Source organism: Methanobacterium sp. (genome assembly GCA_039666455.1).
In the GTDB taxonomy this organism is placed as follows: domain Archaea; phylum Methanobacteriota; class Methanobacteria; order Methanobacteriales; family Methanobacteriaceae; genus Methanobacterium_D.
Genome location: JAVSLW010000027.1, coordinates 1 through 57,671, shown reverse-complemented (window position 1 = coordinate 57,671; position 57,671 = coordinate 1). Strand labels below are relative to the sequence as shown.

The following is a 57,671-nucleotide window of genomic DNA, read 5'->3' as shown; positions in this document are numbered from 1 at the left end:
TGGTATTGCACCAAAAACCTTATTTTCAGTTTTAAGACCTGCTTCTTCTGCAATTTCTTCACTTGTTGTGTCAAAAATTTCTCCTGTTTCCTGTACCTTTCCAGTGTAGTTAAGCCTTATAAAATCTCCTTCTTTTACTGCCATAATTCTATCCTCCTATGTGGTATGCTCTTTTTAAAGTTTTTAAGCGTTTCTTTGTCTTTATAATTTAATACACGAATAACAGATGGATATTTATCTATATATTTCCATAATGCATCTTTTTTGATCCCTGCTTCCAGTGAAGATAGTACCCTGTTTTTAAAGTGTCTGCTGAAACCCTGCAAAATGCATCTTTCAACTTCAGCAATGCTTTTAAAGGGCCGACCTTTAATAATACTTCGGGCAGTCCTATCATCTAAAAGGGCCAGTGATTTTAAATATTCGAGAGGTCCATGATTAGCACGCTCAATTATGCCTTTTTCATCTCTATAAAGTGGAGCTCTATCTGCTTCAATTTCCCTGTTTAAAATCTCAATGGTTTGCAGAGGCAGCATATTGCTTACTGATTCAAAATTCCCTTTTAAAACAGATTCTCTAATTTTAGTGCCACTTACACCTTCAATACGCTCTACAAATATGAATTTATCCTTGAAATCAAAATTGATTTTTTTCAAAGATTTTGAAAGAGAAACAATAACATAGTTATCCTCATGAAGCTTTCCACTAATTAGAACTTCCCCTGTATCCATATCAACAATTTTATAGGGTTTTGGAGCTACTCCTCTTCCATCTGATATTCTCTGGAGTATCTCTCGAAAGCCAGGAACTGGTTTATATCCCCTGGGAATATAATCTGCATCCACTGCTTTAAAAATCTTTGCAAGACACAGTGAATACTGTCCAGAACCCATTATTCCCATAGGGGGGCCTTCAATAACAATATCTGCCCCAACAGCGACTGCAGAATCTGCTCTTGCCTTTCGGGTCATGATGTAGGGAAGTCCCCTGCCGCTTCGCTCAAACGGTCCTGGAACCACTGCAACAAATAATCCACCGGGAACCTGTTTTTTTGCCTTCATCATGCAGTGCCTGTGACCTGCATGTAACGGAGAATACTCAGTAAAATCTGCAATTATCTGGAATTCATCGCTAATTTCCCCATAGCGTGCTTTTTTTTTAAAATCTTCCAGTAAGATTTCCCGATCCTTGAAGATGTAGTTTTTCACAAATTCTTCCCCTGAAAGCATAGTGTAATATTTAGGATCATTAGATAAGTTATTTATCCTGTTCACCATGACTATTAAGTGTTAAAATATTTTTAATCTATACAGTAATCTTCATCTTTTGGGCAGACATGGACCAGAACCATTGATACAATATCAACGTCGTTAATTATCTTTTCTTCAACATTGTGTGCTATTTCATGCGCCTCTTTTAAACTCAAATCCTCTGCCACAGTAACATGAAGTTCAACTGATGCATAAGGCCCTAAATAATTTATCCGGACGTCATGAACATCGAAAGTGCCTCTAACTGATAATGCTGAATTTGTAATGTTTTCAAGTACTTCCTTTGATGGAACTGTGCCCATTATATTGTTTATATTCTCCTTTGCAATGTCAAAAGCTGTTTTTAAAACCATCAGGGCTATAAAAATTGCTACTATTGGATCTAAAATAGGAAATCCAAACTGTGCCCCTATTACTCCCACAAAAATGGCTGCACAGGAAAATATATCCACCTTTTGATGATGAGCATCTGCCACTATAGCCGGGCTGTTTATTTTTTTACCAGTTTTCAGGATATACCTGGTCATAATCAGGTTTATAAAAACTCCTGCAAGTGCCATTACTGCTGCTATAGTTTCTGGAGGAGTTACAGGTCCCTCTAAAAATATTTTTCGGTAGACCTCTAAAAAAATTTCATAAACTATTATTCCAAGAAAAACTACAATTATAATTCCAACAAGCGGCTCTGCCCGGCCATGCCCATAGGGATGGAGCCGGTCTGGAGGCTTTAATCCAATTCTAAATCCAACAAACGTTATTGTTGAAGTTAAAATGTCAGAAAAGGTGTGCGCTGCTTCAGCAACAAGTGCCGTACTCCCCGATAAGATCCCAACAGTGAAATTAAATATGGTAAGCCCTATATTTCCAATTATAGCTACAAAAACTGCCCTTCGACCTAATTTCTTTCTCTTTTCAATATTCAACTTTAAAACCTCAAAAAATTAAAAGTCAACTGCTTCCAATCTATCCATAGCTTCAACTAATTTTTCATATGAAGCAGCATATGATATTCTGAAGTGTCCTTCACCGCCTTTTCCAAATCCACTGCCCTCAACAATTACAACACCATTTTTAATGGCCTCATTAACAAATTCAACTGAATTATCAACCCTGGGAAATACATAAAATGCTCCTTCAGGTGCTTTAATTTCAATTCCCATTTCATTCAATCTTTTAACTACAAAATCTCTCCTTCTTTTAAATTCGCTCCTCATTTCATCCACACAATTCTGCGGACCGGTTAATGCTTCAAGAGCTGCTATTTGAGATAAGGAACTTGCACATGCAGTATTATATTGATGGACCTTCAACATTTCTTCGCTTAATTCTGGTTTAGAAGCTACATACCCTATTCTAAAGCCTGTCATTGCATAGGTCTTGGAAAAGCCGTTTATGGTTATTGTGTTATCAGTGTACCTTCCAGGACTGTGGTGCTTTCCTTCATAGATTATTTTCTCATAAATCTCATCAGATATCAAAAATATATTTTTATCTTCTGCTATTTCAGCAATACCCTTAATATCTTCTTTTTGCATGACTGCGCCTGTGGGGTTTGAAGGAGAATTTAAAATTATTGCTTTAGTTTTACTGCTTATCTTTTCAAGTACGTTTTGAGCAGTCATTTGAAATTTATCATCTTCTTTAAGTTTAAGAGGTACAGATTTACCTTCTGCAAGCTTTACACATGGATCATACGATAAAAATCCAGGATCAGGAATTAAAACTTCATCTCCCCTATTTATTAATGATTGAAGACTTATATGAAGCGCTTCACTTGCTCCAACAGTTACAATTATTGACTCTGGATCAGCTTCTATTTTATTTTCATCAGATAGTTTGCAGGATATAGCTTCTCTAAGTTCAAGAATACCTTTATTTGAAGTATAGTGAGTGAAACCTTCATCTAAAGCTTTTTTAACAGCATTTCTAATATGTTCTGGCGTGTCAAAATCTGGTTCGCCAAGGCTGAGGTTAACTGCATTTTCAGGTGTTAGATCAAACATTTTACGTATTTGTGAAAGCTGTATTGATTTGCATCTTTTTGCTGGTTGAAACATAATCTATTACCCTCATTTTTTCTATTGTATAGTTAAACCTATTACTACTTAAAGTGAAAGCTCAGCCTTTTGCTCAAACCAGATGAATCCACCGCAAAAAAATATTATCATTCGCATGCACCACACCTGTAGCACCCGAAAGTTTCACACCACGGTGTTATTTCGCCTTTCATGGCTTTCTGGTATTCACGTTTTAAAAATTCTGGCTTAACACCCACATCAATATTTTTCCAGGGTAATTCATCATCTAAATTCCATTTAATATCTACTTTTTCCCATTCCCTGAACCTGTACTTCTTTTTATAGGTTTTTTCAATTAAATCTCCAATTCTTGCATCTCCAACTGATAAAATGTGCTGAATATATGCCTCCTTTAAGTCTTCAAGCTTTAGCGACACATTTTTAAGGTTCTGATTTATGTAATTATATTTTGTCTTCAAATCCTCCAGATCAAATTCTTCCCACTGAAATGGAGTATGGGGCTTTGGAATAAACGGATTTATGCTTATCCTAACTGCATTTTTTCTTTCACTCATCTTACTGAGGGTTTTTATATAGCCAGCCATTTCCTGAATATCATCCATTGTCTCTAAAGGTAACCCCACTAAAAAATACATTTTAACGTTCATTTTCCTTTTAAATGCCATATTCATGACCTTTAAAATCTGTTCATCAGTTACTGGTTTATTTAATACATTTCTAAGTCTCCATGTAGATTCTGGAGCTATGGTTATGGTTTTAAGTCCACTTTTTCCTAAAATATCAATTAAATTTGAAGTTATGGCCTCTATCCTGAGTGATGGGCTTGTAACTTTAAACCCTCTCTCCATAAGTCCTTCACATAATTCTTCTATTTTAGAGTACCCTGAAACATCCGCTCCGATTAAAGCAATCTTATTTAACCCTGTGGCTTTTCTTCCTTTTTCAGCTATCTTAAATAATTTTTTTAAAGAAGCTTCTCTTCTGGGTCTGTAAATGCAGCCAGCCATACAGAATCTACAGCCCCGAGTACATCCTCTGGAAACTCCAAGCAGAAATGCATCCCCAAATGCAGGTATAAAACGTTTATCATCAGTTTTTGAAACGACCTGTCTTACCGGATGCCAGGCATCTTCCATCTCTTTGACTATAGCCATTTTTACGGGGTTATCTGGAATATAAACTCCTTTTATATCTAAAAATGCATTAATTTCCTTTTTGGGGTTGTCAAGCTCTATACAGGTATCCAGTACTTCATCAAGAATTACCTCTGCTTCCCCCACAATGAAAAGGTCAATGAATTTACTCATTGGGAGAGGATTTGAGCTTGCGCACGGCCCTCCAGCAATAATTAAAGGATCATCTGAGGTTCTATCTTCTTTCATTACTTCAATTCCTGCTTTATTTAGCATCCTGAGCACATTGAAATAGTCCTGCTCATATTGCAGTGAAAAACTGATAATATCAAAATCAGAAAGTTTCGTATTGGACTCTAAACTTTCAACATAAGGATAAACAACCCGCTCGCAATATACATCTTCCCTTGAATTCAGGAAATCATATATAACATGAAAACCAAGTGAAGACATCGCTGCTTTATAGAGGTTGGGGTAACAGGATGCAAACCTTAAATTAACCTTTCTTGGATCCTTTATAACCACATTTTGCTCACGCAACATATACTTATAATCTGGATTTAAGTTATAATAAAATATCTAAAAATTTTCAAATCACCATTATTTTAAACAAACAAAAAGGTAAAATAAATGAAATACGTAGCTGTTGGAGGCACATTTGACCGGTTTCACAAAGGGCATGAGAAACTGCTGAATGAAGCGTTTGAAACAGGTGATAATGTGCTAATTGGAGTTACATCTGATGAATTTGGAGGGAAAAAAGGCAATATTGACCCCTATGCAAAAAGAATTTCCCGGCTTGAAGAGTTCCTGCAGAAATTCAATTCAAGATATGAAGTTAAAAAACTGGAAGACCCCTACGGCCCAACGATTTATGATTCAAAAATAGATGCAATAGTTGTAAGTAGAGAGACGAAACCTGTTGCAGATAAAATTAATGAGATAAGGCAAAAAAAGGGAATGGATCCCCTCCAGATTTTTGTAATTGACTGGGTGCTTGCAGATGATGGCAGACCAATTCTTTCAACAAGAATAAGGAATGGAGAAATAGACAGAAATGGGAAAGTTCTTAAAAATTCTTCTAAAGCTTTGTAAAAGGCAGATAATATGAAGGTTGCAGTCGGATCAAAAAATCCAGTGAAGATTAATGCAGTTAGGAGTGTTCTGGAAAAGGTTTATGAAGAAGTTAACATTGTAGGGATCGATGTTGATTCAGAAGTACCACATCAACCATTTGGTATAGATGAAACCATTAAAGGGGCCATAAATAGGGCTAAAAATGCATATTTTGATGATTTTGATTTAAGTGTAGGAATAGAGTCTGGTTTGATGGAAACACCGAATTCATTAACTGGATATATTGATTTACAGTGGTGTGCTATTTTTGATGGAGAAAGGATAACTCTCGGAGTTAGTTCGGGTTTTGAATATCCGCCTTCTGTAATTGAAGAAGTTTTAAAGGGCAAAGAAGTTGGAGACGTGATGGATAAAGTGACTGGTGTGGATAATCTGGGTCAAAAAGAGGGTGCGGTTAGTTATTTATCTAAAGGGATGCTTGATAGGGCTGAGAATACTGAGCAGTGTGTTTTAACGGCTATGATTCCGAGGATGAATGAGGAAATTTATTTTAAGTTAGTATAAATCAATACTACAATTATGCAGTGATTTCTATGGACAATTTATCTAAATCAAGAGATATCTGGAAAAAATATAACACTTACATCCCCTTAATTATTTTAATTGTAGTTATAAGTTTAATCACATATTACAGAGTAATAATTCAAATCGAAACCGGGCCAATTTCAGATGCATGTGATTTTCTTTCTAATGCCCTTGTATTTGCCGGGCAGGACATGGGTTATTCAGATTTAATGAGGCCTCCCCTTCTTTCATTCTTAACTTCTATTCCATTTAGAATGGGATATGTATCTCCGACTACACTTTTTGCTTTAGATGGATTATTGTATATCTTTGGCGTTATTGGACTATATTTCCTGTTAAAACTCAAATTTAGTACAATTCAAAGTTTTTTAGGCGCTTTGGTATATGCTACTTTCCCCACAGTCCTTTTTATTATGGGATTTGGATTTTCAGATCTTGCAAGCGTTTCCTTTACAATCTGGACATTTTATTTCCTGATCTTAGCTGTTAAAAGAGATTCAAGGTTCTTTTACTTAGCGTTCCCATTTGCTATGCTGGCTTTTTTAACCAGATATAACAGTGCACTTATTATATTCCCTATTTGTCTTTATATTTTGATAAACAGAGATAAAATTAAAAATATCAAGAATATGCTTGGTGGAATGTTCACATCTCTTTTGTTATTGGTTCCTGTCTTTATTTTCTATGGCCAAAAATTTGGCAACATGGTCTACCCATTTATGGCCTTCTTTGGAGCAACTTCAACCTCCCTTTCCTCAGAAAGTGCCGCGTATAACCCTAATTTATTCTTCTTCATCGAAAAACTTCATTTATTTATAGGAATAGAAAGTATTTTAACTGTATTAATTATTGCAGCCGGTTTTTTTATTTATATGATTTTAAAATTAAAAAGAGAGCCATTTGATAAAAAAATGTTATTTAATGGATTAAATGTTAGAAATAGAAATACAAAATTGAAATTAGTGTTATTTGTGGCTTTAGCATTGGTTTTTGCTTTTAGTTTTGGTCATATTTCGGCATATTATAGTGAAGTTTTATTCTTTATTTTAGCTTATTTGCTTTATGATTTCCTTAAAAACTTTAAAATAAAAGATCTGGATATGCACATACTCTTTTTCGCATGGTTCATGGCATTTTTTATATTTCACAGCGTTTTTGCAATTAAGGTAGATAGATATTTCGTTTTAATGGCTCCTCCAGTCGCATACTTTTTAATATTAGGTTTAAGTGGAATTTCAAACCGATTAAAATTTAAAATTAAAAATTTTAATGTAATACCATCTATTCTTGCTATAAGCCTAATTATACTAATCCTTTTATCCACTACCTCTTATTTGCCATCTATAATCCAAGCCAGCCAGAAATACAAAGTTACCAATGAAATAATAATTTCGGCAAGTGAATGGTTTATAAATTATGACCCTGATTATAAGAATAAGACAATATGTTCAGATATATGGCCCTATTTCGGTTGGTACTTGAAAACCAATGTAAGACCTATGCCTGAATTTAAAGGCGATCAGAAGTTCTATGGAGGAATAACGGATTATAATTTAACTTCACAGGATAATATAGCTTACAACAAAGAATTAGAAATCAATAATGCAGATTATTATTTCTGTAACCGGCCAGAGCTAAATTTAACTTCATATAAACCAATTAAGCAGTTTGGGAAGTTGATTATATATAAAAGATCAGTTTAATAAATAGCTACAAGTGGGCTTTCTCTTAGAAGGCAAAATCAGGATTTTTTGGCTAAATACTTAAAAAAGGTAGCATTATGAAAATTTGCTTGGTTCCAACGATGTTTCCAAAGTACAAAGGAGACTATTATGGTTCTTTTGTATTTGATGAGGCTAAAATGCTCGTAAAAAGGGGATTTGAAGTTCATGTAGTTACTCAACATAATCCAGACATACCTTATGAGGAAATAATGGATGGAATTCATGTTCACAGATTTAGATGGTTAGAACCAAGAGAATTTAGGGCTTTAGTCCATTTTAAGGGTTTAAAAGATAATTTCAGACTTATAACTTATCTCATTTCACTGTTTTTCAATTTAATCATTGTAATCAGGAAATATGATATTGAAATTATCCATGCTCATTCTACCATACCAACAGGACTTATAGGAGTTATTGTAGCAAAAATCATTGGAAAACCTGTTTTTATTACAGCCCATGGAATGGATATAAACAATTTTGAAAACCATCCTCTTTTTAAGAGATTACTGGCATTTTCTTTGAATAATTGCAGTAAAACAATAGCTGTAAGTGGAGATCTGGCTAAAAAGATGATATCTTTAGGAATTTCTAAAAACAAAATAATGATTTCAAGGAATGCCGTGGATACAGATAGATTTAAACCATTTAAAAATGAATCCCTACGCAACATTCATAAAATTAAAGATAATGACATATTACTTCTTTTTGTTGGATATTTAGACACATTCAAGGGTATCTTTGAATTAATAAATGCATTTTATGATGTAAATAAAAAAAATAAGAATTCAATGCTTATGATAATAGGTGAAGGGCCTAAATATGATGAACTTAAAAAGAAAGTATTTGAATTGGATTTAGAAAAATCAGTGATATTTACCGGGAAAGTATCACCAGTAAATGTTCATGAATATTACCAATCTGCAGATATTTTTGTGCTGCCATCCTATACTGAAGGTATACCTATCTCTATTTTAGAAGCAATGGCTTGTGGGCTTCCCATTGTAAGTAGTGATGTTGGTGGAATACCTGAAGTAGTGAAAGATTGTGAAAATGGTTTTCTTGTTCCTCCAAAAGACAAAAAGCAGCTTGCAGTTAAATTAGATGTATTAATTGAGGATTCAAATTTAAGAAAAAAATTTGCAAAGAATTCTATTCAAATTATAAATGATGAATTTAATATTAAAAATAAAATACACGAGTTAATAAAGCTGTATGCTGAAGTTAATAGGTGTGAAGGGAAATACCATTAATTTATTTCATTTCAAAAAACATTTAATTGTGCTAAAACTCATTAAGAAACTATTTTTTGATGTTTTCTATAATTTCTTTAATTTCCATTCTGTCTTGACTTATTAGCAAAAATCTATTGATAATCACAAATAAAACAAGAACATGAGTAAAATATAGTAAATGCTCATCCATTCCCTAAATAATAGAAAAGTCCCGATTAAAATAATGTTTATCGATGTTTATTACCATGATTTTTGCATATCACGACCAGTCTATGATGTTCCTGATATTAATTATGAAACTTTTGGATAATGTTAAAGCTATACCATAAATTCCCAAATCACTTTCTGTTACTGATTGAATATGGTTTCATTTTCTTATTCCATTTAAAATTCCGATTAGTGTACTGTTTAAAACAAAAATAGGTATTAAAAATGAAATTAACTTAATTAAATAGTCCAGTTCAAGCATATGAAATATATCAAATGTAAATTTTATTTTATTCATGTTTAATCTCAAAATTTCTTTTTAATAAATATACAACATATTTAAAGGATTTCATGTTTAATTATTTTTATATAACTAAAATAGAGGATATCCATGAAAATGATCATTAATAGATTCAGAGGAATAATCCGTAGAATATTATTTGGTCCTTCTCTGGTCATTTATACTTCTGGAGGTTTTCCCGATGGAGAGTTAATAGGAAAACCAGCGCAAATAGGTGATTTCAGTGTTGTTCTTTATGGTGGGGGTATAAAAATGGGGAAAAATGTAAAAATAGGATATGGTGTTAAAATAATTTCTGTCTCAACTATAACTGGAAGTAACAATTCAAAATTCATTTCTGATCCAATTGATATTGGAGATAATGTAGAAATAGGATCCAATTCCGTAATTTTACCTGGTGTTAAGATTGGAAATAATGTTACTATAGGCGCAGGTTCAGTCGTTACAAAGGATATACAATCTAACTCTTTAGTAGTAGGAGTACCCGCTAAAATTATCAAAAGAAAAAAATAATGAACTATATTTTATCAATTTACGAGGAACAACATGAGTTTAAAAGAAACAAAAAATTACTGGGAAAATGAAGCTGTAAAGAGAATAAATGATTCAAATGAAGATTTATTCGACGATTATTGGACTAAAAGGTATATTGATAATCTAAAATATCTTAAACCAGGTAATAGAATTTTGGATATTGGTTGTGGAGATGCGAAATATTTCATTAAACTAAAAAATAAATATAATGAGTTTTATGGGATAGAATTAAGCAAGATTCATTTTGAAACTGCTAAAAAGTTATTTCCATCAGGAAATTATGCAGTAGCCGATGCTAATGAACTTCCTTTCGAAAATTGCTTTTTTGATACCATTATTTCATTTGGTGCTTTTGAACATAATGAGGATATTAATGATATATTCAAAGAGTGCTATAGAGTCTTAAATAAGGAAGGAATACTACTATTTTCAGTTCCAAATTATTATTCTACATATTTTCCTTATCTTTATATTTATAATAGGCTTAAAGGATATGATATGAATGCATCAATAGGCCATAACTATCCTATGAATTATTTAAAACTTAATCTTGAAAAAGTAGGATTCAAAAATATAAAAACTGTTGATACTATCTATGCCTCACCTTTGCCCATTTCAAGAGTTATTTCAACTTTATTTAATAATTTAACTAATCTAAACATATTTAAAAGAAAAAATAAAGATGCAGAAGGAGAAACCATAAAGAATAAATCAATTAATAAGTACAATGCAGATAAAATTTTTTATCCACTTGAATACATTGGATTAGGATTTATGAGAGTTATTTTTTGCAGTAAATAATTGTTCAATTGAAGGAATAATTATGAAATTAAAGAAAAAGAAGGTTTTGATAACGGGTGCAGGTGGATTCATTGGAAGCCATCTTACAGAATATTTGATTGATTTAGGAGCTGACGTTAAAGCATTTGTAAGGTACAATTCCAGAAATGATTGGGGAATGTTGGAATCCTTGCCAAAAGAAAAAATTGATCTTATTGAGGTTATAAATGGCGATTTAAGAGATTCTGATGCCATTAGATATGCTACAAGAGATGTTTCTGTAATTTTTCATTTAGGATCACTAATTGCTATACCTTATTCTTACATTCATCCAAGAGAAACTGTAGAAACCAATGTAATGGGCACTTTAAATGTTTTAACCGCTGCAAAAGATTTAAATGTTGATAAAGTGGTTCATACATCAACTAGTGAAGTATATGGGACGGCTAAATATGTTCCAATAGATGAAGATCATCCATTACAGGGACAGTCACCCTATTCCGCGTCCAAAATAGGTGCCGATAAAATTGCCGAAAGTTTTTACAGGTCCTATGAATTGCCAGTCAGTGTAATTAGACCATTTAATACATATGGACCGCGCCAATCTGCTAGAGCGGTGATACCCACTATAATAACACAAGCTCTAAAAAGTAATAAAATATCTTTAGGTTCTCTATATCCTACTAGGGATTATACTCATGTCCAAGATACAGTGGAAGGTTTTGTTAAAGTTGCTGAGTCCTCCAAGTCTATAGGCGAAGTAATAAACATAGGATCCAACTTTGAAATCTCCATTAAAGATTTGGCTTGGAAAATATTTGATATTATGGAAAAAGAAGTTAAAATTGCCTCGGATTCACCTCGTGTTAGGCCAAAAGACAGTGAAGTAGAGCGATTATGGTGTGATAATGCTAAAGCAAAGAATATTTTAGGTTGGGAGCCTGAAATTTCCCTGGATAACGGACTTAAAAATGTAATCGACTGGATATCTAAGAATATTGATTTTTATAAAGCCAGTATTTACAACAAATAGCGAGGATAAAAAATGAAAGCTGTAATTCTTGCAGGAGGTAAGGGAACTAGACTTAAACCTTACACAACTGTATTTCCTAAACCACTGATGCCTATAGGAAATAAACCCGTTCTTGAGATCGTAATTGGACAATTAAAATCATATGGATTTGATGAAATTATTTTAGCCGTAGGTCACTTAGCAGAACTTATAAAGGCATTTTTTAATGATGGCAGTAAATACAATACTAAAATAACGTATTTTAGAGAGGATGAACCCTTAGGCACAGCAGGACCTTTGTCAAAAATGAAAAAAGAACTGAATGAAAATTTTTTAATGATGAACGGTGATGTAATAACCACAATTGATTTTTCGAATTTACTAAATTATCATAATGAATCCGGTGCTATAGCTACCGTCGCATTGAAAAAGAAAGAAGTTAACATTGATTTTGGAGTAGTTGAACTAAGTGAAAATAAGGAGATTATAGGATATTCGGAAAAGCCTAAATTCAATTATTTAGTAAGTATGGGTGTTTATGTTTTTAGTCCAAGGGTTTTAGACTATATTGAAGATGATAAATATCTAGATTTCCCGGACCTAATAAAAAAGCTCATAAAAAATGGTGAAATCGTTAATAGTTACATTTATGATGGATACTGGTTAGACATAGGAAGACCAGAAGATTATGAGAAAGCAAACATGGAGCTGGACGAAATTTCTGAAAAATTATGCAAGAGGTAAATGATGCAGCAAGTTCCATTATCCGATATTGATATTGGCGAAGAAGAAATTAAAAGTGTGGAAAATGTATTAAAATCCAAATGGCTTTCTATGGGTCCTGTAACTCAAAAATTCGAAATTAAATTTGCTGAGTATTTAGGGGCAAAAAATGCATTTGGTGTTTCAAATGGCACTGCCGCATTACATATAGCCAATAAAGTCCTTGGAGTAGGAAAAGGAGATGAAGTAATAGTTCCATCCCTAACTTTTGTTGCTACTGCAAATTCCGTTTTATATTGTGGAGCTAAACCTGTTTTTGCAGATATAACAAGTAAAGAAGACTTTAACATTTCTCCAGAAAGTATTTTAGAAAAAGTATCTAGTAAAACTAAAGCCATTATAGTAGTCCATTATGGAGGTTATCCATGTGATATGGATGCAATTGCCGAAATTGCAGATGATCATAACTTAAAAATCATAGAAGATGTGGCTCACGCACCCGGTGCAGAACTTAAAGGAAAAAAATGTGGTACGATAGGAGAAATCGGTTGTTTCAGCTTTTTTGCCAATAAAAATATAGTAACTGGTGAAGGAGGAATGATTGTCACTGATAATAACGATCTCGCCCAAAAAATAAGAATAATGAGATCCCACAGTATGAACACATTAACATGGGATAGACATAAGGGTCATGCATACAGTTATGATGTTGTTGATATTGGATTCAATTACCGGATTAATGAAATAGCATCTGCCATTGGTTTGGTCCAGCTAAAAAAACTAGATGACAACAATTCAAAAAGAAAAATTATAACTGAAGAATATATTAAAAACCTAAAAAAAATTCCGGAAATAGTGATTCCATTTAATAAGTATAAGGGCACTTTTTCTTACCATATTTTTCCAATATTACTTTCTAAACAAATATCCAGAAATGATTTAATGGATAAATTAAAAAATAAAGGGATACAGACAAGTATTCACTATCCTCCAGTCCATGTGTTTACATATTATAAAAAATTATTTGGCTATCAAGAAGGAATACTACCAAAAACAGAATTTGTTGGTAAACATACTGTTTCAGTACCTCTTTATTCTGGAATGTCTGAAACTCAGATTAATCTTGTTTTAGAGTCTATAAGACAAATTATTGAAGAAAGTTGAAATAAATATTTTAATAAATGGATGTTCGAGTTAGCTTAAAGTCAAGGGATTTTAATTGTTAAAATTCGTTATTATTTCTTTATAAATCTTAAAATAGTGAGCAGCAACTTCATCCCAATCATATTTGGCAATATTTTTTTGAGCTTTTATTCCCATATCTTCTCTCATTTTTTCATTTCCCAATAAAATTTTTATTTTAACTGCTAAATCCTCAAAATTTTCAGATTTAAATATCAAACCTGTTTTTCCATCGATTAAAACCCCGGGATTAGACATATCTGATGCTATTACTGGTTTACCTAAAGCTGCTGCGTCAAAAAATGCTGCTGGCTGACAATCCCATCTTGAAGGAATAACAACAATTTTACTCGTACTATAATACTGATATTTTTCTTTATCAGAAATAAATCCTAAAAATTTTACCTGTTTCTCTAAATTTAGTTCTTTAACTAAAGTTTTTAATTTATTTTCTTGAGGTCCAATACCTGCAATATAAACGCAAACATCTGGAAAAGAATCCATAACTAACGGAATAGACTTAATTAAAATATCTGCACCCTTAATTTTTTGCAGGTTATTTACAAAGAAAATATCAGGATTTTCATTTAAATCACATGCCCTACCTATTCTTTTAACCTTTTCATACTCCACACCTGCAGGAACAACATATATTTTAGAATTTGTCCAGAAATTAACTAATTCTTTGATAGATTCTGAATCAACCACTACATTTGGAATTTTAGAGAAAATATATCTTTCATAAACCTTCCGAGGCAATGTAAAGAATATGTGTGCATAATATTTTCTGAAATCTCCTTTATAGTCTGCCCTATAATGTTTTGCTTCTTTTGCTATAATGCCATACGCAGTAACCAGTGATGTGTACTTTTTACGGAGAATTAATGCCAGCATCCCATAAATACAGCCTGTTGAGAAAACATGTATAATATCAGGGTTAATATCCCTTATTTTGTGGTTCATTTTAAATAAAAGTACAGGAAAATATAAAACATTAGCTAATCTTCCTTTTTTTATTACATGAATAAATAAATTACTCTTTTTGAATTTTTTATTTTCCCTGCCAATTTCTATTAAATGTATTTCTATATCATTGCGTTTTAAAAGATGTGATTTTAATTTTTCTTCATACGTATCCACACCTCTAACTATAGATCCATCATATAATCCTTTTAATGATAAACAAGATATCATTAAAACTTTGATTTTACTCATTTCAGGTCTCCACATGATTTGCAATATAATCCAATTGATTATTATTTCATTCTTTTTCTAATCAATCTGTTTTCCTTCTGAACTATGTATATTTCCCTTTTAAGAAGACTTATTTGAGTTGCTACAAATCCAAAAATCAATATTTGTATCCCTGAAAGTATCATTAATACCATAAATAGCATTAAAGGTCTTGTAGGATCTAAAATACCTGTTAAATATTCATAAAATAAATATATTGCACTTATTAATCCAATAAATAATAAAAATATCCCAATAGCACCAAACAACATTATAGGTTTCTCATAAAATGAAAATAATACATGTGATATTGTTTTAGCCCTGAACTTCAATTTTGATTGGCCTAATTCCCTACCTTCAAGCAATGCAGGGATTTCTTTAATTTTAAACCTTGTTGCACTTGCTTTTGACAGAATTTCAAGGTTAATATCTGTACCATTTGATTCTAACTCCAAAGAATCAACGACTTCTCTCCTATAAGCACGTAAAACTCCAGTAACTGTACTAAGATTTTCTGCCATTGAAAATCCTACAAACTTATTTGCTGCTTTGCTTATAAATAACCTGAAAGGAGGTACATTGTTAACCCCTCCCCCTTCCATATATGGAGATCCCACCACTATATCAACTGTTTCATCATTTATAAGCTCATTTACAAGTCTATGAATATGATCAGGTTTGTAGCTTAAGTCTGCATCAATGGTGACAATTATATCTCCCTTTGAATTATCAAATCCTGTTCTTATAGCCCTACCCATCCCCACATTTACAGAATGCTGTAAAATTTTAATATCATTATTTTTAGAGGCGAATTCGCTGGCTAATTTAAAAGTATCATCAGCACTGCCGTCATCAACTGCAATGATTTCGTAATCATCATAATCTTTTAAAACATCGTTTACCTTAGAAAGAGTATTCAAGGCATTTTCTTCCTCGTTGTACATTGGAATAATCACTGATATTTTCATGATAATGCTGTGGAAAGGCTTATTTATATTTTTTTCCAATTAATCTACATGAAAATTGCAACAATATTTGGAACCCGGCCTGAGATAATTAAACTTTCTCCCCTTATCCCACTACTTGATGAAGAATTTGACCACATTTTAATTCACACAGGGCAGCATTACTCATATAATATGGACAAAATCTTTTTTGAGGAATTAGGCTTGCGGAATTGTGATTATATCCTGAAGGTTGGATCTGGAACACATGCTGCACAAACCGGGAAAATGATGATGGAAATTGAAAAAGTGCTTTTAAAGGAGAATCCAGACATTGTAGTTGTCCAGGGAGATACAAATTCCACCCTTGCAGGCGCAATTACAGCTTCAAAGCTCAATATTAAAGTAGTACATGTTGAAGCAGGTTGTAGATCATTTGACAAAAAAATGCCTGAAGAATTAAATCGTATTTTAGTTGATCACTCTTCTGATATTTTATTTGCACCAGATGAAGATGCTACTCGAAATTTAGCGGTGGAAGGAATAGAAAAAGACATGGTTTACCTTGTAGGTAACACATCTGTGGACGCCTGTTTACGCATAGTCAATTTCTTCGATTCAAATAGCTTAAAAGAAAAGAATCTAAAAAAACAGGATTATGCTTTATTAACAATCCACAGACAGGAAAATACGGATCCTGATAAACTTAAAGAAATTATAAGTGCAATAAATGTAATTGCAGATAAAATAAAAATAGTATTCCCATTACATCTTCGAACAAAAAAGATAATTGAATCAAATGACATTGAAATAAACAAAAACATTTTATTAACTGAACCACTCGGCTACAAAGACTTTATAGGATTATTGACAAATTCAAAATTCACAATGACAGATTCTGGTGGAATACAGGAAGAAGCAGGGATTTTAGATGTTCCTTGTTTGATTTTAAGAGAAAATACCGAATGGAAATATCTTGTAGATATAGGGAAAAATATGCTGATTGGAACAGGCTATGAAAGCATTGTTAGCACTATAACTGATTTACTTGATAATGAACATGAGTTAGATAAAATGAAGAACATTAAAGCACCTATAAAGCAAGGGACGTCGAAAAAAATAGTTTCTATTCTTAAAAATTATTCCAATAGTGCTATTAAAAATAATAAATAAGTTAAATTTTATTTTGAACCATTAAATGCTTTGGAAGAGGTTTAAGTCTGGCAGGAGCACCTATTGCAAGGTAAAATGGAGGTACATCCCTTGTAACAATTGCCCCGGCAGCTATCATTGCGCCTTCTCCAATCTCTAAATCTGATAAAAATGTTGAATTTGCACCAATTGATGCACCCTTTCTGATGGTTGGCCCTTTAAGATCAAAATCAATTCTTATAGGATATCTATCATTGGTAAAACAAGCACATGGACCAATAAAAACATAATCCTCGATTAGCATGTTTGTTGGGATGTAAACATTTGATTGGATGCTAACATCATTTCCTATGTCACAATTTCCTTCTATCACTGAATTGGTTCCTATAAGGACATTATTACCAATTCTGGTTTTTTCTCTAATTACGACACCATGACCTGACCTGAAATCGTTTCCTATGTTAACATCATCATATATGACTGTATTTGAACGAATGAGTGCATTTTCCCCAATAATCGGAGATTTAGATCTTATTTTATATTTCACGCCAATAGTTACATTTTCCTGAATCCTGGGATTTCCACTAATTTTAGTATCTGGCCCTAAAATATTTCTAAACTTTGGAATATTCCCAGAACCTAAAATGTTTTTTAAAAATGGCATTGTATTCTCATTCTCCTATGGTTATTATTGAAATAATCATTACAATCACTCATAGTATAACTTCATTCAGTTTTATTCCCTTTTTATTCGTTTTTTATCATATTTATGGCAAATTAACGGAATTGGCATGATTATTACAATTATTATTCCTTCGATACTTATTATTATCGAAAAGAACAATTTTAATCCTATTAAAAGTTTATTACTCACAAGTATTTATGTTTTTTCTAATCAAATTTTAGATGTATATTGTAAAAAATCCAAAAATTAAATTTTTACGAGTGTATAATTTAAAAAGCTATTTTAGTAAACCCAATTTATGTTCTGACATTTGAAAATTAGTAATATATCAAAACTTATTATTTAAAATGATAAAATATTAAAAAAGAGTTAATCATTGAATTAGTTATTATTTCAGCCATATTTTCCTAGTTCTGCATAAATATAAACTTATTTTTATATATTTATGGAATTCCCGATACTAAAAATATCCTAAAAGATCAAATAACTAATATATAAACTCTCAAAAATTACAGAGTATCACATCATATTTTTATTGCAAATAATTAACAGTAAGTAGAATGTAAATAGATAATTAGCTGGATGATTTATTTATCTCCCACAAAAGATTACGTATAGAACTAGAAATATAGAAAAATGAATTTTATAGCTATGATTCCGATATGAAGAATACTATTTTAAGTAGCATGCAAAAAAAGATGAGAAGTGATTTTTTGCTTAACAATAAAAATAACTTTAAAACACACAAATCATTACTCTTGTTTATACTACTAATAATTGTAAGTTTAATTACTTATTATATAACAACAATTCAAATCAATCTCGGCCCAGGATGGGATACTTATGATTTCCTTGCAAATGCACTTGAATTTGCTGGAAAAGGCATAGGATATTCTGATTTAGCCAGACCCCCATTTCTATCGTTTTTAACATCCATATTTTTCAGGCTTGATTATGTATCAGAAACCATCATTTTACTTATTGACGGAATTTTATTTATTTTTGGTATAATTGGATTATATTTACTATTTAATTTGTGCTTTAATCCCGTTATGAGCTTTTTAGGGTCTTTACTATTTGCAACATTTCCTGCTGTAATTATATGGATAGGTGCAGGTTATACAGACATTGCAAGCGTTTCATTTTCAATCTGGGCCCTCTATTTCACAATTTTAGCTGTTAAAAAGAATTCAAAATATTTCTACTTACCATTCCCCCTCCTGATTATTGCATTTTTAACAAGATATCTTGCAGCTTTAATTATATTGCCTATAGGACTTTATCTGCTAATAAATAGGCAACATATAAAAAAATTAAATGATATAATAATTGGAATTTTGATATCAGTTTTAACTTTAATATCTGTCTTATTTTTTTCAAGTAAACTCAATTTTATCTCTCCATTTATTTCTTTTTCTGGCACAGCTCAACAAATAGATCCAAATGAGCATTTTGCTTACAATCCAGAAATATTTTACTATTTAAGCAATTTAACACATAATATAGGGATAACAGGTACTTTTATAATCTTAATTATATTATCAGGAATTATTATTTACCTGATTAAAAATTTTAATGAAATAAAGGGCCTTAATCCGTTAATTAAGTTTAAAAAAGCGAATAAATTCAAAAAAATAAAATTAATCGCATTTATCATTTTAATCATCATTTTTTTCGCTGCATTCGGTGAAAAATCTATTATACTAAGTGAAATTTTATTCCTTTTAATAGGATACATATCATACGAACTTTTAAAAAGATCTAACGCAAATATTGACATTGATTTGCTCTTTTTATCATGGTTTATGATTTATTTCATATTTCATAGCATTTTTGCGATTAAAGTAGATAGATATTTTATTTTAATGGCTCCCGCATTTGCATATTTTTTAATATTAGGATTAAACGGAATTTCAGACAAAATACATATTAAAATTAGAAATATAGATTTTAAATCAATTTTATCTCCTATTTTGATATTTATGATCCTTATATCAACTATAGGTTTTTTAAACAGCTTGCCAATGGAAGATCCAGATACAGAAAACGTTATAATTTCAAGCAACTGGCTAAAAAACTATGATCCTTCTTATAAAACTAAAATTATCTATGCTGACTTTTACTGGCCACATTATAGCTGGTATTTAAAAATGAATGTTACTCCTATGCCAATTCTTAAGGATGGAAACGAATATTTTTATGAACTAAAGGGCTACAATCCAAATTCACAGGATAATATAGCATATAACAATAAACTGAATGAAAATAGTGTTGATTACTACTTCAGTATTAGACACGGATTAAATCTAACATCATATAAACCAATTGAAAAGTTTGGAAAAATAACGTTATATGAAAAGATGAGTTAATAAGTATAAATGCAAAAAAAAGATTTAGATAAATTTTATAGAGAAAAAACGATGTTATATGGGCACAAAATGAATTAACTGAAAAAGTAGCATGGATGACGGGACGAAACGTCTCTAATGGAAGATATTTAGATGGACAATACGGAGATACAAGAGGATTTATATGGAAACACCAGAATATATTAACATCTATCTAACATCTATCTACAAAATAAAACCGTATTAATTAATGATATAAACAATAACACTCTAAACAACTTTAATTTGAGCATATAATCTGGAAATGACCAATTATGTTAAAAAAAGAAACAATAATAACCATTATAGCTATTTTAGTTATTTTTGTATTGGGATTTACTCTTAGAGCAGGATCAATTCATCTTTCAGGTATTCCAGATAATGAAAAAAGTTTCTATAAAGATCAAAACGATCTCCCCTATATGTATGAGATTGATTCATATTACAATTACAGATTAACTAAAAATTACCTGGATCATGGTTATCTTGGGGATACTAAAATAAATGGCAGAGAATGGGATCTGCATTCTTATTATCCTCCTGGCGTTCCTATGGATTATCCCCCTTTAATTGTTTATATCACAGCTTTTTTTTACAAGTTAGTTAATTTATTTAGCAATACCTCCTTGCTAATAGTTTGTTTCTGGATTCCTGTTTTCATTGCACCTCTTTGCGGAATTCCTGCATATTTTTTAGTAAGTAGGCTTACCAATGCTTATGGAGGTTTAGCTGCAGGATTTTTAGCTGTTATGTCTCCTTTTTATTTTACAAGGAGTGTTCCTGGCTGGTTTGATACTGACATGTTCATAATTTTATTTTCCATTCTGGTGGTTTTGTTTTTTACTGAAGCCATTCAAAGTAAAAATACAAGAAAAAGGATGATCTTTGCAGGTTTATCAGCATTTTCCATGTTTTTATTCTCAATGGCATGGAATGGATGGCAGTATCTATTTTATATGCTCTTTTTTTCTTCTGTTTTCTATATCCTACATGGAAAATTAAAGGATAAAAATGTAGAAAATATTTATTATACCTTTGCTGTATTCTTTTTGGGAAGTATAAGCTTAATATGGATCTTTACAGGATTTTTAAATATTTTCAAATTGGTTGCAGGCCTTTTTGAGTTTATAAAATTAATAGGAACTCAAAACATATGGGCTCCCTTCCCCGATCTTTACATATCCATTTTTGAACTTGGAAAACCATCTGCAAATGAAATAATAACTCAAACAAACCCAATTTTATTTGGATTAGGAATTTCAGGACTATTTCTGAGTTTAGGAATCTTAATAAAAAACTCACTTGAAAAACGGCTTTCAAATAATATTGACCGGTTCTTTTACATTTTCCTTGTTTTATGGACTTTATCCGGCTTTATAGCACTTTTTAAGGGTGCAAGATTTATTATGTTACTTATACCTCCACTTACAATAAGCACGGGTATTACAGTTGGAATTTTTGTGGATTATTTAAAAACTCTAAAAATAAAGAAAAATGTGAAAAGATTTTTCTATATTTCAATAATGCTTTTGTTAATTGTTCTCCCAATTCTAAACGTCCCTACAAGCAGTAAAGCCCTAATTCCTGCTGCAAATGACGACCTTTTTAATAGCGCAGAGTGGATTAAAAATAATACCTCCCCTAATACTGTAATTATTTCAGATTGGAGTTTTGGTCATTTTTTTACGGCCACTGCAAACCGTCCTGTTGTTTTTGATGGAAGATCAGCATATATTGAAACTCTACCTGTAAGACAATTTGATAAAAGTCCCCTTACATTTGAAGGTAAATCTCCAAACACTTCAAGGGATTACTGGATAAATCGGGCTTTTTCAACAAGTAATGAGAGCCTATCCTTCGGTATTTTTAGAATGCTTTCAACAAGTGGAGATGCAGCCTACCTAACTTTAGATGAATACACCGAAAATACTACTAAAAGTGTTGAGATTTTAAACCGCGTTTTAGGAGTTAATAAGACAGTTGCTAAAAATATTCTTATAAATGATTATGATTTAAATCAAAAACAGGCTGAAAATATATTAAATTACACACATCCAGACAATCCGAAACCATTTGTAATTGTAACCCACGATAAGATGATAATTACTGGAAAATGGATTTTTAAATTTGGTAATTGGGACTTTAATAAAGTAAAAGAAAGTGATTCCCTGTATTCAGTCGGTAATATAAAAATACATGAGTCATTCTTAAACACAAGTAACGATGTATTTATGGATTTAAAAACTGGTAATGTAAAATGGGAGGATAAAAGTCCATACAGCTCAATGATAATTAAAAATGGTGAGGTAAAAAAGAGTTATTCCGACAAAAAAAGCAGTTTTTGTGTTGTATTGCTTATGGATGATGAAAAAGCCATAGTTATGAATAAAACTTTTGAAAATTCCATATTTATGAAACTCATAGTTGAAAAAGATAATTCTACATATTTTAAATCAGTTTATAAAAATAAAAGAGTAACTGTGTGGAAAGCTACACAATACTAACGTTATTATAAATATTAACTACCTTGAAGGTTAGATCTTACTGATTGTAAATCTGCATCGGTAAACGCTGGTTGAGTGGTGAAGTATTGATTGTATATCAATAATGCAGCTATAGCAATAACAATAACACCACCAAATAATAAAATATATTCAGCTGCTCCCTGACCAAATTCATCATTTAGAAAAATATTAATGCCTCCTTTATGCTATGACCAAAAATAAAAAGATAAAAAATAAGTGCTGGAAGTTACATCTTATTAATCGCTGAATTCTTTGCAGAATCAACTACATCAGACACATTCCCTGCAACCGATTTTGAAATATCGACTATCCAGTTCCCTGCTACAATAACAAGCACCAGTAATGCTCCCATTAAGAGGATCATTTCAGCACTTATTTGAGCTTTTTCGTCTAACATGTAACTTCCATATAGTTTAATTAACCTTGAAGATTGGCTCTTACTGATGTTATATCTTGGTCAGAATCGAAACCTTGACCAGTGAAGTAAGATTGGTAGATCAACAATGCAGCTATCGCTATAACGATGACACCACCAAATAATAATATGTATTCAGCTGCTCCCTGTCCACCTTCGTCTTTCAAAAATTCCATAACACAACACCTCCAGTTTCATTATATAGTTTTTTATAAATTTACTCATATATAAAATATGTGTTAATACCTTTTTAATATTTTTAGACCATAATATGATTTATTATTTTTTATATCACCCCATTTTAAACTAAATTCTATTTCCAGTGAGTTATTGTTCTCACATACACAATTACTTTTTATACTACTTTGTGCATATACTCACATATAAAATTCAAAGCGTGAGGACTATGCCTGGAAATAATCTAAGGGGAATAACATTGGAAATAGTTCAGGAAAAGGAACTTTCTAAAAGAAAGATTCTTGAAGTGCTTAGAAAGAAATCAGGCAGATCTGTATCTGATAAAACGTTGAATGAAATATTAATGAACCTTTTAAAGGAGGGTGAAATTTATATTACAGGCTATGATTTCGATATTTACGATGGGATGAAAAGGATCCAGTCAATAAAGGCAGAAGGCCTCATATTCGGCCAGATGAAAAATAATCCGTTAGAAATAGGACTTTTAATCAATCAACTGGAAAGTAAAGACTCATCAAAAGTAAAAGAAGCATTTTACAGGCTTAGGTCTATTTTCAGGGGGAAAATAGAAGAATTAAAGAATAAGGATTTAAATGGTGAAATTGAAATAAATAACATTAATTCTCTTTTCAATAAAATAATGTACCACATAAACAACCAGACAAAAGACCAGAAAAACATTTTAATAAACAAGTTTGCATGGAGTTTAAGTAACGAGGAAGGGTCTGCTGACTTATTAAAGAACCTTATTAGCTATATAAACTCCTGTGAATAAGATATTAAAAACGATTAATTAGTAGGCATATTTGCTCTAACTTTATCTAAGTCTCCAGCAGCATTAAGAGGATTAGTGGTTTTTATATAATCTCTGTAAATTAATAATACAAGTATTGCAATAACAATCACTCCTCCGAAAAGCAAAATGTACTCCGCCGCTCCCTGTCCCCCTTCATCTCTTATAAACTCCATTGTAAGACACCTCATTATGATATTCTATTTAATAGTATATAAAAACTGTTATAATACATGATAAATTTTCTTTATCATTTTAATTCATCAAAAACCCCTTATTAATTCAAAAAATAGTAATACACATTAAAAGCCAGAAATAGGACTTAAATTTCACTTATAAAATACATTTAAAGGCCAGAACAACATGAAAGTACTTATGATGCCCTGCGGCATAGGTATGGGACATATATCCCGCTCTATAGCCCTTGCAGAGAAACTTCAGAAAAGAAACGCGGAGGTGGCGTTTGCAAGTTACGGATCTGGCTATGAAAGGTTAAAAGCGCAGGGAAAGTACAAAACAGCTAAATTGCCCGATATTAAATTCTATGGAGATAACGAGGGGTTTGATATTAAGTACACTGCCAGAAAATCCATAGATACTCCTTTCATTTTCCTTAAAAGTATATATCATGAATCAAAAATAATAAAAAAATTCAAACCAGACGTTATTGTTGCAGATGCACATTATTCTGTCCCTATAACCGCAAAAGTTCTGGGAATACCATGCATCATGGTCACCAACGAATTAACCCTTAACTTTTCCAGACTTTATCCTGATGAAAAAACAATGGAATACCTTGAAAATGGGCTTAAAAGATTTATTAAGGATGTTTTAAAGCTGTGCAGTGCTATTTTAATTCCAGATATTGAAAATTCCATAGAAGTACCTCCCAAGCTAAAGGAAAAAACCATTTTCACAGGGCCATTTCTTAAACAGGACCCTGATAAAATAGGGGATAAAAAGGAAATCAGGAGAAAATCAGGTTTTAAAGAGGATGAAAAAATAGTTCTGGTCACTGTTGGAGGGAGTGAATTTGGAAAAAAGCTGCTTAAGATCATCTATGAGGCATCCAAAGAAATAGACTGCGATAAAATAATAATGATAACCGGCCCCCAGATTGATCCTGATTTTATTCCAGATTCAGATAAAATAATAAAAAAGAAGTTTTTAGAAAATATCACAGAATGGATGAAAATTTCTGATGTCATAGTAAGCCTTGCCGGCCACACTACAACCATGGAAATTGCCTCAATTGGTATTCCAAGCATTATTGTGCCTGTTGAAAACCATTCTGAACAGCTTAAAAATGCGTTGGCCATGAAAAAATATGGAATTTCCTATGTAAGAAAAATAAATAGGATTAACCCCAGAGAACTTGCAGAGGATATAAGTAATATTTTAAAGGATGAAGATTTAATAAGGAAAATAGATAATATTAAAAAAGAATTTTCCAGGTATAATGGAACTGATAGGGCAGCAGATATTATATTAAAAGTGCAGAATTAAAGAGCAATGTTTATAATGGATGAAAAGAAGATATAATTGGAGGCATCAAATGATCAATATAGTTCTTGCAGCTTTCGGAGTGGTGTTAGTTATTGGAGGTTTTTATGCAATGTCTTATGGATTTAAAACCCCTCCCAGCATCTCATTTTTCTTTATAGGTTTAGTTCTTACAGTTTTAGGGGCGCTGCCAGTTATTATTTTTGGAAGTAAGGTCAGTATGGCTGAATTTAAAACCCCGCCTGAAAAGGTTTTAAGATCTAAAAAATCGGCTGAGAGTACCAAAAGCGTTATTAAACCTAAAAAAATGCCTGAACCCCTCCACAAAATAAAGCCAAAGGTTTCAAAAAAGTCTGAAGAATCCCCTATTAAAAGATTGATCACTGATAAAAAGAAGAATATTAAGCAGGCGCCAGAAAAACCGGTTGTTTCTAAAAAAATTGAACCTAAAAGGGTGTTAGTCGATAAAAAGCCTGATTTCAGTATCCAAAAAGCTCCAAAAGCTCCGGAAAATAAACCAGAGATCATTCCCCCGGAGATAAAGCCCGTTTCTACTAAATCCCTATTAGATAATAAAGCAAAAAAGTTAGAAGTGGTTCATAAAGAAAAAAAAGCTGCACCTGTAAAAACACCTCCTTCAGTGAGTAAAAGTGTGAAGGACGATAAAACTAAAGATCATTATGTAAAGGACAGATTAAACCGGTTGAAAGAAAATTACTTTAAAAACACTTCAGACATTGAAAATTTAATTGAAGAACGCCTTGATTCTTTTAAAGGAACCTTAAATAAAATTAAATCCGAATCTAAAGATCCAGGCATAATATGGTCATTTGATTCTAAAGACGTGCAGGGCACCATGCAGGACACTGTTTTAAAGGCCAGTAAAAAAGTATTGATGATGTATCCATGGGTTCGTAACATAGATATCAGCATTTTAAAGAGATTTATGGAAACTGAAAGTAAAATAATTTTACAGGAGGCAAGTCTGGATGATGACGCCTCAGTCGAACTTATAAAGCTTTTAATGGAAAATAATGTTAAAATAAGAACCATGCCCCATGTTCATACTGTGGCAATTGTTTCAGATAAAGATAATGGTTTGATAATATCCACAGATCCTATATACGAGAGTTTTGAAGTTGGGGTGATCTATAAGGATCAAAGGTCAATTGAAGAGATTGAAAGAATGTTTGAAGAAGCATGGAAACTATCACAGGAAATAGATCTTGGTTTAAATAATTAACTGGAGACATGATTAATGGAAATAAGATGGCTTGGACATTCTGCATTCCAGATAAACTATGAAAATTTAAAGATATTGATAGACCCTTTTATCAGCAATAATCCAGTTTGCCCGGTTACAGTGGAAGAAGCTGATGCAGACATAATATGTGTTACACATGGACATGCAGATCATTTTGGAGATACAATGGAGATTGCAAACCGAACAGGGGCCGTAATCGTAAGTAACCACGAACATTCAGTGTATCTTGCAAAACAGGGTTTTGAAACTATGGGAATGAACATAGGAGGCACAGTCCAAACTCATAACACAAAAATAACCATGGTTAATTCCACCCATTCATCTGATATGGACTTTATAGAAGAAATAGGGGCTGGAGGAAGCTCCTGCGGTTATATACTCCACATGGAAAACGGCAGAAAGATATACCACTCTGGAGATACAGGTTTATTCGGAGATATGAAAACAGTGATAGGAGATATCTACAAAGTCGACATTGCACTTCTGCCAATTGGTGACAGGTACACCATGGGGCCATTTGAAGCCTCAATAGCTGCAGAATGGATTAACCCGGAAGTTTTAATACCCATGCATTATAATACGTTTCCTGTAATAGAGCAGGACAGCGAAGAATTTAAAGATCGTGTTGAATTAAAAAACAAAGATATGAGGGTTGTTATTCTTGAACCTGGGCAAATATATAAAGAGTGATAGGATGCATAACATTTTCAGAAGATTCTTAAACAGACTTCTTGGTAAAGACAAAAAACTAAAGATAGGACTATACGGTCATCCAAATTCAGGGAAAACCACACTTGCAAACACCATGACCAGTGACTGGTTAGGGAAACCCCTGGGATTAGTATCAGAGATTCCTCATGAAACCAGAAGAGTTTACAGACAGGAAAAAGTGAGTATAAAGCATAACGGTGTTGAACTGGATTTTGATATAATAGATACGCCAGGAATAGCAACTAAAATAGACTACAAGAATTTTTTGCAGTATGGTTTATCAGAAGCAGAAGCAAAGGAAAGGGCAAAAGAAGCTACAAAAGGAATTATAGAGGCTATTAAATGGTTAGATGATGTTACGGGCGTTCTTCTGGTTGTAGATGCCACTAAAGATCCGCTGACACAGGCTAATATAACCATAATTGGAAATTTAGAAGCCCGAAAAATTCCCTTTGTTATTGTGGCCAATAAAATTGATATTCCAGAATCTTCTCCTGAACGTATAGCATCAGTGTTTCCCCAGCACACAGTAGTGCCAATTTCTGCTTTGCATGGTGAAAATACAGGGGATCTTTATGATGCCATGGTAAAGAGATTTAAATAGGGATTACCGGATAGATTCAGAGGTTTAAAAAATGAATAGTTTAAAAATGGATTTTCTATCTTCAGACGCTCTTCGATCTTATAGCAGCATAGAAAAGGTTTCAATGATTGTAGACAGAGTTAAAGGAGGAGACCTTGTAGTTATTGAAGGAGGATTAACCCCTGAAGAAGAGGCAGAACTTATAGAAACCACCATGAGGGAGATAGATATTGAAAATTTTGTGGGAATCGATATATATACCCTTGAGAAGAATAAAAGATCTTTTTTGGGAATGTCCAAAAAAGCAGTTGGACTGACCATAATTGGACCTGCTAATCTCATGAAAACAGTAAAGAAAAGGTCGAACTTCCTTTCAATGATAGCAGATACTGGTGATAGTGGTGCATCTATGCATTAAATGCGGCGCATTATTTAAAGGATGTCCAGAGGATATTCTTAAAGGATGTCCAGAGTGTGGAAGTCATTTTTTTGAGTATCATCCTGAGGATAAAGAGGACAGAAAAGAAAAGCCCCATGGAAAATCTGTTGAAACCATTATGGTCCATGACCATGGGATCTATGAAGTGGATCTTCCAGCGCTTTTAGAGGATGATTCCATAATCGTCTCTGATGAGGAAGGGAAATATCTGATTGATATTAACTTTTTACTTAAAAAGAAGATAAAAGATAAAAATAAATTTTAAGAAGCTGTTACAGGCTATTGATTACGGTGAGAACATTGAGAGCATTCCATGAGTTTGGGCAGGGAAATAAAGCATGGCTTGCTCCTGCAATTTTAATAGGACTTGTAATTTTTATACTGCTAATTTCATTAGGATTAAGAGGCATAATTACTGAAGATTATTTTAGGGTGTTAATGGTACTTTTAATAGTGATCATGGTTGCTTTTTTGTTTGAAAGAATAGAGAAAGTGAGAATTCTTAATAAAATGAATGAAAAACTTAAAAAGCGGACAGAAAAGCTTAAAGATGCCAATGAAGAACTTGAAGCATTTGCATATTCAGTTTCACATGATCTGAGGATTCCACTTAGAGCTATTGATGGATTTTCCCGTATTTTGATGGAAGACTACGAAGATGAACTGGACAGTGAAGGTAAAAGACTGTTGAACATTATTCGAGAAAATACCCATAAGATGGGACAGCTTATTGATGATATCCTTTTATTATCCCGTGCAAGCCGTCAGGAAATGAAATTTAGAGACGTAGATATGGAAGAACTTGTAAAAAGAGTGTTTGAAGAACAGAAATCATCATCACAATCTCAAAATGTGCACCTGAAATTGGAACATATTCCTCCAGCTTATGGAGACCTGGCACTGCTCCAACAGGTCTTCAGTAACCTTATTTCCAATTCATTTAAGTTTACAGAGCCAGAGGATGAAAGAATAATTGAAGTAGGTGCAAAAAATGGAAAAAATGAAACCACATATTTTGTGAAGGACAATGGTGTGGGCTTTGACATGAAATACAAAGATAAGCTCTTCGGCTTATTCCAGAGGTTACATGGTGCAGATGAATTTGAAGGAACAGGTGTTGGACTTTCCATTGTTCAAAGAGTGATTAGAAGACATGGTGGGACGGTCTGGGGAGAAGGAGAACCAGATAAAGGAGCAACATTTTATTTTTCTATTCCCACACATAAAATAAGGGATGAAGAAAATGGGTTTTAACGAAATTGAAGTGCTACTTGTAGAGGACAACGAAACTGATGCTGAGCTTACAATCAGGGCTTTAAAGAGAAAAAATCTTGCTAACAATTTAGTCTGGGTTAAAGATGGAGAAGAAGCACTTGAGTTTGTCTTTGCAACAGGCAGATACTCTGAAAGGGAAATTGATGATTTCCCTAAATTAATTCTTCTTGATTTAAGAATGCCCAAAGTAGACGGGTTAGAAGTTATACGCAAAATTAAAAGGGATGAGAGAACAAATAAAATACCCATTGTTGTTTTAACATCATCTAAAGAAGACGAAGATATTGTAGAAAGTTATAACCTTGGCGTAAACAGCTATGTCAGCAAACCTGTGGAGTTTGATGAATTTAGGGAAGCTGTCTCAACACTTGGATTATACTGGATGTTACTGAATAAATCCCCGGAATAATGGAGATTTAAATGCAGGGAAAACTTAAAATACTGATACTTGAAGACGTTTCATTTGATGCAGAGTTAATTGAATATGAACTGCGCCGTGATGGATTAAAATTTTCTTCAAATGTCGTTGAAAAAGAAGAAGATTTCTTAAAGGCGCTTGATGAATATAAACCTGATTTAATACTTGCAGATCATTCACTCCCCTCCTTTGATGGTGTTTCAGCACTTAAAATTGCTAAAGAAAAGTCTCCAGATACTCCCTTCTTTTTTGTAAGCGGTAAAATTGGGGAAGAATTTGCCGTGGAAATGCTTAAAACAGGTGCAACAGATTACATCTTTAAAAATAATCTTTCAAAACTGGCACCTGCAATTCATCGAGCTTTAAAAGAGGCAGAAGAAAAGGCTGAACGAAAAAAAGCAGAAGAATCATTAATTCAGGCACACCTGAAATTAGAAAATAAAGTTAAAGAAAGAACAAGGGAACTTCAAGAAGCCAATGAAGAATTAAAAATAGAAATTATAAGAAGAAAGGAATTAGAAGAAGCATTACAGGAAAGTGAAAAAAAATTAAAGGAAATCATACATTTTTCTCCAGTTCCCCAGTTTGTAATTGATAATGAGCATAATGTAATTTACTGGAACAGGGCACTGGAGATACAGAGTAATATTCCTGCAGGAGAAATTGTCGGCACTAAAAATCAGTGGCAGGCATTTTATGATTATGAAAGGCCCTCTATGTGTGACCTTTTAGTAGATAAACGTTATAAAGATATCCCCAGGTATTTTGGAAATAAGTATAAAAGATCCAGAATTTTAGAGGATGCATATGAAGCTATAGATTTCTTTCCCTCTCTTGGAAATAGGGGGAAATGGTTACATTTCACTGCAGCAGCCATTAAAAACTCTAAAAACGAAGTTATTGGTGCTGTAGAAACTCTTGTAGATATAACTGAGCAGAGAAAGGCAGAAGATGAAATAAGAAAGTCTCTTGAAGAGAAAGAGGTTCTGCTTCGAGAGATTCATCACCGGGTTAAAAATAATTTACAGATAATAAGTTCTCTTATAAATCTCCAGTCAAATGGTATAGACGATAAAAAAGTATATGATGCTTTTAAAGAAATTCAAAACCGTGTTAAGTCAATTGCACTGATTCATGAAAAGCTTTATCAATCCAAAGATATTTCAAAAATAAATTTTGCAGATTACATTCCAAAGCTGGCATCAGATCTTTGCCGTTCATACGATATCAGCCCACTGATAGACCTTGAAGTAGATGTAGATAACGTATTGCTGGATATTAATAAGGCGCTTCCCTGTGGTCTGATTATCAATGAACTCATAACCAATTCCATAAAGCACGCATTCAAAAATGTGAAAACCCATGAATTCCACTATAAAACATCTGCAAACGAATTAAATACTGTTAAAAAGGGTAAAATCAGTATAAGTTTCCGTTATACAGAAGATGAGTATGAAATGATAGTATCTGACAATGGCACAGGTTATCCTGAAGATTTAGATATTGAAAATACTGAAACTTTAGGGTTACGTCTTGTAAATAGCTTGAAAGGCCAGTTAAACGGCGAAGTTGAACTTAAAAATATGGACGGCGCTTTTTTCAGGTTAACCTTTAAAAATGAATGAATTCATCTTCTTTTAATTGTTCTCTCATCAACAATATCTGCTTTACCAGAGGGTAGAACCCTTATCATGTCTTCAAGCGTGAAAACACCTTCTTCATCAATTTTCCTTAATATTTCCCTTGAAAGTGCTTCTTTTTTTGTATAACCCGGTTTAATGATGATGTATTTATCAGTATATTTTTTAAGAGCATCCAGAGGACCGGCCATTATTCTCTCCCCTTCATAATCCACCACACCCACTGCAATTAAAAGTGTTGCTGCCCGGATATAATTTCTACTTCCCCTTATAATAAACGCCCCTTTAGGAACGAATTCTCCAGATTGGGGGGTCTTTGAAACCTGATCTGGGCAAACCCAGTACACATCCTGTGATCCAAATCCTTTTGACCATGCACTTGAATATGATGCTGCAAACGAAGCTGCCTCTTCAATTGTTGTTTCTGGAATTTCCCTACCTTCACTTTTTACCACAACAGAAGGTGCTCCATGTATATCTGAGTGGAAATATATGTCATTATCTTCCATATACTTTTTAACCACTATTTCATTGGTATTTGCATCACGACCTCCAATTACCAAAAACCCGTCTGATGAGAGGAACCACCTGAACTTTTCAAACCATTTAAGCTCTTTTTTAACCCTCTTTTCAGGTAGAGTTACTCTTTCCATTTCTATTTCTTTTTTATTTCTCGCTTTTTCAATTTCCTTTTTAGTCTTTTCAATTGCTATATTAACTCCACTTATTTTTCTTTTCGCCTTTTTTGCCTTCTCATAATAAACTTCAGCGTTTTCTGGTATTGGGGAAGTTGCATCAATCATTATGGGAGTGTTATCAATCTTTAAATTAAGATTTCCTAGTTTATCAAGTGATTCAATTATCTGGGCCTCTTCCATCCCCTGCTTTTTAGCCTGTTTAAGTGTTGATGCTATTTCATTCCATGAATATTTTTTTCTTGCATCCATTATGATATCAAGGATGTTTTGAATCTTTCCATAGTTTGAATATATCAAATCTCCTTTCTTTTTTGATTCTGTAATGGTCCTGTGGAATTTAGCTAAAGTGTCCTCCTGAATCTTCAATCTTTTTTCAAATTTTTTAACCTCGCTACCCCATATACCCTCATACTCACTTTTAATATCTTCTCTAACCTTACTGCTGTAAAACTCATCTGCAGCCAGGTTATAAGTTTCAAAGACCTCTTTTTCGTTATTTTCATAGATTTTAAGATCAATAGGGACCACATCTTCTTTTTCACCTTTTACTATTTGAGGATGAAACCTTGATGTCTTTAAAGGTTCAAAAAGTTCTTCAATAGCCCTATAGATAGAATTTAAATCTTCATCTGGAATTTCTGATGCCTGTAACTCCTTCTGTACCCCAGACCTCATTATAATTTCTTCAGCGTAAACACCGCCTAAACCGCTTCTTGCAAGGGTTCTTATTATGTCTGTAGATGAATTATCAAATAATTCCTTAAGTTCATCCTTTTTTAGTTCAAGAGGATTAATACCTCTTTTTGGAGGGTACTTATACTCTTCTTTGGAAGATATTTTCCTGTCGCTCCATAATTTACGTTTAAGAGGTAAAATAATCCTTCCTTCCTCATTTAAAAGTATTATATTCCCCTTTGCAAACAGTTCAACAATTAGTGTAAATCTGTGCTCTTTTTTCACCTCAATCTCTATTATACGGTCGAAATTGTGCTGTTTAATGTCTTCTACTGTTGCCCCTTTAATATATTTTCTAAGAAGCATTGGAAAATTTGGGGGAATCTTAGGGTTTGGAAGAGGATACTGGGTTAAATGCGTTCTGATACCTGCCTGAAAAACAGCATCAACTCTTCCCTTACGAGCTACATGGAACCTGATTAAAACTGTGTCTTTAGCTGGTTGAAATGCCTTATCAACCCTTGCACCTTTTAAAACTTCTCTCATTTCATGACAAATTGCATAAATGTCCACATTAGACATGTTTTTCATGGTAACACCTTAAATAAACATTTAAATATGTGATGGATAATAGCAGTAAATTTTATTTTTAAAGATAAAACATTTATTAGTAATCTCACCAAGTTATATAAAGAACTATTCTAATTAAAAATGCTAAGTATTATTTTGTTAGAACATAAATTAAAGTCATCGAATTAATTAAGTGTTGATTAAAAATTCAATTACATGTTATAAAAAATGGAGGAGAAATATATGGACGTAGACGGTAAAGTAGCTGCAATTCATGGAGCTGCTGCAGTAGCAGCAGGTTACATATCATTTTTATTATCAAGCGGAGCTATACCTGGAATAGGTAGAAATGAAGCACTGGCAATTATAGGTGCATTAATCATTCTTTATCTATCTGGCAGGATTTCAGAAAAATTATTTGGTAAAAAAGAAGTAGGGGGAGTAAAAGGATGGTTTTGGAGCGGTATAGCACCTTTTTTCTTCTTATGGATGATGGTCTGGATTATATTCATGAACATTTAAAACCATTTCCCCTTTTTCAATAACTATCTAAAATGCCCAGTAAAATATCCATATAAACACGAAAAAAAGTGCTAATATTAATACAAGCGGTGCAAATATCCTGCTAACAGCTACAATTGAACTTATGGTAGTTACAAGTTCAGTAGCATGTGTGGGGCCAAGAGTTTTAATATCTTTGATATGGGGAACCTTGAAACCCACTGAAACTTCTTCTAAATCAGCTATAGCTTCTGCAGTGCATTTTATAATGGATTCTATTATTTCATCCTGCATTTTTCCTCCAACTGGATTGTGACCTCCAGAGAGGGTGTTTACATAATGCGTATCTGTGGTCATTACTTCTGCCATATCTATCTCTAATTCCAGCACTTTTTCCAGTATTTTTTCTCTAAATCCTTTAATCATGTTGTTTGAATCTAAAAGTATGTATGCAGTCTTTTGAGAGCTTGCAAAACTAACGTTTTGCGCATTCGAAATCTCCGATTTCGATGCCCCGAACACTTCGTGTTCGAGGGCTCCAAAAATCGAAGATTTTTGAGAGTTTCCCTCATAGTCATATGCCTCAACAACCATTACCTTTATTCCACTTTCTCCTATACCGTCTTCTTTAGACACTGCATCCATAGAATCGCTTGAACATCCTACTTTAATTTTGTATCTCTTTTTGGGTATTTTTATTTTCGAAACTGCCTCCATAAGCTTGAAAACTTCCTTATTACCTGGTAAAACCCTTCCACCTTCGCCTTTAAAACAGTTATGGCAGTCTACCAGTATAACATTTTCCACCCCACAGACAGACTTTGCCTGGTTCATAAGGGCAAGACCAACCCCAAAATCGATGTCATCAAACCCTTCAGGCGAAAATGTTGCAAGCATTAATAAATTGTTGTCAAAATACTGTGCACCTATCTTGGCGCCATCATTTTCAACCCTGAAAAATTCGCTGACGTTTTCAAAATAACTCATATTGCTCAGGGAATCTTTTACAACCTCTTCTATTTTATTTATTTCTTTGGAGGCAACAGGATTGAAATCATGAGTTGAAGGGCCGTGAGAGACCATGGTGAAAGTATCAAACTTGCTTGAAAGTATTGTAGGCATGTTTCCCCCTCCAATGTTTCCTATTGGACCTGGATGTACACATGGTGCCATAAAAATTGATTTGATTCCATTTTTTCCCTTAAAGCTTATAACACCGGTCAATGTATCAATAGGCTCACCTATATCCTCAAAAAGATTTTCCATTGCAGAAGACCCTTCAGTAAGGTGAGATAATGTAAGACTTAAAAGCTCTAATCCTCCAACTCCCAGATTTCTTCTCATTGGGGACTCTATAACAACTACAAGGGAATATATTGCAACCATTAATATCAATGATGCAATAAGTATCCTTAAAATAAGTGCTAAAATACTGAAATTGCCAATATTGGTGGTTATACTGGTTAAAAATACTATAACTATTACCATGCTGATTATAAGTGCAGGTTGAGTTGCAGACACCGCAACAGACTTTATTAAACTTATATTAGACGTCCCCCAAATAGCCAGGATTCTGAAGGCAAACATTACTGCACAGCCAAAAATCAGGGCATCAATAATATAATCATAAACTGAAAAGGAAGATACCAGACTACCTATTACATATATAACTCCCACTATCATCATTGAAACTAATGCAAGGAACATTGACTGTTTCATTTTCATGTATCTACTGTTTTTAAAAGAATTTATGATAAGAGGGGTTAAACCACCGCCCATTATAGAAGTTAAACCAAAAATTAAAAAACCTGCTGAACCCCCGTAAACAACATTATGAAATATTGAATATTTTGCTAATGGTTCCATTAAGGAAGCTGCGCATCCAATTATAAAGCTTAGAAATGCCATGCTGAAAAGTGAAAATCTGGTTGATGGAAGGGTCATGATATATCTTGTAAGACCTACCAAGTTATCTGTGGACATAATTAACTCCTGAAGATGTTTTTAATCTATAATGTGATTATTTTTTATATTTTTTACTAAGAACCCATTTCAAAAATTTTATATTTTACATCGTATATAAAATCATGCCATGAGATTTAAAGAATTTGATGATTAGAAGTGGGAATTAAGGGGCGAATCTATAGGATGCGATGGCTATAAAGGAAGACCACGGAGGGTCGATGAAAAATCATAATAAAAGAATTGCTGTAGAGAGAATTGAAAATGTAATTTTCAAGATTCAGTGGATGGATTGAATCCGCCTAAGGTTTGAGAGGCCACTTAACATTCATGGCTTTTATCAACCTGACGTGCATGATTACATATGGAGGCTTTTGAAATGAGTTCAATATTTTTTTTTGATTATTGTATTTAATCTTAAGCTTTCATATTAAAGTAGTAAACTTTATAAACGTTAATACTTTAATTGATTTACTATAGTGAATTAATATACTACCACCACATCATTAAAAGACAATTATAGATTTACTAATGATTTAAATGCTATATTTCCATTTATTTAAAAAAATATTTACAATAATATAATTTATACAGTTTAAGGACGTGGAAATTTGAGAAAGAACGTATTATTACTGATAATTACGTTTATTTTCATATTATCAGTTTGTGGAACTGTTGCAGCAGCCAATAATAACATCGAACGTGTTAGTATTTCTACCAATGGTAGTGAATCTAATTATGGCTGTTCTGAGCCTTCTATTAGCAGTGATGGTCGTTATATAGCTTTTTCTTCTTATGCAAACAATCTTGTAGAAAATGATACGAATGGCCATAGTGATATATTTGTCCATGATCGCGTTTTAAACATCACAGAAAGGAATAGTATCTCCAGCACAGGCACTGAAAGTAATGGAGATAGCTTTGAGCCTTCGATAAGTGCTGATGGAAGTTTTGTAGCATTTGTCTCACATGCAACTAATCTTGTAGATGACGATACAAATGATGCCGGTGATATATTTGTCTATGATAGATTATTTAAGTTAACAAAAAGAATTAGCTTAGCTTCTAATGGAGAACAATCCAATTCAAACAGTAATGAGCCTTCTATAAGTGGGAATGGAAACTATATTGCCTTTACTTCATGGGCAAGCAATCTTGTAGAAAATGATACAAATGATTGGGGTGATGTTTTTGTTTACAATCGTATTACAGGTACTTTAGAGCGCATAAGTATATCAAATAATGGCAATGAACAATTAATGCCCCCTAATTCCATGATACGTGTAGGGTATGAACCTTCTATAAGTGATGATGGACGTTATGTCGCTTTCACTTCATATGCAGAAAACCTTGCAGGTGGAGACAATAACAATTGTCAGGATATATTCCTCCATGATCGAGTTTTAAAAACCACAAAACGAGTAAGCATATCCTGCAATGGCCATGAAGCTAATGGTAATAGTGAAAACCCATCAATTAATAGCAATGGGCGTTATATTGCTTTTACTTCAGATGCCAATAACCTTGTTGAAGATGATAGTAATCCCTGGAGAGATATTTTTGTCCATGATACAGAAACAGGAATCACCGAAAAGGTTAGTATTTTCATTTCAGAAGAAACAATATCTCGCAATCCTTCAATAAGTGGTGATGGACATTTTATAGCATTTGAAGCTACGAAAGGAGAGCAAGTTAGAGAAGCTGGTTTAAATGAGAACTCCCCTTATATTTTCGCTGATGTAGCAAATGGCCACAATATATTCCTTCATGACCGGACATTAAAAACTACAAATCGTATAAGTACATCTTATATATGGGAAGAAGCTGATTCATCTAGCTATAATCCTTCCATAAGTGATGATGGAAGTTTTGTGGCCTTCAGTTCCTATGCAGGCAATTTAGTTCCAGGAGACAGTAATCATTGTGCAGATATTTTTGTTTATAATCAAGATATTAACTCTTCAATCTCTGGAATAATTAATCCCGGTATAGTAAAATCAGGTGATGAAATAACTGTGAGAGTAAATGCTCCAAACTCAGTCAATATCACTGCATTGATTCTGGGTGAAACATTGAACCTGAATAAGGGAGCAGATGTTCTCTGGTATCTTTCCTACACTGTACCAAATGTTTCTGATGGATATTATGATGTTTTATTAACTTCAACTGATAATGAAGGACATCAAAAACAGATTAACCTTAATTTTATTGTAGACAATACAATACCTACAATTTCTGGCACTGTTACGCCAAATGCTGGGAAAAAATGGGATCCAATTTCTATTAATGCATTAACAAGCTCTGATACAATGAGCGTGACTGCTTCAATACTTGGTGAAGTCTTTGATCTGTACAAACAATCAGAGAGTAGTTGGGACCTCTATTACACTATTCCAGATATTGACGATGGCATTTATCCAATTTTATTAGCTGCAAAAGATAAGGCTGGAAATCAAAATAATTTTTTCCTGAGTTTTACTGTGGATAATAAACCACCAACTGTTTCAGGCACCCTAAACCCAGAAACAGTGAAAACATTTGATAAAATAAACATAACTGCCACTTCTGATCCTGATACATCACGTATAACTGCCTTAATCTTCAATCAAACTTATGACCTAATAAAACAGAATGATACATGGAATCTTCAATACATGGCCCCATATGTTTTAGATGGTAATTATCCTATTTTACTGACAGCTAAAGATAGTGCAGGTAATCAAGGTACTTTTTCCCTTAATTTTAATGTTTTAAACCCAATAGATAATGTATCACCAGTTATTTCAGGAATTATTACACATGCAACACTTTTAAATGGAGTATTTAGAGAAAGGCCATGGATTGATATCCAGGCATTTTCTGATCCTGATACTGTAAGCGTTACTGCATCAATAGTTCGTTCCATCAGCTCTGATTCATTTCAATATTTCGATGATGCTGTAAACATTACTTACACTCTTACAAGACAAGAAGATGGATCATGGCTCAGTTCCAGTTTTAGCTGGCTAAGAGAAGGAACTTACACAGCTTTATTGACAGCAAAGGACCTGTCAGGAAATCATGGCAATACAACTATCAATTTCAATGTAGAGAACATAATACCTGCAATAACCACTATTAGTTACCCTGAAAGGCTAAAATCCGGCGATTTACTCACTTTAAATGTCAATGTCAGTCCTGATGCCAAAAAAGTATATGCATCTACTCCATCCGGATTTGTGAACCTAGAAAAACAGCCCAGTGGATTATGGAGTCTTCAATATACTGTTCCACAATTAGGAGATGGAGATCATACTATCTGGATCACCATTCTATATGGGCTCGGATGGGTTACTCCTGACCGCACTACACTCATCACTGCAGATAGTTCTATCAGATTTACTGTGGATAACACTCCCCCATATATTTCAAGTTCTGCCAACCCAAACCCCTTAAGATCCGGCGATGCACTTGAAATAAAAGCTTCTGGCAGCACCAGATCCTATTTTAAACCAGATGATACTGCAAATATTACAGCAACAATTTTAGGACAAACTTTTAATATGAAAAAGTTACATTCCTGGTCAGACTGGTGGCGAGATGATTCTGGTAGCGACTGGAATATAGATTATGTTGTTCCAAACTTGCCGGATGGAGTTTATACAATACATATTACAGCTACAGATAATGTAGACAATCAAAGGACAATTTCCTTAAATTTCACAGTAGATAACGCCCCGCCAATAATAACAGCCACTATAAACCCAGATACTCTAAAATTTATCGATTTTTCAGGACAAAGAAGAATAAAAATCACAGCCCAATCATCTCCAGACACAAAAGCTGTTCATGCATATTTTGATGGATCATTTTCTTATCATCCTACTTATCTTCGCGATTGGCTTGGTTCTCCCATCTTTCTTAGTGGCCCTTCCTCTCAACCCTTGAACTATTTGAATGGTTACTGGACCTATGAATTTGGTGTTCCCCACATAATAACCATTGGAACTCATTATGTAAAGTTGATAGCAACTGATTATGCTGGAAATAAAGGAATAATCTATATTTCTTTTACTGCCGTTGATTTTTCAGGTTCTATCAAACCGCCAAGCGGATGGTCAGGAATTGGAATAGGAGGCGGTGGTTCATCAGGTACAGGAGGATCATCTGGAAATGGTGGACGTGGATCTCAAGGAGGCCCATCTAGAGGTTCAAGTGGAAGCGGATCAAGCACAGGAGGTTCTTCAGGTGGATCATCAGAAGATAGAGGTGGTGGTTCTGGAGATTCACCAGATCAAAATGAACCTCCAACTTCTCCTGATTATACATTATATCTAATAATTTTATTAGTAGTGATTCTACTTTTAGCCTTGATATTTTTATGGTACATTGGTGCTTTATCAGTCCTGTGGTTTTTCCTAGAAATAATCCTTTTTGCAGTTATAAGAGGATTTTTAGGGCTTATTGGAATTATAATGAAGTGTTTAGCATATATCGGATGGCTTTTTTTGAAAGATGCTTATATCATTATCAATCCATTTGCATTTATTCTAGAAATTTTCAAGTTCAGTGCCACTCCCAGTATTCCGGGTGCTATCCAATTAATAATAAACCTATTAGGTGGAAGATTTAATTCATTTGCCCCTCTATCTGAAACTATTGGAGCAGGACTTTATTCATATGGAATTTATGAATTTGTTGACAGTGTTTTCAAATTAGGAGATAGATTCAAAAAATGGTTAGGGTTTAAATAGAAATTTTCCTTATAAATTCTGCAGATTAATTATAAGCTAAAAAAGCTTAAAATATATAGGAATTTAATATTTCAGAATTAGAAAATTGATTTGTTAATGATGTGAAAATATGAAATTTCATAGGGCAATAGAGTATAATCTAAAAAAGACTCTTGAGGAGTTAAGTCATGAAAGCATGGAAGGATTAGAATTAATTCTCCATGAAATAAACCTTCTAAAAGTGTCAAAGATTTATGAAAAAATGTATAATGGATCTATCCAGAATAAGGAAATCTTTTCATCAGATGCCCGATTAATTGAAAATGAAAGAAATCAAAAAACCCATCTTATAGCTCTTGGGTTCAAAGAGTTAGGTAAATTTCCCTTCTATATGCCTCCATTTTCCAGTTTAATATCTTTTAATAACCTCAATGCACTCTATTCTTTATTTGTATTGACATATTATGCGCATGCGGAGAAAAAATTAGGATGCGAAGACCTCAGAAATATATATCTTAGTGGATTAGATCATAGACTAATCCACGCCCTTGATAAATTCAATGAAATACTAAATGTGCCGAAAACTGGTAAAGAATACTTAATTGCTCTGAAAAACCTTCGTTGGGAAAATTCTGATACTAAAAAACTTTTAAAAAAATTAAATTATGTTAAATCTTTGATCGGGCAGGAAAGATTTGGACTTACCTATCAGATAGGTATTCAAAGAGCTGAAGATGAATTTATGCTTTTTATTGCAGGTTGCAGTGCTGTTAACCACGATAGAGATAAAATAAGTAAAGAAGATGTGATAACTGCGTATAAAACGTATTTTAAGCTTATAAATACAGATATCACACAATATAAAGCAGTTGATAAAAATTATGAACCTGAAATCAGCTCATCATCTAAAAAATCGGATAATGGTTATTTAGTATGTGAAGACTGCAAAGGTTACTACAAACTTCAAGAAGGAGAATCCCCAGAAGACTTTGACCAGTGTCAGTGCGGCGGTAAACTGAGATATTATGAAGATATCAGCGAATTGAAAGTACAGAAAAAGATGATGAAAATGTAAAGATAAATGTTAATGATATGAAAATATGAAATTTCAATTGGGAAAAAATAAAAAAATAAAACTCATTTTGGTTAATACCATAAAATAATAAATGAGACAGGTGAATTTATGAACATAAAACTTAAAACCCCTCTTTCAGATGATGATGTAACCAGATTGAAAGCTGGTGATATTGTATACATATCAGGCACCATCTACACTGCACGGGACAGGGCGCACCAGAGAATTCTGGATGAAGGTTCTCCTGTAAATCTTGATGGATCTGTTATATTCCATGCAGGCCCTATTATCAGGTCGAAAGTGGAAAATAACGATGTTAATTATGAGATGGTGGTGGTGGGACCTACAACAAGCACAAGAATGAATCCATATCAGCCAGATGTGTTGAAACTTGGTGTAAAAGCAGTGGTTGGAAAGGGAGGCATGGATGAAAACACTGCCCTCGCCCTTAAAGAAAATAATGCAGCATATCTTGCTGCAGTTGGAGGATGCGCTGTACTATACGTTAAATCAATTTTAAAGATTAAAAATGTTAACTGGATCGATTTAGGGGTTCCTGAAGCTATATGGGAGCTTGAAGTAAAGGATTTCGGCCCACTTATTGTTGCAATGGATTCTCATGGTAACAATCTTTATGACGAAGTTAAGAAAAATATAACCGATTATCCATGAAAACTATGAAAGGAATTAAACTCAATGGTTTTTTGGACACCCATATCCATACAGCCCCCGATATCAAACCAAGGATCTTAAATGATATTAATGCGGCGAAAGAAGCTAAAAATGAAGGAATGAGTGCCATAGTTATTAAATCTCATGTTGAACCCACTGCGGGAAGAGCTAAAATTGCAGGAGAAATATCAAATTTTAATGTGATTGGAGGGGTGTGTTTAAATTCAGGTGTTGGCGGACTGAATCCAGAAGCAGTTAGAGTTACAGCAGTGATGGGGGGTAAAATAGTGTGGTTTCCAACAATTTCTGCACCCAAAATTTCTATAAATTACGAGAATACAGAAAATATTCTTAATGTCACTGCAGAGAATGATTTAGTTTTAGCTACAGGCCACTTAAAACCCCATGATATTTTTTTATTGCTGGATATGGCGAAAAGTTTGAATATTAAAAAAATAATTGTCAACCATCCCCTAACAAGAGTCGTTGGTGCAAGCATCGATGAGCAAAAAGAAATGGCTAAATATGCCTATCTTGAACACTGTTTTGTTGCCTGCATGGAAAAGCATGATAATTTAGATCCAAAAGTAATTGCTGATGCAATAAAAGAAATTGGACCTAAAAGATGCATAATGGCAACAGATTTTGGACAGGCGCATAATCCAAAGCCTACAGAAGGAATGAAGATGTTTATAGACTATATGGTAAAATACGGAGTTAAAAAGAAGCATATAAATAAAATGTGTATCCAAAATCCATCTAAATTGTTTATAGATTAAAAATAAGCGTTACATTAAATTGATTCATTTCTTAGATATGTTCATCGTCTTCAAAAATTAAAGTTTTAGGCTCCAGGTAAATAATTGGAGCTTAAAATACATAAATTCTCTATTTTTGGATAAAAGTTTACTCTATATCCTCAAATCTGTCTTTAAGTTTTTCCATAACTCCGGGAAGTGTGGTGTACTCCATTTCATCTGCAGGCAATCTTTGTGGCTCGAAAGGGCCGTGTCTTCTCATATAATCAGTTATCTCATTTGCAAAATCCCTTGTCCTGTCAAATGCAGGATCATCAAATAAATCTGCAGGTCCTAAAAGTTTACCATTTGCTAACTGGAATCCAAGTGCTATAGCTCTTGGAGGTCCGTCAAATCTTGTAGGATGAGCATCTTTTTGTGCACAGGGCATTAAAGGACCATTATGAGAACCTCTCATCCACCCTCCAACTAAGTGAGGGAATGAAAATGGTTCTAAAACTTCTCCTACTGCCGGAAATCCTGATTGTGCCCTTACAACAGCAACAGGGTCATCTTTTCCAACATATTTTCCAGCAAGTAAGCTTAAACGTTCAGTACTGCATGAAGCAGCTATTTCATTATCTGATCTTCTCCAGACTCTCTTTATCACATATCTGCTTGTTGCACCTAAAAATGCCAGTAAATCATACATCTCTTCAGGACATTTCAGTTTAATCACTTTGTGTTCCATAACATCGTACATTTCAAATTCATAACCTTCATGTAAGGAAGGGTCTATTACAAGCCCTGCAGTACAAAATGGATCTGCAAACATTCTAAATAGAGGCAGGTTAAATGCACCTGGTTCTGTCTTATCACAGCAGAAAACAACTACAGGGTCGCTTGGTCTTTCTTCAAATTCCATTTCTGCAACCCCCGGACCCATCCCTTTTACATTTCCTGAAAATGTATCTGTAAGAAGATCCTGCCCTGCACCATAAAGTTTAAGTTCTCTTGAAACTTTTGTTCCTTCTATAAATGCATCCCATGCTAACTTGTGAATTTCTTCGTTATCTACACCTTTTTTGTGAGTCATTATCAGTTGTGTATCGTCTCCAACAGATGTCACATGATAGTCCATCAGGAGTCCTTCTTCCTTTGCTTTTGCAACTATTTCTTCACATCGTTTTGTAACGTCTGGATAAACTCTTCCATGTCCAGCGAGACTTCCGATATCCGCTTTAATTACACTAAACGTAGTTTTCATTTTAACACCTCAGCCAGTAAATATCCACTCATGATAAAATAACTTACCATAATAATACTTATTGCATCATTAATAATAAAATTATGCTTTTAGTATCAAGAGTACTTTTCAAGCCTCTGAAAAATGTATAATGGCATTGATTTTGGTTAAGTTCACAACCCTGGCCTGTAAATGAATGAAGATATTCAGTGAATCTCAGCTTAAATAGGGAATCAAAAAAAGTAGATAGCAATGAAATGTATGTTTAAAATTCTCAAACTATTTTACATTGAAAATAACGACTTTAAAAAAAGAAATTAAAATTTTTTTGGGGTTGAAGAAACCTACGGTTTCTAAACCACAAAATTAGTAGAATTTTGAGGATTACTCTATATCCTCAAATCTTTCTCCTAATTTTTCCATAACTCCAGGAAGAGTTGTATACTCCATTTCATCTGCAGGTAACCTGTGTGGTTCAAATGGGCCGTGTCTTCTCATGTATTCTGCTATTTCAGATGCAAGTTCCCTTGATCTATCATATGCAGGGTCATCAAACATATCAGCCGGTCCCACAAGTTTACCTTCTGCAATCTGGAAGCCGAGTGCCATTACCCGTGGAGGGCCATCAAATCTTACGGGATATGCATTTTTCTGTGCTACAGGCATTAATGGGCCGTTATGTGAACCTCTCATCCATCCTCCTACTAAATGAGGGAATGCAAATGGTTCCACAACTTCTCCAGCTGCCGGAAATCCTGATTGTGACCTTACAACTGCAACAGGGTCATCTTTTCCAACATATTTTCCAGCCATGAGGTTTAATCTTTCTGTGCTTACAGATGCAGCTATTTCATTGTCGCTTCTTCTTCTTACACGTTTTATGACATATCTGCTTATTGTACCTAAAAGTGCCAGTAAATCGTACATTTCGTCAGGACAGCTCAATGTTACTTTTTTGTGTTCCATAACATCATATATTTCAAATTCAAATCCGCCATGAAGTGATGGGTCTATTACAAGCCCTGCTGTGGTGAACGGGTCTGCAAACATTTTAAATATGGGCATGTTAAATGCACCAGGTTCTGTCTTATCACAGCAGAATACAATTACAGGGTCGCTTGGCCTTTCTTTAAATTCCATTTCTGCAACCCCTGGACCCATTCCTTTAATGTTTCCTGAGAATGTGTCAGAGAGAAGGTCCTGACCTGCACCATATAATTTTAACTCTTTTGCAACTGCTGTTGCTTCTGTAAATGCTGTAAACGCTAATTTGTGTATTTCTTCGTTTTCTTCGCCCTGTCTATGAGTCATTATGAGTTCTGTGTCGTCCCCACAGTTGGTTACATAATAATCTATAAGGAGTTCTTCTTCCTTTGCCCTAGCAAGGAGTTCTTCACATTTTGCAAGTAAGGCTGGATGAGCCAATCCATGCCCGGCAATACTTCCAACATCTGCTTTAATTACACTAATTGTGGTTTTAATAAAAACACCTCCTATTAATAAAAAGTTCTTAAGCATTATATAAACTGATTAAGGGCGTCTTTTAGATTCTCATGGATGAACAGTTTCAATGACCCTAAAAAGATGATATAGTATACCGCCCTTAATTTATGGGAATTATGTTCCTGTGTTAATATAAAACTTACTGTTACCTTGTTCTTAAATTTTTCTAAAATTTCAAAGATGATTTCCAGTATTACTTTACGGATTTTACCCGGATAAGCCTGGTATCAAATTAAATAACTAAAAATATCTGTTTATATTATTTTTGAACGTATTTCGTGAGCCATTTCCATTGTAGATGCGTTTCCACCAAAATCTGGTGTGAGGACTTTGCCCTCAATTAATACATTTTTCAATGCATTTTCACTGACACGTGCAGCTTCATGCTCTTTTAAGTAATTTAACATCATTATAGAAGATAGTATCATAGCTGAGGGATTAGCAATACCTTTTCCTGCTATATCCGGGCCTGATCCATGAACAGGCTCAAATAATGCATTATTATCTCCAATATTAGCTGAAGGAGCTAATCCAAGGCCTCCAACAAGTCCGGCGCCTTCATCTGAGAGGATATCTCCAAATAGATTTGTGGTTACTATTACATCAAACATGTACGGATTTGTGATGAAAAACATTGCTGTAGCGTCCACATAACGGTCGTCAGTTTCAATGCCGCTGAAATCCTCAGCCACTTTGTAGAATGTTTCTTTGAATAACCCATCAGTTTTTTTAAGCACATTAGCCTTGTGAACTGCAGTGACTTTGCTTCTACCTGTTTTTTTTGCATATTCGAATGCAAACCTGCAGATCCTTTCACTTGCTTTCCTTGTAGTAACGCTTAAAGCTGTTGCACCCTCCTCTGTTTCCTCTTCAATACCAGTGTAAAGCCCTTCTGTATTTTCCCTCACAATCACGAAATTCAGATCATTATAGAGACTTTTAACCCCCGGATATGACCTGACAGGCCTTATATTTGCATAAAGATCAAGTTCTTTTCTAAGAGTTATAATAGCACTTTTCTTGTAAGGAACAGTTGTAACAGCTCCAAAAAGTGTTGCATCTGATTTTTTTGCCAGTTTAACTGTTTCTTCAGGAACTGTGGTTCCTGTTTTTTTAAAACACCCCATGCCAGCAGGGGCAATTTTATAATTAAAATCTATGTCCAGAGCATCTAAAACCAGTATTGATGCTTCCACGACCTCTTTTCCAATTCCGTCCCCTGGAATTACTGTTATATTATGCATTTAATCACCAAGTATTCATTTAAAAGTTATTATCGAAGATCGTAGTTAAATAGTTTCTATCCATTTTTTCAACTTCTCCAGGATTAATTATATGTACTTTAAAGACAAAAATATACATAGAAAAAATGTAAATCATGATTAAAATATATAATAAATCATTTTAAGGAAATTCACTGGAAATAAAGTAAATGACAGGGGTTTATAAAAAATGGAAAGAGAAGAAAACATTAAAAGACTGATCCAGAATTTGAAGGATGATGATGGACTTGTACAGCATCAAAACATGGGACTCCTTGAAGAAATAGGTGAACCAGCAGTTGAAAATCTTATTGATGCTCTAAAAGACCCCAACAAAATGGTTAGGCGAGGAGCTGCGCTTACACTTGGAGTTATTGGGGATGAAAGAGCTGTTAGTCCACTTATAAATGCTATGAACGATAGGAATAAATTGGTGAGGAGGGCGGCGTCTGGTGCACTTGCACAGATTGGAAACCCTGCAGTAAAACCACTTATATCATCATTAAATGATGATAATTGGAGAGTTAGGGGAGGTGCAGCATGGGCACTGGGTAAAATTAAAAATAAAGATGCTTTTGAGCCACTTGTTAGCTTACTGGATGATGAAAGTGGTTTTGTAAGAAGTGGGGCAGCATATTCTCTGGGAGAATTAGGCGACAAACGAGCTGTTGAGCCCTTAAACAGGGCACTTGAAGATAAAAGCAGTTTCGTTAAAAAAGTGGCAGCAGTGTCATTGAAAAAGGTTCACTAGAAAGGATATTATTTCATTAAAGAGGCTGTTTAGAAAAATACCTCCTTATTTTAATTTTTTTAAAAATAATAACTAATTTTAATAATTAAAGTGACAGATACATTTCTATTTAATTAAAATTTTATAACTTTCAGGAAGTGTAATATTTGAAAGTCAGTATAATCGGTGCAACAGGAAGGGTAGGGAGAGCAGCAGCATTCTGTCTGGCTGAAGAGAACTCTGTAAATGAATTAGTGCTTATTGCCCGGGAAGAAAGCTTATGTAAAATACATGGTGAATCACTGGATATATATGATGCACTTGCTGCAAAGGGAATTTATGTTTCCATAAAAACTTCTTCGAAACTTGAAGAAATCAGAGAATCTAATGTGGTTGTTTTAACTGCGGGAACTTCAAGGAAGCCCGGGATGGAAAGAGAAGACCTTGGAACCTGGAATGCACAGATAGTGGCAGAATATTCTAAGAAAATTGCAGAATTTGCTCCAGATTCCATAATACTTGTAGTAACCAATCCTGTTGATGTAATGACATGCGTAGCCTTAAAAACTTCTGGATTTAAGAAAAACAGGGTTTTTGGACTTGGAAATCACCTTGATTCTCTCAGATTTAAAAATTATATGGCAAAACACTTCCACGTGCATGTAAGCGAGATTCATACAAGAATAATAGGCCAGCACGGACCACATATGGTCCCGTTAATAAGTTCAACATCCATTGGAGGTATTCCTATTGAATATTATTCTGCATGGGATTATTTTACCTCTTACAAACCATTTGATATTAAAAAAACTATAGAAAATGTGAAAAATGCAGGCAGCAATATAATTGGTAAAAAAGGAGCAACTGAATATGGGCCTGCTTTTGCAATTCTCAATATCGTTACTACCATATTAAATGATGAAAATAAAATTCTAACTGTAAGTGCCTATTTAGATGGAGAAATCGAAAATATTAAAGATGTCTGCCTTGGAGTACCTGTTAAGCTTGGGATAGATGGAATTAAAGGAATATTGCAGATTAAAATGAGTGAAGAAGAAAGAAAAGGTTTCCTGAAAGCTGCAGAAGTGGTTAAAAATGAAACCAGGAAAATAATGAAAAAACTGAATTAAATGAAAAATAGAAGTTATATTCCAGTTATGGAGTAGAGTTTGTACCATTTGTCTCTGACGTACTGTTAGTTGTTGTGTTAGTTGCTGTAGTATTCTTTTTAACTGTAGTATTTGTTTTAAGCTTTGTGGTGTTTTTTCTTGTCTTTGTTAATTCTGAAGGTGAAGACCCTGAATCATCATCTGTTGTATTATTAATAAGCGTTATAGGCACGCTTTGAGAGTTTTGAGACCCAAAAATATATCCTGTAACCCCTGCAGCCATGATAACAATTACAATTAATAGAATTGTTAATTTACTCATTATTTCACTCCTCATTAATGCCTGTTAAAAGTTGATCCTTGTTTTGAATTTTTATTTCTTATGTATATATTAAACTTATGGAAAAAAGAAGTGAAATAATAATTTTAAAGGTTTACAGTGAAAAGGTTTATATACATGTTCAGTTATACGATAGATTACAGGTAATATTTTGAACATTGTACAAAAATGAGATTAAAATTTATCTTTCATAGATTTTTCTAAAAATTGAGGTATCATATCTATATTATTTTCAAATTAGTACCAGCTTAGATTATCAAAGTCAAAATGAAGGGGAAGAAACATGGTCAGGATTGGCATCTTAAATTTACAGGGAGACGTTTCTGAACATTTTGATATCACCAGTCAAACACTAAAAGATATGGAAATTAAAGCTCGTGTTTTAAAGGTGAAAACCTGTGAAGAAGTTTCAAGATGTGACGGGATAATAATTTCTGGTGGAGAAAGTACAGTTATAGGTAAATTAATGGAAAACACAGGCATTATGAAACTGATTATTGAAAAAAAGATTCCGGTAATGGGGACATGTGCCGGAATGGTGCTTCTTGCAAAAAAAACCGATTACAAGCAGCCGTTACTTGGACTAATCGATATGGAAGTTAAAAGAAATGCTTTCGGCCGGCAAAAAGCGTCATTTGAAGATGAAATAGAAATATTAGGTGAAAAATTCAAAGGCGTGTTTATTAGAGCGCCTTACATTGAAAAAGTGGGAAACAATGTTGATGTGCTCTCAAAATATCAGAATAAAATTATTGCAGTAAAAAGTGGGAAACATATTGCCACAGCATTTCATCCAGAGCTTACAGGCAATACACGAATCCACAGATACTTCATAAAGGAGGTATTAAATTGTGCGGAATAGCAGGAGTTGTATTTAAAGACAAAAAATTACATCCAGTAGGGGAAATCATGACCAGAATGCTTGATGCCCTACAACACAGAGGACCAGATTCTGCAGGTTTTTCCATATATGGAGGCCTGGGTTTAGGAGATCATGAATATCTATTAAACATAGAAGTAAAAGAAAGATCAGGTCTTCTTCAAGAGGTAAAAGAAACCGTTAATGCGGTTACACCAATTGAAAAGGAAGAAATAATTCCATCAGTAGAAAATTACAGTATCTACAGGTGTAAAATAGCATTAAACTCATTTGAAGAGCTTAAACCTCTTATTATGGATATAGATAAGTTAGAAGATGTGGTCGTACTTAATGGAAGCCACTCATTTGAAATGATAAAGGATGTGGGTTCTGTAAAAGAAATTGCAGATAGATATGATACATATTCAAAAATGGGGACTCATGCGATTGGTCATACTCGCTTTTCAACCGAAAGTATAGTAGACCGTTATCATGCACATCCATTCCAGAGTTACATTATCCCAGACATTACTGTGGTGCACAACGGACAGATTACAAATTACTGGAAAATAAGAGATCCGCTTGAGAGAAAAGGACATATCTTCGAGACCAACAACGATACTGAATGTATTGTGCACTACATAGCAGATAAACTCCATGAAGACTACAAACTTGAAGAAGCACTGGAGCAGTCTGTAAAAGACATGGACGGGCCGTTTTCATACATTGTGGGGACACCAGATGGTGTGGGAATAGCAAAAGACCAGTTAGGACTTAGACCCGGTGTTCTTGCTGAAAATAACGAAGTGTTTGCTATAGCCTCTGAAGAGGTTTCTCTACGTGCTGTGATGGAGACTAACCAGATAGATCAAATATCACCAGGAGAATCAAGAGCATATACAATTAGGTGATTTCATGAAGGAAATAGAGATTGATGCTAATTCAATGGTTCCAAGGGATTTAAATCGTGCTGTAAAGCAGGCTGCCAGGAAATATGACCGGATCATTATTAAAAACCCAAATGCAATGCATTACATGGTTGCAGGACTTACAGACGATGTTGAAATCTTGATTGATGGTTCTGCAGGTTATTTTGCAGGTACCATGATAGATGGTGCAAAAATACACATAACTGGGAACGCAGGGTGGTTTCCTGCAGATAATATGACTGATGGAGAAGTTATAATAGATGGTACAGCTGGAGACGGTGTTGGACAGGGGATATACGGCGGTACAGTAGTTGTACGGAAAAATACAGGTTCCAGAACTGGAGAAATAATGAAAAACGGTACCATCATAATTGGTGGGAACTCTGGATTTATGAGTGGGCTTTTCATGATGGGGGGGCGCATTATAGTTCTTGGAGATGTATCAGATGATGCTGGCGAATCAATTATTAGGGGAGCTATGTACATTCTTGGGAACATTAAAAGCCTTGGTAAAAACGCTAAAATTGAAGAAATTGACGATAACGATAAAAATGAACTTAAAGAACTATTACCTGTTTATGGATTCGAATTAGAGGAAGATAAATATAATGACTTCAAAAAAATAGTTCCAAGAAGTAAAAGACCCTTCTACGGTAGGGAATCAGAGGAAGGATAAGGGGGCAGCATTATTCAAACTATAAACAAAAAGGTTGCAATGGTAGGAACACCGTGCCAGATTCTTGCAGCAGCAAAAATGAGTAATTACATGGAAAAATTCCCTGTAGACATTAAAATTGGGCTTTTTTGCATGGAGAACTTTTCATATTCCTACATGAGGGAACTGCTTAAAGAATACGATGTGGACATAAACGATGTTACACAGTTTAGAATAGAAAAAGGACATCTCTGGCTCCATTTAACAGAAGACAAAGTGGTTAAAATCCCCCTGAATAAGGCAAAAAAATGCATGCGAAAAAACTGTAAGATTTGCATGGATTTTACATCAGAACAGTCAGATGTATCCATAGGATCTGCAGGTTCCCCAGAAGGGTGGTCAACTGTAATAATAAGGACAGATAAAGGTCTTGAACTTATTGAAGCTGCAGAAAACGAGAATTACCTAGAAACAAAACCAATCGGTGAAGGCGGGTTTAAAATAATAGAAAAGCTTGCAAATGAAAAAAAAAGTGAGAATAAAGCAGAAATTAGTAAAAGAGAAAATGTAGCAAGGCCGGTATTATACAGAAGGCAAATGGCAGGGGAAGAATTTATCAAAGAAGTCTCTGACTGTCAGTTCAACGATTTAAAAGGAGATGTAATAGATATTGGTGCCTGCGTACTCTGTGGTACATGTGTTTATGTCTGTCCAGAGGATATAATTGAAATTAGAGATAGAAAACCTCAAATTAAAGGAGAATGTCCTGAAGGATGCAATATCTGCTATGTGACATGTCCAAGAACCTATGTTCCAGACGAAATTCTAAGCATAGAATCAGATAAAACCCCACTTGGAAGATATATCAATATATTATCTGCAAAAGCAAGAAGAGTAGAAGGACAGGATGGAGGAGTGGCTACAGCACTTTTAACCTACATATTATCAAAGAAAATTGCAGATGATGTAATTGTTGTAGATAAAAACATTTCAAAACCCTGGAAAGCTGAAGCAAAACTTACAGATAATATTGGAGATGTATTAAAAGCATCAGGAACAAAATACTCAGCATGTTCAATTTTTGAATCACTTAAAAGTACAAGTTGAGGGAGGAAGTTAATTGCCATTTAAAATTGAAAAAAGCAGGGAACTTTGCAGAAGAGACTTTGATAGACCTGGCTGCTGCTGGTACATGTGTGATGATCGAGATGAAGAACTCTGTAAAAACTGTTATTCCTGTTATAATAACTGTCCTCATGATGTTTACGAAATAATTGATGATGAATCTTACCCTATACATCATGAAAATTGTGTTGGATGCAGAATATGCGAAGAAATGTGTCCAAATGATGCAATAGAAGTAAATGCTGTGGTGGAGGATAGAAGAAATGTCTGGTCATTTTCAGACCTTGTGGAAATAAACAGAAAATCCAGAGAAGGAAGTTACAAAGTAAGGGGTTGTGGAGCCACAAGAGTAGTTCCAACTTTCGATGATCTTGTAATTGTCCCGGCCCAGGTCTCAAGACCGCCCATCGACAAATACAGGGAACCCTGCAACACAAAAGTAACATTAGGAGATAGATATGCAGAAAACCCTCTTGAACTGGACACTCCAATTATGATTGCAGCAATGTCATTTGGTGCCTTAAGTAAAGAGGCAAAAATAGCGCTTGCCATGGGTGCAACACTTGCAGGGACAGCAACCAACACTGGAGAAGGAGGAATGCTTCCAGAAGAGCGGAAATACGCAAAAAAGCTCATAGCACAGTACGCTTCAGGAAGATTTGGAGTATCAGCAGATTACCTGAACAACTCTGAAGCAGTTGAGATTAAAATAGGTCAGGGAGCAAAGTCAGGCATGGGAGGACACCTTTTAGGCGAAAAGGTCACTGCAGAAGTCTCCAGAATTAGGAAGATAGAAGAAGGTGCAGATGCTTTAAGTCCAGCAAGACACATGGACATTGTTGGACCCGAAGATTTGAACATGAAAATAGACCAGTTGAGGGAAATAACCGACTGGAAAGTGCCTATTATTGTTAAATTCACCTCTGGAAGAGTAAGCGATGACGTGAAAATTGCTGCAAAGGCAGGTGCAGATATAATCGTTGTAGACGGTATGCAGGGAGGAACAGGTGCTGGGCCAGATGTGGTAACAGAACATTCAGGTATTCCAACAATTGCTGCCATTGTGGAAGCTGATGAAGCATTAAAACATGTTAACTTACGTAAAAAGGTAAGTCTTGTAGCTGGTGGAGGTATAAGAAATGGTGCCGATGTTGCAAAAGCAATTGCTTTAGGTGCTGATGCAGTCTACATAGCTACTTCTGCTCTTGTCTCAATTGGATGCAGAGTCTGCCAGATGTGTTATGCTGGAACCTGCAGAAAAGGCATTGCAACTCAAAATCCACAACTTAGAAGACGCCTTGATTACATGGAAAGCGGTAAAAAGGTAGCAAGATACATAGAAGCAATGACTGAGGAAGCATGCATGTTAACTCAACAAGCTGGAAATACAGACTTACAAAAACTTGAAAAAGATGATTTACGTGCTCTTACTGTGGAATCATCCCTTTTAACTGGCGTTAAAATGGCTGGTTTAGAAGCCGTCGGACACGGAGTGTTCGGGGCCACGAAACTTTAGCCGCGAACACTTCGTGTTCGGGCATTCGAAATCAAAGATTTCGAAAGTTTCGTACGGCCGTCGGACACTGTCAAAATTCAGAGAATTTTGACTGCCCGAAAAATCTTTGATTTTTCGACGGCTTTGTGTCCGGGCATCAAAATTCGAAGAATTTCGAAAGCTCCTGTTAAATATTAACTGGAGTTTTTCTTTTTTTTTAAATTTTTAATTAACATCTCTTTTAACTAAATAAATTTGCATTTTTTTTTTGATAAATTCAAAATTATTATCATAACTATTCTTTTTTATATCTAAATTATAATTGACATTACTAAGCACTAGCAAGTCCTGCACCTAATAGGACTTTTTACTATATTCCAGATACTGATGTGGAAGATATAGTCAAGACAATAGTCAAAACAGCGAAAACTGGAGATATTGGGGATGGAAAAATATTCATATCCCCAGTAGAAGACGTTATAAGAATAAGAACTTGTGAAAGAGGGGAAAGAGCAATTTAGCTTCTAAATTTTCTTTTATTTTTTTAATAAGCTTATTTTAAACATTGAAATCCAATATTCTTAAAATAAGACGTATGAACCGACCATTTTGAAATTTGCTTTAAAGCTGTATATTTGTTTTCAGATGAGATTTTGTGGATATTTTCCAAAATCTTCAGTAGTATTATCCAATGTTTATATAATACATTTCCATAAACTCAGTGAAATAATTAGAAAAGTAAATTAAGGTTGAAAAATCTCCTATAAAAAAATCAATATGTTTATATATACATTTCAATTAAACTCATTATATAATTTAATATGGAGGTTAAACATGAAGGATAGAACAACCGTGATAATCACTATTTTAATAGTACTTATTGCAGGAATAGGAGTCTATGCAGAATCATTTTTAAATAGTTCTAAACCTGGTTCTGATATGCCAGCATTTAGAGAAGTTGTTCTAAATGATCCTCAAGGTACAGGGAACAACAGCACTAATGGAACTGGAAATATAACTGGGAATACAAGCCAGACAGGAACCAGGAATATAACTGAGACTACAAACCGGACCGGAATCACGAATAAACCACAATCTGGAACTGGAACAGGCCCTGGAGAAGCCAGGAAAGATACCAACAATGTTCCAAAAAGAACACTTAAAATTTCAACTACAACAAGTTTGTATGATACAAAACTTTTAGATGAAATAGAAAGTGCATTTGAGAAAAAATACCCTGTCGACGTGCATATAATAGCTGCAGGTACAGGTATAGCTATAGGGCACGGTGAAAAAGGGGACGTGGATCTTCTTCTTGTCCACGATAAAACCAGAGAAGAAAATTTTGTGAAGGCCGGATTTGGTACAAGGCGTACAGAATTTGCTTACAACCACTTCTGGGTAGTTGGCCCCGCAGATGATCCTGCAGGTATTAAGGGTCCAAGCGCTACATCAGGGTTTAAAAAAATAGCTGAAGAAGGTAATAAAACTCCAGATAGGGTTAAATTCGTATCCCGTGGTGATACATCAGGTACTCATAGTAGAGAAATAAGAATATGGGGCCTTGCTGGAGTAAACCATACCAGTATTAGAAATGCCACATTGTGGTACAGAGAAAGCGGTACAGGAATGGGAACTACTTTAACAATAGCAGATAATCTAAAAGCGTACACTTTAACTGATTCAGGGACATTCCTTGCATTTTCTAAAGGGGATAAAATAAGGCTTGTACCTTTAGTAACAACAGGAAGCGATTTACTGAACGTTTACACAGCAATACCAGTGAATCCACAGAAACACAGCCATACTAATATTGAAGACGCTGAAAATTTCGTTAGCTTCTTAATATCTACTCAGGGACAGGGGATAATTGGTAACTTCGGTAAAGACAAATTTGGAGAGCCCCTTTTCACACCTATATAATCTGCTATGTACAATCAGGAGTAACACCTCCATTTCTTATTTTTAGAAACCTTCAAACATAAAAAAATGTAAAATTGATTTGATCAAAATGTTAGAGTTATTATGGCAATTTGGAATATTATTGGCAATTTTAGTATTCGGTGTTAAAATAGGGCTTGTAACAGGATTTGCTGGACTTTCAAAAAAATCAGTCGGAGTAATAGCAGCAAATTATGGTGCAGGAATATATATTTTGACATTTTTAATCTCAGAACATGCAGATATGGTGTACAAAGTAGTAAATGAATATAGTTTTGTTATATTCATGGCCCTGGCACTTATAATCACTTATACGGGCTTCTACACCCTTAGAGAATGGAAACTGCATGGTAAAAACAGTTCTAAAGTATTAAATGCAGCTATGATTGCACTGTGCCCCTGCTGTTTTGGAGCGGTTTTAGCAGCAATAGTGCTTGCATCTCCATTTACGGGAGTTTCTACAGCATTTATAGGGCAGTATGCGGCCATTTATTTAAGTTTTACAATAGTAGCATTCTATTTTGCATCTGGTGCAATAATCAGAATCTCAAAAAAACCATTCCCTGTTTTACTTGGAAATTTCATGCTTTTTGTTGGATTATTTTTTTTAGCGTTTGCTATTTTGATCCCAAATATAGATACAGTTTTAAAATCTCCAATGAGCCCTGTAAACGTGCCCTCTGTTAGAACACTTATTTATGCATCAGTAGTTGTAATTATTCTATTGTTTACTGGATTTTACAGGGCAAAGGAGCAGAGTGATTTAATACAAAAATGAGGTGATATACAATGGTGGTAGTTCCTGGAAGTGATATGTTAGCAGCGGCTTTGCATGTGATATCGCAGAGCCTTCTTATACCGGTTATTGTGGGGCTTTTAGCCTTCATGGTTTATGCAATAATCAATTTTG

The 57,671-nt window shown here is 33.9% G+C and carries 54 protein-coding genes and 1 pseudogene (1 of these 55 running past the window's edge); 37 read left to right on the top strand and 18 right to left on the bottom strand.

From position 1 onward, the window contains the following. The 5 genes from PQ963_07270 to PQ963_07250 form a co-directional block, all read right to left on the bottom strand. Positions 1-144, bottom strand: the 5' portion of a protein-coding gene (locus tag PQ963_07270) for an FKBP-type peptidyl-prolyl cis-trans isomerase (protein ID MEN4029461.1). The gene continues 579 nt to the left of window position 1, outside the view; only the first 144 of its 723 coding nucleotides appear in the window; it begins with the start codon at positions 142-144; its stop codon lies beyond the left edge, outside the window. Continuing rightward, positions 135-1,229, bottom strand: a complete 1,095-nt coding sequence (locus PQ963_07265) for a nucleotidyltransferase family protein (protein ID MEN4029460.1) — start codon at positions 1,227-1,229, stop codon at positions 135-137. The genes PQ963_07270 and PQ963_07265 overlap by 10 nt, the downstream gene beginning before the upstream one ends. 71 nt (positions 1,230-1,300) lie before the next feature. Continuing rightward, positions 1,301-2,194, bottom strand: a complete 894-nt coding sequence (locus PQ963_07260; protein MEN4029459.1) for a cation diffusion facilitator family transporter — start codon at positions 2,192-2,194, stop codon at positions 1,301-1,303. A gap of 18 nt (positions 2,195-2,212) precedes the next feature. Continuing rightward, entirely contained in the window at positions 2,213-3,328 is a 1,116-nt protein-coding gene (locus tag PQ963_07255; GenBank protein ID MEN4029458.1) for a pyridoxal phosphate-dependent aminotransferase, read from the bottom strand. Positions 3,329-3,435: 107 nt separating this feature from the next. Then, complete coding sequence (locus PQ963_07250) at positions 3,436-4,986, bottom strand: radical SAM protein (GenBank protein ID MEN4029457.1); 1,551 nt, start codon at positions 4,984-4,986, stop codon at positions 3,436-3,438. Positions 4,987-5,073: 87 nt separating this feature from the next. On the opposite strand from PQ963_07250, the gene PQ963_07245 reads away from it, so the two are divergent. From PQ963_07245 to PQ963_07205, 9 genes are all read left to right on the top strand, one after another. Beyond that, positions 5,074-5,538: a phosphopantetheine adenylyltransferase gene (locus PQ963_07245; protein MEN4029456.1), complete on the top strand. Its 465-nt coding sequence runs from the start codon at positions 5,074-5,076 to the stop codon at positions 5,536-5,538. Between the two features lie 12 nt (positions 5,539-5,550). Then, on the top strand, positions 5,551-6,084 hold the full coding sequence (yjjX, locus tag PQ963_07240) for an inosine/xanthosine triphosphatase (protein ID MEN4029455.1): 534 nt from the start codon (positions 5,551-5,553) through the stop codon (positions 6,082-6,084). A gap of 212 nt (positions 6,085-6,296) precedes the next feature. Continuing rightward, positions 6,297-7,808, top strand: a complete 1,512-nt coding sequence (locus tag PQ963_07235) for a glycosyltransferase family 39 protein (protein ID MEN4029454.1) — start codon at positions 6,297-6,299, stop codon at positions 7,806-7,808. 77 nt (positions 7,809-7,885) lie between these two features. Further along, positions 7,886-9,079 carry a glycosyltransferase family 4 protein gene (locus tag PQ963_07230; protein MEN4029453.1) on the top strand — a complete coding sequence of 398 codons (1,194 nt, stop codon included), beginning with the start codon at positions 7,886-7,888 and terminating at the stop codon, positions 9,077-9,079. A 580-nt stretch (positions 9,080-9,659) separates the two neighbouring features. Continuing rightward, positions 9,660-10,082: a DapH/DapD/GlmU-related protein gene (locus PQ963_07225; GenBank protein ID MEN4029452.1), complete on the top strand. Its 423-nt coding sequence runs from the start codon at positions 9,660-9,662 to the stop codon at positions 10,080-10,082. Positions 10,083-10,115: 33 nt separating this feature from the next. Continuing rightward, a complete protein-coding gene (locus PQ963_07220) occupies positions 10,116-10,904 on the top strand; it encodes a class I SAM-dependent methyltransferase (protein MEN4029451.1) in 789 nt (262 codons plus the stop codon). A gap of 22 nt (positions 10,905-10,926) precedes the next feature. Continuing rightward, on the top strand, positions 10,927-11,916 hold the full coding sequence (locus tag PQ963_07215) for an NAD-dependent 4,6-dehydratase LegB (GenBank protein MEN4029450.1): 990 nt from the start codon (positions 10,927-10,929) through the stop codon (positions 11,914-11,916). A 12-nt stretch (positions 11,917-11,928) separates the two neighbouring features. After that, positions 11,929-12,639, top strand: a complete 711-nt coding sequence (locus tag PQ963_07210) for a sugar phosphate nucleotidyltransferase (protein ID MEN4029449.1) — start codon at positions 11,929-11,931, stop codon at positions 12,637-12,639. Between the two features lie 3 nt (positions 12,640-12,642). Beyond that, on the top strand, positions 12,643-13,782 hold the full coding sequence (locus PQ963_07205) for a DegT/DnrJ/EryC1/StrS family aminotransferase (GenBank protein MEN4029448.1): 1,140 nt from the start codon (positions 12,643-12,645) through the stop codon (positions 13,780-13,782). A gap of 51 nt (positions 13,783-13,833) precedes the next feature. On the opposite strand, the gene PQ963_07200 is transcribed toward PQ963_07205, so the two are convergent. Next, entirely contained in the window at positions 13,834-15,015 is a 1,182-nt protein-coding gene (locus PQ963_07200) for a glycosyltransferase family 4 protein (GenBank protein ID MEN4029447.1), read from the bottom strand. Positions 15,016-15,056: 41 nt separating this feature from the next. Continuing rightward, positions 15,057-16,001: a glycosyltransferase family 2 protein gene (locus tag PQ963_07195; protein ID MEN4029446.1), complete on the bottom strand. Its 945-nt coding sequence runs from the start codon at positions 15,999-16,001 to the stop codon at positions 15,057-15,059. Positions 16,002-16,049: 48 nt separating this feature from the next. On the opposite strand from PQ963_07195, the gene wecB reads away from it, so the two are divergent. After that, a complete protein-coding gene (gene wecB / locus PQ963_07190; GenBank protein ID MEN4029445.1) occupies positions 16,050-17,150 on the top strand; it encodes a UDP-N-acetylglucosamine 2-epimerase (non-hydrolyzing) in 1,101 nt (366 codons plus the stop codon). A 1-nt stretch (position 17,151) separates the two neighbouring features. On the opposite strand, the gene PQ963_07185 is transcribed toward wecB, so the two are convergent. Further along, complete coding sequence (locus PQ963_07185; protein MEN4029444.1) at positions 17,152-17,793, bottom strand: DapH/DapD/GlmU-related protein; 642 nt, start codon at positions 17,791-17,793, stop codon at positions 17,152-17,154. A gap of 734 nt (positions 17,794-18,527) precedes the next feature. Between PQ963_07185 and PQ963_07180 the strand changes: the two genes are divergently transcribed. Both PQ963_07180 and PQ963_07175 read left to right on the top strand, forming a co-directional pair. Continuing rightward, positions 18,528-20,183, top strand: coding sequence for a glycosyltransferase family 39 protein (locus PQ963_07180; GenBank protein ID MEN4029443.1), 1,656 nt, complete (start codon positions 18,528-18,530; stop codon positions 20,181-20,183). A gap of 293 nt (positions 20,184-20,476) precedes the next feature. Further along, a complete protein-coding gene (locus PQ963_07175) occupies positions 20,477-22,705 on the top strand; it encodes an STT3 domain-containing protein (protein ID MEN4029442.1) in 2,229 nt (742 codons plus the stop codon). 14 nt (positions 22,706-22,719) lie between these two features. Here PQ963_07175 and PQ963_07170 read toward each other — a convergent pair whose 3' ends face one another. From PQ963_07170 to PQ963_07160, 3 genes are read right to left on the bottom strand one after another with little or no spacing between them, the layout of a single operon-like run. Beyond that, positions 22,720-22,899, bottom strand: a complete 180-nt coding sequence (locus tag PQ963_07170; protein ID MEN4029441.1) for a class III signal peptide-containing protein — start codon at positions 22,897-22,899, stop codon at positions 22,720-22,722. Between the two features lie 53 nt (positions 22,900-22,952). Then, positions 22,953-23,123, bottom strand: coding sequence for a class III signal peptide-containing protein (locus PQ963_07165; GenBank protein MEN4029440.1), 171 nt, complete (start codon positions 23,121-23,123; stop codon positions 22,953-22,955). Between the two features lie 20 nt (positions 23,124-23,143). Next, positions 23,144-23,317 (bottom strand): class III signal peptide-containing protein, encoded by a 174-nt coding sequence (locus tag PQ963_07160; protein ID MEN4029439.1) that lies wholly within the window; start codon positions 23,315-23,317, stop codon positions 23,144-23,146. Positions 23,318-23,577: 260 nt separating this feature from the next. Between PQ963_07160 and PQ963_07155 the strand changes: the two genes are divergently transcribed. Beyond that, positions 23,578-24,114, top strand: a complete 537-nt coding sequence (locus tag PQ963_07155) for a hypothetical protein (GenBank protein ID MEN4029438.1) — start codon at positions 23,578-23,580, stop codon at positions 24,112-24,114. A gap of 14 nt (positions 24,115-24,128) precedes the next feature. Here PQ963_07155 and PQ963_07150 read toward each other — a convergent pair whose 3' ends face one another. Then, a complete protein-coding gene (locus tag PQ963_07150; GenBank protein MEN4029437.1) occupies positions 24,129-24,308 on the bottom strand; it encodes a class III signal peptide-containing protein in 180 nt (59 codons plus the stop codon). A 187-nt stretch (positions 24,309-24,495) separates the two neighbouring features. Between PQ963_07150 and PQ963_07145 the strand changes: the two genes are divergently transcribed. Genes PQ963_07145 through PQ963_07105 form a run of 9 tightly spaced genes read left to right on the top strand, consistent with a single transcriptional unit; the run spans position 24,496 to position 31,950 of the window. Then, positions 24,496-25,638 (top strand): UDP-N-acetylglucosamine--N-acetylmuramyl-(pentapeptide) pyrophosphoryl-undecaprenol N-acetylglucosamine transferase, encoded by a 1,143-nt coding sequence (locus tag PQ963_07145; GenBank protein ID MEN4029436.1) that lies wholly within the window; start codon positions 24,496-24,498, stop codon positions 25,636-25,638. A 49-nt stretch (positions 25,639-25,687) separates the two neighbouring features. Beyond that, positions 25,688-26,878 carry a hypothetical protein gene (locus tag PQ963_07140; protein MEN4029435.1) on the top strand — a complete coding sequence of 397 codons (1,191 nt, stop codon included), beginning with the start codon at positions 25,688-25,690 and terminating at the stop codon, positions 26,876-26,878. 15 nt (positions 26,879-26,893) lie between these two features. Next, the gene (locus PQ963_07135; protein MEN4029434.1) at positions 26,894-27,589 is read left to right on the top strand and encodes a metal-dependent hydrolase; all 696 of its coding nucleotides are present in this window, start codon (positions 26,894-26,896) and stop codon (positions 27,587-27,589) included. A gap of 4 nt (positions 27,590-27,593) precedes the next feature. Next, positions 27,594-28,214 carry an Era-like GTP-binding protein gene (locus PQ963_07130; protein MEN4029433.1) on the top strand — a complete coding sequence of 207 codons (621 nt, stop codon included), beginning with the start codon at positions 27,594-27,596 and terminating at the stop codon, positions 28,212-28,214. A gap of 31 nt (positions 28,215-28,245) precedes the next feature. Beyond that, positions 28,246-28,611: a DUF2073 domain-containing protein gene (locus PQ963_07125; GenBank protein ID MEN4029432.1), complete on the top strand. Its 366-nt coding sequence runs from the start codon at positions 28,246-28,248 to the stop codon at positions 28,609-28,611. After that, positions 28,595-28,897 carry a Zn-ribbon containing protein gene (locus PQ963_07120; GenBank protein ID MEN4029431.1) on the top strand — a complete coding sequence of 101 codons (303 nt, stop codon included), beginning with the start codon at positions 28,595-28,597 and terminating at the stop codon, positions 28,895-28,897. Before PQ963_07125 ends, PQ963_07120 begins: the two co-directional genes overlap by 17 nt. A 35-nt stretch (positions 28,898-28,932) precedes the next feature. Beyond that, on the top strand, positions 28,933-29,886 hold the full coding sequence (locus tag PQ963_07115) for an ATP-binding protein (protein MEN4029430.1): 954 nt from the start codon (positions 28,933-28,935) through the stop codon (positions 29,884-29,886). After that, positions 29,876-30,316, top strand: a complete 441-nt coding sequence (locus tag PQ963_07110; GenBank protein ID MEN4029429.1) for a response regulator — start codon at positions 29,876-29,878, stop codon at positions 30,314-30,316. Before PQ963_07115 ends, PQ963_07110 begins: the two co-directional genes overlap by 11 nt. An 11-nt stretch (positions 30,317-30,327) precedes the next feature. After that, entirely contained in the window at positions 30,328-31,950 is a 1,623-nt protein-coding gene (locus PQ963_07105; GenBank protein ID MEN4029428.1) for a histidine kinase dimerization/phosphoacceptor domain -containing protein, read from the top strand. A gap of 2 nt (positions 31,951-31,952) precedes the next feature. On the opposite strand, the gene rqcH is transcribed toward PQ963_07105, so the two are convergent. Next, positions 31,953-33,929 (bottom strand): ribosome rescue protein RqcH, encoded by a 1,977-nt coding sequence (rqcH, locus tag PQ963_07100; GenBank protein ID MEN4029427.1) that lies wholly within the window; start codon positions 33,927-33,929, stop codon positions 31,953-31,955. Positions 33,930-34,151: 222 nt separating this feature from the next. Between rqcH and PQ963_07095 the strand changes: the two genes are divergently transcribed. Then, entirely contained in the window at positions 34,152-34,430 is a 279-nt protein-coding gene (locus PQ963_07095) for a hypothetical protein (GenBank protein ID MEN4029426.1), read from the top strand. Between the two features lie 27 nt (positions 34,431-34,457). Here PQ963_07095 and PQ963_07090 read toward each other — a convergent pair whose 3' ends face one another. Next, positions 34,458-36,392, bottom strand: a complete 1,935-nt coding sequence (locus PQ963_07090) for a DUF2070 family protein (GenBank protein MEN4029425.1) — start codon at positions 36,390-36,392, stop codon at positions 34,458-34,460. 590 nt (positions 36,393-36,982) lie between these two features. Between PQ963_07090 and PQ963_07085 the strand changes: the two genes are divergently transcribed. From PQ963_07085 to PQ963_07070, 4 genes are all read left to right on the top strand, one after another. After that, positions 36,983-41,104 carry an Ig-like domain-containing protein gene (locus PQ963_07085; GenBank protein ID MEN4029424.1) on the top strand — a complete coding sequence of 1,374 codons (4,122 nt, stop codon included), beginning with the start codon at positions 36,983-36,985 and terminating at the stop codon, positions 41,102-41,104. A 109-nt stretch (positions 41,105-41,213) separates the two neighbouring features. Continuing rightward, positions 41,214-42,158 carry a hypothetical protein gene (locus tag PQ963_07080; GenBank protein MEN4029423.1) on the top strand — a complete coding sequence of 315 codons (945 nt, stop codon included), beginning with the start codon at positions 41,214-41,216 and terminating at the stop codon, positions 42,156-42,158. Between the two features lie 108 nt (positions 42,159-42,266). Next, positions 42,267-42,830, top strand: coding sequence for a FumA C-terminus/TtdB family hydratase beta subunit (locus PQ963_07075; protein MEN4029422.1), 564 nt, complete (start codon positions 42,267-42,269; stop codon positions 42,828-42,830). Continuing rightward, the gene (locus PQ963_07070; protein ID MEN4029421.1) at positions 42,827-43,609 is read left to right on the top strand and encodes a DUF6282 family protein; all 783 of its coding nucleotides are present in this window, start codon (positions 42,827-42,829) and stop codon (positions 43,607-43,609) included. Before PQ963_07075 ends, PQ963_07070 begins: the two co-directional genes overlap by 4 nt. A gap of 127 nt (positions 43,610-43,736) precedes the next feature. Here PQ963_07070 and fbp (PQ963_07065) read toward each other — a convergent pair whose 3' ends face one another. From fbp (PQ963_07065) to aksF, 3 genes are all read right to left on the bottom strand, one after another. Further along, complete coding sequence (gene fbp, locus PQ963_07065; protein MEN4029420.1) at positions 43,737-44,834, bottom strand: fructose-1,6-bisphosphate aldolase/phosphatase; 1,098 nt, start codon at positions 44,832-44,834, stop codon at positions 43,737-43,739. 363 nt (positions 44,835-45,197) lie between these two features. Then, positions 45,198-46,295 carry a fructose-1,6-bisphosphate aldolase/phosphatase gene (gene fbp, locus PQ963_07060; protein MEN4029419.1) on the bottom strand — a complete coding sequence of 366 codons (1,098 nt, stop codon included), beginning with the start codon at positions 46,293-46,295 and terminating at the stop codon, positions 45,198-45,200. 275 nt (positions 46,296-46,570) lie between these two features. Beyond that, a complete protein-coding gene (aksF, locus tag PQ963_07055) occupies positions 46,571-47,560 on the bottom strand; it encodes a homoisocitrate dehydrogenase (protein ID MEN4029418.1) in 990 nt (329 codons plus the stop codon). A 208-nt stretch (positions 47,561-47,768) separates the two neighbouring features. On the opposite strand from aksF, the gene PQ963_07050 reads away from it, so the two are divergent. Both PQ963_07050 and PQ963_07045 read left to right on the top strand, forming a co-directional pair. Continuing rightward, positions 47,769-48,329: a HEAT repeat domain-containing protein gene (locus tag PQ963_07050; protein ID MEN4029417.1), complete on the top strand. Its 561-nt coding sequence runs from the start codon at positions 47,769-47,771 to the stop codon at positions 48,327-48,329. A gap of 146 nt (positions 48,330-48,475) precedes the next feature. Further along, positions 48,476-49,438 carry a malate dehydrogenase gene (locus PQ963_07045; protein ID MEN4029416.1) on the top strand — a complete coding sequence of 321 codons (963 nt, stop codon included), beginning with the start codon at positions 48,476-48,478 and terminating at the stop codon, positions 49,436-49,438. A gap of 25 nt (positions 49,439-49,463) precedes the next feature. Here PQ963_07045 and PQ963_07040 read toward each other — a convergent pair whose 3' ends face one another. Then, positions 49,464-49,739, bottom strand: coding sequence for a hypothetical protein (locus PQ963_07040; protein MEN4029415.1), 276 nt, complete (start codon positions 49,737-49,739; stop codon positions 49,464-49,466). A gap of 301 nt (positions 49,740-50,040) precedes the next feature. Here PQ963_07040 and pdxT point away from each other — a divergent pair, with 301 nt between their 5' ends. From pdxT to PQ963_07000, 8 genes and pseudogenes are all read left to right on the top strand, one after another. Continuing rightward, complete coding sequence (pdxT, locus tag PQ963_07035; protein ID MEN4029414.1) at positions 50,041-50,619, top strand: pyridoxal 5'-phosphate synthase glutaminase subunit PdxT; 579 nt, start codon at positions 50,041-50,043, stop codon at positions 50,617-50,619. Continuing rightward, positions 50,607-51,527: a glutamine amidotransferase gene (locus PQ963_07030; protein ID MEN4029413.1), complete on the top strand. Its 921-nt coding sequence runs from the start codon at positions 50,607-50,609 to the stop codon at positions 51,525-51,527. The genes pdxT and PQ963_07030 overlap by 13 nt, the downstream gene beginning before the upstream one ends. Positions 51,528-51,531: 4 nt before the next feature. Then, a complete protein-coding gene (locus PQ963_07025) occupies positions 51,532-52,221 on the top strand; it encodes a GXGXG domain-containing protein (GenBank protein MEN4029412.1) in 690 nt (229 codons plus the stop codon). Between the two features lie 39 nt (positions 52,222-52,260). Next, entirely contained in the window at positions 52,261-53,307 is a 1,047-nt protein-coding gene (locus PQ963_07020) for a Coenzyme F420 hydrogenase/dehydrogenase, beta subunit C-terminal domain (GenBank protein ID MEN4029411.1), read from the top strand. Between the two features lie 13 nt (positions 53,308-53,320). Next, positions 53,321-54,841 (top strand): glutamate synthase-related protein, encoded by a 1,521-nt coding sequence (locus PQ963_07015; protein MEN4029410.1) that lies wholly within the window; start codon positions 53,321-53,323, stop codon positions 54,839-54,841. A gap of 359 nt (positions 54,842-55,200) precedes the next feature. Continuing rightward, positions 55,201-55,341 (top strand): annotated as a pseudogene (locus tag PQ963_07010) (P-II family nitrogen regulator). 313 nt (positions 55,342-55,654) lie between these two features. Further along, complete coding sequence (locus PQ963_07005; GenBank protein ID MEN4029409.1) at positions 55,655-56,743, top strand: substrate-binding domain-containing protein; 1,089 nt, start codon at positions 55,655-55,657, stop codon at positions 56,741-56,743. Between the two features lie 88 nt (positions 56,744-56,831). Beyond that, positions 56,832-57,539, top strand: a complete 708-nt coding sequence (locus PQ963_07000; protein MEN4029408.1) for a DUF2162 domain-containing protein — start codon at positions 56,832-56,834, stop codon at positions 57,537-57,539. Positions 57,540-57,671 lie beyond the last annotated feature (132 nt).

Excerpts from the sequence above, each read along its gene's own strand:
- PQ963_07040 (MEN4029415.1), bottom strand. The coding sequence starts at position 49,739 with ATGAGTAAATTAACAATTCTATTAATTGTAATTGTTATCATGGCTGCA.
- PQ963_07185 (MEN4029444.1), bottom strand. The coding sequence starts at position 17,793 with ATGCCATTTTTAAAAAACATTTTAGGTTCTGGGAATATTCCAAAGTTT.
- PQ963_07125 (MEN4029432.1), top strand. The coding sequence starts at position 28,246 with ATGAATAGTTTAAAAATGGATTTTCTATCTTCAGACGCTCTTCGATCT.
- PQ963_07200 (MEN4029447.1), bottom strand. The coding sequence starts at position 15,015 with ATGAGTAAAATCAAAGTTTTAATGATATCTTGTTTATCATTAAAAGGA.
- PQ963_07130 (MEN4029433.1), top strand. The coding sequence starts at position 27,594 with ATGCATAACATTTTCAGAAGATTCTTAAACAGACTTCTTGGTAAAGAC.
- wecB (MEN4029445.1), top strand. The coding sequence starts at position 16,050 with ATGAAAATTGCAACAATATTTGGAACCCGGCCTGAGATAATTAAACTT.
- PQ963_07250 (MEN4029457.1), bottom strand. The coding sequence starts at position 4,986 with ATGTTGCGTGAGCAAAATGTGGTTATAAAGGATCCAAGAAAGGTTAAT.
- PQ963_07160 (MEN4029439.1), bottom strand. The coding sequence starts at position 23,317 with ATGGAATTTTTGAAAGACGAAGGTGGACAGGGAGCAGCTGAATACATA.
- aksF (MEN4029418.1), bottom strand. The coding sequence starts at position 47,560 with ATGCATAATATAACAGTAATTCCAGGGGACGGAATTGGAAAAGAGGTC.
- PQ963_07080 (MEN4029423.1), top strand. The coding sequence starts at position 41,214 with ATGAAATTTCATAGGGCAATAGAGTATAATCTAAAAAAGACTCTTGAG.
- PQ963_07210 (MEN4029449.1), top strand. The coding sequence starts at position 11,929 with ATGAAAGCTGTAATTCTTGCAGGAGGTAAGGGAACTAGACTTAAACCT.
- PQ963_07090 (MEN4029425.1), bottom strand. The coding sequence starts at position 36,392 with ATGTCCACAGATAACTTGGTAGGTCTTACAAGATATATCATGACCCTT.
- PQ963_07105 (MEN4029428.1), top strand. The coding sequence starts at position 30,328 with ATGCAGGGAAAACTTAAAATACTGATACTTGAAGACGTTTCATTTGAT.
- PQ963_07205 (MEN4029448.1), top strand. The coding sequence starts at position 12,643 with ATGCAGCAAGTTCCATTATCCGATATTGATATTGGCGAAGAAGAAATT.
- PQ963_07145 (MEN4029436.1), top strand. The coding sequence starts at position 24,496 with ATGAAAGTACTTATGATGCCCTGCGGCATAGGTATGGGACATATATCC.
- yjjX (MEN4029455.1), top strand. The coding sequence starts at position 5,551 with ATGAAGGTTGCAGTCGGATCAAAAAATCCAGTGAAGATTAATGCAGTT.
- PQ963_07225 (MEN4029452.1), top strand. The coding sequence starts at position 9,660 with ATGAAAATGATCATTAATAGATTCAGAGGAATAATCCGTAGAATATTA.
- PQ963_07070 (MEN4029421.1), top strand. The coding sequence starts at position 42,827 with ATGAAAACTATGAAAGGAATTAAACTCAATGGTTTTTTGGACACCCAT.
- PQ963_07265 (MEN4029460.1), bottom strand. The coding sequence starts at position 1,229 with ATGCTTTCAGGGGAAGAATTTGTGAAAAACTACATCTTCAAGGATCGG.
- PQ963_07050 (MEN4029417.1), top strand. The coding sequence starts at position 47,769 with ATGGAAAGAGAAGAAAACATTAAAAGACTGATCCAGAATTTGAAGGAT.
- PQ963_07235 (MEN4029454.1), top strand. The coding sequence starts at position 6,297 with ATGGGTTATTCAGATTTAATGAGGCCTCCCCTTCTTTCATTCTTAACT.
- PQ963_07110 (MEN4029429.1), top strand. The coding sequence starts at position 29,876 with ATGGGTTTTAACGAAATTGAAGTGCTACTTGTAGAGGACAACGAAACT.
- PQ963_07005 (MEN4029409.1), top strand. The coding sequence starts at position 55,655 with ATGAAGGATAGAACAACCGTGATAATCACTATTTTAATAGTACTTATT.
- PQ963_07075 (MEN4029422.1), top strand. The coding sequence starts at position 42,267 with ATGAACATAAAACTTAAAACCCCTCTTTCAGATGATGATGTAACCAGA.
- PQ963_07220 (MEN4029451.1), top strand. The coding sequence starts at position 10,116 with ATGAGTTTAAAAGAAACAAAAAATTACTGGGAAAATGAAGCTGTAAAG.
- PQ963_07000 (MEN4029408.1), top strand. The coding sequence starts at position 56,832 with ATGTTAGAGTTATTATGGCAATTTGGAATATTATTGGCAATTTTAGTA.
- PQ963_07245 (MEN4029456.1), top strand. The coding sequence starts at position 5,074 with ATGAAATACGTAGCTGTTGGAGGCACATTTGACCGGTTTCACAAAGGG.
- PQ963_07135 (MEN4029434.1), top strand. The coding sequence starts at position 26,894 with ATGGAAATAAGATGGCTTGGACATTCTGCATTCCAGATAAACTATGAA.
- PQ963_07175 (MEN4029442.1), top strand. The coding sequence starts at position 20,477 with ATGTTAAAAAAAGAAACAATAATAACCATTATAGCTATTTTAGTTATT.
- PQ963_07230 (MEN4029453.1), top strand. The coding sequence starts at position 7,886 with ATGAAAATTTGCTTGGTTCCAACGATGTTTCCAAAGTACAAAGGAGAC.
- rqcH (MEN4029427.1), bottom strand. The coding sequence starts at position 33,929 with ATGAAAAACATGTCTAATGTGGACATTTATGCAATTTGTCATGAAATG.
- PQ963_07150 (MEN4029437.1), bottom strand. The coding sequence starts at position 24,308 with ATGGAGTTTATAAGAGATGAAGGGGGACAGGGAGCGGCGGAGTACATT.
- pdxT (MEN4029414.1), top strand. The coding sequence starts at position 50,041 with ATGGTCAGGATTGGCATCTTAAATTTACAGGGAGACGTTTCTGAACAT.
- PQ963_07140 (MEN4029435.1), top strand. The coding sequence starts at position 25,688 with ATGATCAATATAGTTCTTGCAGCTTTCGGAGTGGTGTTAGTTATTGGA.
- PQ963_07095 (MEN4029426.1), top strand. The coding sequence starts at position 34,152 with ATGGACGTAGACGGTAAAGTAGCTGCAATTCATGGAGCTGCTGCAGTA.
- PQ963_07020 (MEN4029411.1), top strand. The coding sequence starts at position 52,261 with ATGGTAGGAACACCGTGCCAGATTCTTGCAGCAGCAAAAATGAGTAAT.
- PQ963_07195 (MEN4029446.1), bottom strand. The coding sequence starts at position 16,001 with ATGAAAATATCAGTGATTATTCCAATGTACAACGAGGAAGAAAATGCC.
- PQ963_07215 (MEN4029450.1), top strand. The coding sequence starts at position 10,927 with ATGAAATTAAAGAAAAAGAAGGTTTTGATAACGGGTGCAGGTGGATTC.
- PQ963_07255 (MEN4029458.1), bottom strand. The coding sequence starts at position 3,328 with ATGTTTCAACCAGCAAAAAGATGCAAATCAATACAGCTTTCACAAATA.
- fbp (MEN4029420.1), bottom strand. The coding sequence starts at position 44,834 with ATGAAAACTACGTTTAGTGTAATTAAAGCGGATATCGGAAGTCTCGCT.
- PQ963_07025 (MEN4029412.1), top strand. The coding sequence starts at position 51,532 with ATGAAGGAAATAGAGATTGATGCTAATTCAATGGTTCCAAGGGATTTA.
- PQ963_07165 (MEN4029440.1), bottom strand. The coding sequence starts at position 23,123 with ATGTTAGACGAAAAAGCTCAAATAAGTGCTGAAATGATCCTCTTAATG.